The following is a 57,671-nucleotide window of genomic DNA, read 5'->3' on the forward strand; positions in this document are numbered from 1 at the left end:
GTCGACACCCGGCAAGGGCGGGCCGAGTCGTTTCGGAATATTGCGAATCCCGGCGCTGGTAACGTCAGGTAATACACCGGTTGCACTTTGCAACGTGTTCGGTGCGGCGATGACTTACTCTGAAACTGCCAATTCCGGCAGTATCCACAGGGAGTCAACACCATGCGCAAACTGAAGATCGCCGCCGCGTCGGCCATCCTCGTCGCCACCTCGATGCTCGGCGTCGCTTATGCCGCCGATGCCGCGGCACCGGCCACGGCACCCCATGCCGCCGCGTACCACATGCGCGGCGAGCGCGGCCCGTGGGGGCTCGGCGACATGCACAAGCTGCACGATCAATTGAAACTCGACGCGCAGCAGGAACAAGCGTGGCAGCAGGCAGTGACCACGTCGAAGCAGAATCACGACGCCATGCGCAAGAATGGCGAACAGTTCCGGCAGATGATGGCGCAGACGAAGGATCAGAAGATCCTCGACCTGGCCGGCATGCGCGCCGCCCGCGAGAAGGCGTTCGACCAGAACCGTCAGCTTCGCAGCCAGACGGAAGATGCCTGGTTGAACGTGTACAACGGTCTGAACAACGACCAGAAGACGCTCGTGAGCACCACGATCAAGGCGCGCTGGGCCAGGATGAAGACCTGGCACGACGAGGCAAGGCAACATCGCGGTCCGATGCACAAGAACGCCCCGGCCCCGCAACCGCCGGCCGGTCAAGCGCAGTAAGTCACATCGGTGCGAGTCCAGCGCCGCCGGGCACGATGGCCCGGCGCGCGCCGGCGCTCAGGTCTCGCTCCACAGGCGTAGCAGGTTGTGATAGCAGCCGACGAGCGAGCGCCGCGCGGTCTCGTCAGCGTCCGACGCGTTGAGACGCTGGATCGCGTTGTCCATGTCGAAGAGCAGCGTGCGCTGCGTGTCGTCCCGCACGAGACTCTGCACCCAGAAGAAGCACCCGACCCGCGTGCCGCGCGTGATAGGGTTCACGCGATGCAGGCTGGTCGCCGGATACAGCACCATGTCGCCTGCGGCCAATTTCACCTCGTGCGCCCCGTACTGATCCTCGATCACCAGTTCTCCGCCGTCGTACGCATCCGGCGACGCGAGAAAGAGCGTGGCGGAGATATCCGTGCGAATGCGCATGCCGCTGCCCGGCTGCAAACGAATCGCCCCGTCCACGTGGTGACCGAAGTGCATGCCTTCGCCGTAGCGGTTGAACATCGGCGCGTACACCTTGTTCGGCAATGCCGCGCTGATAAACAGCGGATGGCGCTCCAGCGCACCGAGAATCACGTCGCCCAGTTCGCGAGCCACGGCTGAGCGCTCGTCGATCTGCTGGTTTTGTTTGACGGGCGCCCCCTGATAGCCCGCCGTGGCCAGGCCGTCGACCCATGCGTCGCCCGCGTTGTCGAGCGCTGCGCGAACCCAGCGCACCTGCTCGGCATTGAGGACATTCGGAATGCGTAGCAACATCGACGTGCGTCTCCGTCAGAACCGGTAAGTGCCCGTGAGCAGCGCCGTGCGCCCGATGCCCGGCGCAGCCCGTCCGCCGTCGGACGGCACCAGCGCGTCGAAGTAGGTCTTGTTGAACACGTTGAGCAGGTTGAGGCGAATGTCGTATTTCGGCTGATGATAAGCGATCGTGGCGTCCCAGCGAGTGTAACCGCCCACGCGAATCAGGTTCGTGTTCGCCGCATAGCGCATTGACATGTACTTCATGCCGCCGCCCACCTCCCAGTGACCGAGCGTATAGGTCGACCAGAGCGTCAGCGAATGTCGCGGCGTGTTGGCCAGCACATTGCCCTGCGTGCCGTCGTTCGCCTGCACCACTTCCGAGTTCAGGAACATATAGCCGCCCATCACCTGCCAGTTCGACGTGATACGGCCTGTGGCGCTCACCTGCGCACCGCGAATGCGCACCTTGCCTGCGTTCGTGTATTCGCCCGACGTGCCGGTCTGCGTGCGCGCATTGTCCTGCGTGACCTGGAACAGTGCGGTGTTGATCGCCAGATTGTCGTCGAACAGATTCCACTTGCTGCCGACTTCGAACGATTCGTTCGTCGCGGGCGGCAGGGCCTGCGTGTTGTTGGTGACGGTGAGCGTTTCAAGCGACGGGTTGAACGACGTTCCATAGGAGAAGTAATACGACTGTGCCTCGCTTGGCTGATAGATCACGCCCGTGCGCACGCTCGTATGGTTGACCGTTTGCGTCGCGTAGCCCGGCGAACTGACGGTGTTCGAAAGCTGCGCCTTGAAGCGATCCCAGCGCAGGCCGCCCACAATCTTCCAGTGGCGGCTCAGCTCAACGGTATCGTTCGCGTAGAACGCGACCGTCTGTGCCGTTCCCTGCGCCAGGTTACCGGCGGTCGTCGTGACATTCGGCAGATTCGCGTAGTACGCCGTACTGCTGGCGGGAATCCAGCCGAGGAAGCCCGTCGACTGTCCAGCGCCGGTGCGCGAATACGCCTGATTTTCATAGGTGTCCTGCCCGAACTCCGCGCCGGCGATCAGGGTGTGCTTGATCGGTCCGGTCGAGAACGTCTTCACGACGTCGGTCTGGTTGAACAGCGACGAGTCGGTGATCTTGCGATCGTGACTCTGCAACTGCACCCAGAGCTGATCGAGCGAATACGACGGAAGTCCCGCCGTCGGACGGGCCGGCAGCGACGTGAATCCCCCGGTGCCGTTGGCGACGCCCACGGCATGCGGGGACGTTTCGATGGCGTCGATGACATAGCGGCTGTATTGCGTCTGGTTCGTGATCTTCAGACTGTCGTCGACCCTGTGCTCGATCTTGGCCGAGAGGCTCATTACGTCCTGCACCGTGCGGTCGGTCGTCAGGCCGTAGAACTGTTGCTTCGAGACCGGCAGCGGACTGCCGTTGTAGCCCACGGTGCCGTAGTCCGCCATATCGCGGTTATGTTGGACGAGCGCGGAAAGCGTGATCTGTGTGGGCGTACCGATGCCAAGCTTGAGCGTGGGCGCAACGCCCCAATCCCGATTGTTCATGACGTCGCGCGTCGTATGAATATTTTGCGCAAAGCCGTTGATCCGGAACGCGGCAGTCTCCGAGAGCGGATGATTGAGGTCGAACGAGGTGCGGTACTGGTCGTTCGTGCCGAGCGTTCCGGAGACTTCGTTCAGCGGCTTGAGATTGGCCTGCTTGCTCACCTGGTTGATGACGCCACCGGTCGAACCCCGGCCGAACAGCATGGACGACGGGCCTTCGAGCACCTCGATGGCCTCGAGATCGAACGTATCGCGATAGTACTGGCCGCGATCGCGGAAGCCGTCGAGATAGATGTCGGTGCGTGCCGCGAAACCGCGCAGATTGATGTTGTTGCCGATCTGCCCGCCCTCCGCACCGCCAAGCGTAATGGCCGGCGAATTGCGCAGCGCGTCGGCGAACGACGTGGCGCCCTGCGCCTGCATGACCGCCTTGTCGATCACGGTGACCGATTGCGGGATGTCGCGGATCGCCGTGGGCACCTTGCCGCCGACGGTCGAGATGTCGCGCTGGTAATCATCACGAATCGACGTGCCGGACACTTCGGTCTGCGGCAACGTGGCGGCCTGCGCCGCGCCTTGCGTCGTGGTCTGCGTCGTGCCCGAGGTCGGGGCGTCAAACGTGCTCTGTGCCATGGCGGGCGAGGCGTAAGCGACGGCGAACGGCGTGGCGAAGAGGGCCATCATGGCCACCGTCAGAGGCTTGCGTTGCATCATGATCGATCGGTTTCGAAAGGCGTCGTGGTAGGAATAAGGAGGGAGAACACCGACGGGTCGCGCCGAGCCCCACGCTGACGTCTCATCCGCGGTCGATGCCCTCGATATGGAGCGCGAATATAAATGAGAATGATTTACATTACAATTGCTTTACGACGACTGACGTAAATCTCCGACAGTCGTCTCGCGTCCGGCAGCACCTTGGCAGCACGACCGAACGCCCGATCGATCGCGGCGTGTGACCGCAGGGGCGGCGCGACGCCCGCAATGACATGTGAATTCCTCGGGTATTGCCGAAGAAATCGAGACTCGTGTTTATACTTTGGGCTGCAGTACTGAAAGCATTCGGCCGGAGCCCCCCCGGAACGGCCTTGACGTTTCGCCAGATTGCCGATGCGCCGGTCCCGATGGCAGCCCATGCCGCGCGCCGGATCCGTCGGTCGGGCTCGACGACATCTTGAATTCGCCGCACCGGTGCCACTCCCCTGGGGTGTGCGCCGGTGTTGCCTATTTGCCGTCCAGGGACAATGCAAGCCACCAGATCGCTCTACCTGCTGGGACCGATGCGGGTCGAACAAGGCAAACAAGCCTGCGCCGTGAAATACACGAAAGCGCGGGGCCTGTTGGCCTACCTCGCCCTGCAACCGGGCTTCCATACGCGCGGCGCACTCGCCGACCTGTTCTGGCCCGATGAAGATGGCCAGGGGGGCCGCGACAAGCTCAAGCGCATGCTCTTCCATCTGCGCGACACCCTCGGCGACGAACTCTTCGAATCCGACCGCCAGGTTGTGCGTCTGCGCCCCGAGACCGGCCTCTGGATCGACGCGCATGTCTTCGCGAGCATGATCGAGCAGGCGAATCGCACGCTCGACGCCGTGACGGGCCTGGATCTGGCCGCACATCTACAACATCTCGCCGACGCCGTCGCGCTCTACCAAGGCCCCTTCCTGCACGGACTGTCGGTACGCGACACCCCCGATCTCGAACAGTGGATCGAGCTCCAACGCGACGAATATCAGCGCCGCCGTGTCTTTGGCGAGCGGCTGCTCGCCGACGGTTACGCCCGTCTGGGCGATCTCGATCAGGCACTCGCGCACGCACGCCAGCTCGTCGCGCTCGCCCCGTTCGACGAATCGGGCTGGCACTGCCTGCTCGCGCTGCTACTGCGTGCCGGACGCCGCGACGAAGCCGAGACCGAATACCGCCGTCTGCGCGACATCCTCGACGAAGAACTCGGTGAGCTGCCCGGCGAGGCGCTCACCCAGTTGCTGGAGACGCCGCCCGCGCGCATGGAACAGCGCGCGACGGGCCCGGAGCGCCGCCAACTGACGGTCGTGGCCATCGAACTCGCGCCGAACGGCATCGACGATCCTGACCAGCTCGTGGGCACGATGCGCCCGCCGCTCGTGCAGTGCGAGACGATCCTGCGCCAGTCGTGGGGCTACACGGTGCGCACGCCGACAGGCGGCCTGCTCGGCTATTTCGGCTATCCCACCGCCCTCGAAGGCGCCGGACGGCATGCCGTCGAAGCCGCCATGCGCTGCGTGCAGGCAAGCTCCGCGCGCGTCGGCATCGGTGTGGGCATTCACACCGGGCTGGTCATCAGCTCGGTGGCGGACGACAGTCCCGACACCGGCGGGCGCGTCTCGCGCTCGGCCACGCAGCTTGCCGACATGGCGCTGCCCGGCGAAGTGTTGATCTGCGACGCCACGCAACGTCTCATTGGCGTGGCCATCCCCACCACGTCACACGGCAGCGTGCGCGAGCGCCACGCCCATCGCGAGATTCCCGTGTTTCGCGTCAATCCCGACCCGACGCCGGAACGCCGTTCGCGCCGTCGCGCGGCGATGCTCTTCGGCCGCGATGCCACCCTGGCGGAACTCACCGCCGCGCACACGGCCATGCGCGACGCGAGCGCCGGACACGGCGTGCTGGCACTCGTGATCGGCGAAGCCGGTATCGGCAAATCGGCGCTGGTGCGGCATTTCGTGGAAACGCGCGGCCTGCGCGCGATCGAACTGGCCTGCGCGCCTGACGGCGCCGGCACGCCCTTCCACCCGATCGCGCGCTGGCTGCGCGCGCGATCCGTCGACGACGCTGCGGAACTCCCACAACCCGCCCTGCTGGCTCATCGCCGCCTGTGCGCCCTGTTTGACCGGCATGCCGACGCCAACGTGCCGCACGCGTGGAAACAGGCGGTACTCGACGAGACGCCCGCCCTGCTCTCCGCCCTGTTGCCCGATGGCGGCGTGCTGGTGCTCGACGATGCCCACTGGGCCGACCCATCCACGCTGGAATGGCTCGCGCTCGTGGCGGAAAATCCGCCGCGCGGCCGCCTGTTGATGGTGTGCGCCCGGCCCGAATTCGAGCAACCGTGGCGTCATCACGTGGGCATGCGCCGGATCGACCTGGCACCGCTCGACGCTGGCGCCGCCGCGTCGATCGTGCGCGCGGCGACCCCGCGCGTGGCCCTGCCCGCCGCCCTGCGCGAGCGCATCGTGCATCTGGCCGAGGGCGTGCCGCTGTTCCTGCAAGAGTTGGCGCGGGCCACGGCGGCCCAACATGGCGCCCGCACCGCCGCCGGCGCCATGCCCATGCCCGCGAGCCTTCAGGAACTGATGATGGCGCGTATCGACGCGGCGGGCAGCGCCAAGCCGGTCGCCCACTTCGCCTCGTGTCTCGGCCCGGCATTTCAGGCCGATCTGCTCGCCGCCGCGAGCGGGCGTTCGATGGCGCTCGTCGAGCGAGCGCTCGACACGCTCGCCGCCTGCGCACTGGTGCAGCGACAGGACAATGGCCGCTACGTCTTCCGCCACGCGCTGCTGCACAAGGCCGCTTACGACGCGCAGCCGCAGGAACGCCGTCAGGACGCGCACCGCCGAATCGCGCTCGCCATGCGCGAGCACGCCGCCGCCGCGCAGACCGAACCCGAAGTGCTCGCCTGGCATTTCCGTCAGGCCGACGAACCGGACGCCGCCATCGAGCACTACCGTCTCGCGGGCGAGTATGCGACCGGGCGCCAGGCGTTCCGCGAAGCGTGTGCGCACTACCAGAGCGCGCTCGACGTGCTGCGTCAGACCGGCACCGGTGCTCAGACCGCACAGCGCGAGCTGCAACTGCGCATGGCGCTCGGCGTGCCGCTCGTCTCGCTGCACGGCTATGGCTCAGAGCCGGCGCGCCACAACTTCGAGACGGCCCTCGCGCTCGCGCAGCCAATGGGCGACGACGTCGCGCTGTTCCCGGTCTTCTGGGGACTGTGGCTCGGCTCGAGCTCCTGGAGCGGCTTCGAGCGCAGCATCGAACTCGCACGCAAGCTCATCCTCATCGCGGAACAGGCCGGTGCCGCACCGTTGCTAGCCCATGCTTACTACGCGCTGGGCAACAGCCTGTGCTGCCACGGCGACTTCGGCGGCGCGGTCACGGCGCTGGAAAGCAGCCTGGCCCACTATCGTCCCGAGCACGCCGACACCGGCCTGGGCGAAGACGCGCGCATCACCGCACTCTCGTTCCTCTCGTGGGCGTACTGGTTCGTCGGACGGCACGACGCGTCGCTCGCGGCCAGCGAAGCGGCGCTGGCGATGGGGCGTCAACAAGGCCGCCGCTATTCCTTTTCGTTCGCCCTGGTGTTTGCCGCGATGCTGCGACGCCTGCGTCGCGAGGTCGCCTCCGCCGAAGCGCTGGCGAGCGAGGCCATCGAAGTCGCGTCGGAGACCGGCGTGGCGCTCTGGGCACTCGCCGGACAGACGATTCGCGGCTGGGCGCTCGCCTCACGCGGCGACGTGAGCGGCCTCGAGCGCATTACCGACAGCGTAGGACGCCTAAGCGAAATCATGGGCGGCGTCGAGGGCATCTTCTTCGGGCTGCTCGTGGAAGCGTGTGCCGGCACGGGCGACATTGCGCTCGGACTGCATGCGGCCGAACGCGGCACCCATGTGACCGCGCGCCGCAGCGACGCCCATTGGCAAGCGGAATTCCTGCGCCAGAAGGGGAGTTTTCTGCGCGCAGGTCATCATCCCGACGACGCCGTGCGCCCGTGGCTCGAGCATGCACTGCAGATCGCGCAGGCGCAGGCGTCGCCAATGCTCACCCTGCGCGCATCCGTCAGTCTGTTGCGCCTGGGCGGAGGCAACGCGCCGGGCGATGCCGAGTACGTGGCCGTGCTGCGTGCAGCGCTCGACGCACTGCAAGGCGGCGAGACCCTCGCCGACGTGCAGGAGGCGCGCGCGGTGATCGCCGACGTTTTCGCGCGCAGGCCCGTCCTGCGCACCGCCCGCTACGGTAGCTGATCGGGCACGGGCAAGCGAATAGCGGCTATCAGGCGCGACGTATGTCCGTGCGGGGCCCGGCCGCTATATTGCGGCGACCGGTGCCCCCACGCCCAACCACCGAACCGACATGTCTCTCGACTCCATGCGCGCGCCCGACGGCGCCTCGCCAGACACTCGCCTCACCGCCAGCGGTGCACCGCCCGCTTCGGTGAGTCCCCTGCCTCCCCTCCCGCTCGCGCACCTCGCACCCGCGGCGCCTCACGCGTTGGTATCGCGGGAAGTGGTCGTCTCCGGCTGCGTCAAGCGTCGTTACTCCTTCGATCTCTGCGCGCTGATGCGCCTGCCGACGCAACTGACCGGGCCGCTCGACGTCGTCTGCCTGTCAGGCAGAATGGTGCGCTGCGCGAGCGAATACAAAGGCGTCAGGCTGAGCGCACTGCTCGACATCGCGCAACTGTGCCTGCCGCACGCACGCGACTTCACGCGAGCCTACGTATTGGCGCAGGGTGCCGACGGCTACACCGTCATGTTCTCGTGGCACGAGCTGTACAACACGCCGGTGGGCATCGGCGCACTCGTGGTCTATGAACGCGACGGACAGCCGCTTGACGATGACGAAGGCGGCATTGGCCTAATCTCGACGAGCGATTTTCGCGTGGCGCTACGCCAGGTACGTGCACTCAAGCGGCTCTCCGTCCATTTGGCCGATTCCCCGCCCCGTTGACGCGCCCCGCGCCGAGCGTGAGCCGCTTACACTGGCGGCACTTTACTCACGGTCACGCGAACGATGACACCCCCTCACCACACACTAGTCGCGACGCACGCGAACGCCGCCGGCCGCTGGCGGATGCCGCCCGAGTGGCATCCGCATGCCGCCTGCTGGATGGCGTGGCCGAGCCACACGGTCATGTCGGGCGCCCGCCGGCATGAGGTCGTCGGCGAGCTGGGACGCATGGCCCACGCGATCGCGCACTTCGAGCCGTTGCATGTGGCGGTCGATCCGCATCATCTCGACGAAGCACGCAGCCTCCTGCCGGCCAGCGCCACACTTCACCCGATGCCCGTCGACGATCACTGGATGCGCGACAACGGCCCGACCTTCGTGCTCGACGACGCCGGGGCACTGCACGCGCTGCGCTGGAACTTCAACGGTTGGGGACAGAAGATCCGGCCGATGCCGGACGCCGATCCGAAGCTCGCGAAACGCGTCTCGCTGGCGCTCGACGTGGCCACGACGTCGATGCCGCTCGTGGCCGAGGGCGGGTCGTGGCATGTGGATGGCGAGGGCACGCTGATCGTGACGCAGACGTCGGTGCTCAATCCGAATCGCAACCCCGGACTGACGCGGCGTGAGGCGGAAGACGTGTTCCGTCATTGGCTGGGCGTGACGCACGTCGTGTGGTTGCCAGGCTCGCGACTCGATACGATCACCGACGGTCACGTCGACGGCATCGCGAGCTTCGTGCGCCCTAGCGTGTTGCTCGCCACCGGGGCCGACGGCAATGACGAATGGGCGCGTGAGGCGAGGGAAAACCTGCGAGCGCTGCGTCTGGCGCGCGATGCCCGCGGGCGGCCCTTCGAGATCGGCCTGCTGCCCTGCATCGACTTCGACGCGCTGCCCGCCGCCGTCGCGGACGATCCCGACTTCGCGCCGGAGTATGTGAATTTCTATTTGCCAAACGGTGGCGTAGTGATGGCGTCATTCGGCGATCCGGCGGCGGACGCGCAGGCGCGCGACATCGTGCAGCAGGCGTTCCCCGACCGACGCATCGCGCAGGTGCCGCTGCGTGGCATTGCGCGGCGCGGTGGCGGGATTCACTGCTGCACGCAACAACAACCGGCGCCGATCTCGCCCTGAGCTGTCGGCGCGCGCAACGCCCCGCGTCCGCCCCGGCCCGCCTTAACTCGACCCCGTACCACGTTTGCGCGCGGGCGCAGTCTTCGTCGCCGCTTCGGCCTTCGTGCCGGGGGTCTTCGGCTTTGCTGACGGCCTCCCGACGGCCTTCGTCGTCGGCTTCTCGGCCGGCTTCACGACAGGCTTCGTCGCGGGCTTCGCTACACGCTTTCCCTCGCCCGCCGGCGCACGCGGCGCGTTCGTCGCGAGTTGCGAGCGCACGCGCTGCTGCATGTCGACGATGTCCGAATCGAGAATGAGACGACCGCGCAGTTTCCCGTTCATCCGCTTGATATAGGTGCGCGCTTCCTGCATGTGAACCTGCATGAGTTCACGCACGCGTTGCGAATCCCCTGCGCGCGCCGCGTCAGTAATCCGACGATGGATATCGACGTTCGCCGTACCGAACTTCTCGTGCTCGCGCCGCGGCGTCTCGTTGCCGAACACAATCAGTTGGCGAATCATCTCGTTGACGAGTTCGCAGGTGAACCGCAGAAAGCTGTTGGGATTGGCCGCCGCGAGAATGTCGTGGAAGTCCATATCGGCCTGACGCTGGCGCAGCAATTCGCGCCGGTCGTGCGACGCTGGACTGCAACACGCCATGTTGTGTTCCAGCGCGTCGAAGTCGGCCTCGGTCAGATGCGGCACCGCACCCGCGGCTAGCTCCGGCTCAAGCAATTGGCGCACCGTGTAAATGTCGTCGATGCTCACTTCCTTGAAGAACAGGTAGTTCTGCATGAGCTGGAAGGTGCGATCGAGCGGCACCTCCACCACCATGCCGCCGCCCGACGGACCGGTGCTCACCTTGATGAGACCCTGCACTTCGAGCGACTTGAGCGCTTCGCGAATGGTGCTCTTCGACACCGCGAACATCTGCTGCAATTCCACTTCGCGCGGCAGACGATCGCCAGGCAGCAGGTTGCCTTCGGTTATCAGGCGCTTGATGGCTTCGGCGACCAGATCGCCACGTTTTTGTTGTTTGATTTCCAACGGCTCTCTCACCGTCTGCGCATCTCGTGCCATAAGGCGCCTCACAAGGGTCCGTTCACGTGGCTTGCCGGCTTGCGAACGTGTTCTACCGGCGGTGCCGGATGAGAATTTTTTCCGATTGACACCCCGAAATATTATACCTACGATCAAATTCATCCTATTTATCATAATAAATATGACGGATAGGGATAAGGCCCCGGACGTTGTCAGCTGTCACGCTCAGGTCGCTGCCGCAGATCGATTCTCGGATCGCCGGCCGGTCGGCGTGCGACGCGCTGCACGTTTGCATCCCATGAACGATTGCTCCCTTCCCTGGAGACCCAATTGAATCGTCGTGAACTGTTGAAGCTCGCCGCTGCGGCGTCTCTGCCTGCCTCCTTGATCTCCGCGCGCGATGTGTTCGCGCAAACCACCGGCGCCATCCAGTTGGCGTGTCCGGTACCGATGTCGGGGCCGTTCGCGGCCAACGGCAAGTTTGCCGATCTGGGCATGAAGCTCGTTGTCGAGCAGTACGGCAAGGTCGTTGGCCGACCGCTCGCCTATACCACCCTCGATACCGAAGGCAAGCCCGCCACGGCCATCCGTCGCGTGCAGGAAATCGCGCAGCAGAAGGGCGCGCGCTTCTTCGCGGGCGGCATTCTGTCGTCCGAAGCGCTCGCCATGGGTAAGGAAGTCGAGAAGGCCGGCGGCATATTCATCACCACGGCCGGCGCCGACGAAATTACGGGCAAGGACTGCAACAGCGCCACGTTCCGCTGGTCGGTGCCGACCTTCGGCGCCATCGAGCAAACGGTGCGCCCGCTCATCGAATCGATGCCCAAGGCCAAGCGCTGGTACACGATTACGCCGCAATACGTGTTCGGCGAAGGCTTGCTCACGGCCGCGAAGAACGTCTTCAAGGAAAAAGGCATCGAGCACGTTGGCAACAGCTACCACTCGCTGTCGGAGAAGGAGTTCTCGGGCTATCTCACCAACGCGGTCGCCGCCAAGCCCGACGTGCTGCTGCTCCTGAACTTCGGCTCGCAATCGTCCGACACGCTGCGTCAGGCCGTGAGCTTCGGCATGAAGAACAACTGCACGATCCTGATGGCGTGGGCCTCTGGCCTGGAGCAGTTCGAGACGCTCGGCGCCGATCTGTGCGACGGGGTCTACTTCGGCGCGCAGTACTGGCACGCGGTGGCCTCGCCGCTGAACCTCGATCTCGTCAAGCGCACGCAGGCACGCTTCAAGCAGAACCCGAACTACAGCCTCGCGGGCTCATATATCTGCACGAAGCTCATGCTCGACGGCATGATCAAGGCCGGCAGCGCCGATCCGAAGGCCGTCATCGCCGCGATGGAAGGCATGAAGTACGACGGGCTCACCGGGCCGGAAGAGATCCGCAAGGGTGACCACCAGGTGCTCAAGAACTATTACCTGCTCAAGGGCAAGGCCAAGTCGAAGATGCGCAACGCCGACGATTTCGCCGACATTGTCAGCGCCGGGAAATCGTTCCTGCCGCTCGACAAGACCGAGTGCAAGCTGGCCTGAGCGGCTAGCGCAGCGCGCCGCCGCTGCGCGAACGCTCACGCCGTGTCGCTCGCGGGGACGCCTGGCCGTCCCCGCAAGTGTCGTCTGTGCCGCGCGGCGAAAGCCGGACGGCGCACGGTGCTCCACGTCCACCCAAGCTCTCCGGGACGCGCATGAACGTCTATATTCTGCAGGTCATCAACGGCGTCGGGATCGGCATGCTGTATTTCCTGCTCGCCGTCGGGTTATCCATCATCTTCGGCCTGCTGCGCTTCGTGAACTTCGCGCACGGGGCCTTCTATGTGCTCGGCGCGTATTGCTGCTACCAGGCGATGCAATGGGGCCTGTCGTTCTGGCTCGCGCTGATCGTCTGCCCGATCGTCGTCGGCGCCCTCGCATGGATCGCCGAGAAACTGCTGCTGTCGCGCATCTACGAGAAAGCGCACGAGTTTCACATCCTCGTCACGGTCGGCCTGGCGCTCGTCGTGCAGGAACTGGTCATCATCGTCTGGGGCCCGCTCGGCGATAACGTGGCCGTGCCCGCGGCGCTCGACGGCGTGGTGATGTGGGGCAGCTTCATCTATCCGAAGTACCGGCTCTTCCTCATCGGCTTCACCGTCGTGTTCGCCGCCGTGCTCTGGTGGCTGCTCGAAGGCACGCGCCTGGGCAGTGCGGTGCGCGCGGGCAGCGAGTCGTCCGAGATGGTGTCGCTGCTCGGCATCAACGTGTTCCGGGTGTTCAGCCTTGCGTTCGCGCTCGGCGCGGGCACTGCCGCGCTGGCTGGGGTATTGGCGGCGCCGGTGCGCGGTGTCGACCCGTTCATGGGGATCGAGGCGCTGGGCATCGCCTTCGTGGTGGTCGTCATCGGTGGCATGGGCAGTTTCGCCGGGGCGCTCGTGGGCGGCCTCGTGATCGGTATCGTGCAAAGCCTGATGAGCACGATCTGGCCGGAAGGCGCACGACTGATGATCTATGTGGCGATGGCAGCGGTGCTGCTCATGCGCCCGCACGGCCTGCTCGGGAGGGGATGATGCTGGTACGTTACCGTTTTTGGCTGCTCGCCGCCGCCGTCACGCTGATCCTGCCGGTCACGCTGTCCTCGGGCACGCTCGCGACTGAAGTGCTCATCTACGCCCTGGCCGCGCTCGGTTGCAATCTGCTGCTAGGCTACACCGGTCTGCTCTCGTTCGGACAGGGCATCTTCTTCGGCCTGGGCAGCTACACGCTGGGTATTCTGCTCACGCGTTGGGCGCTGCCCATGCCGCTCGCCGTGGTCGCATCGATCGTGTTGGGCGCTGCGGTCGCGGCCATCGTCGGCAGCTTCGCGATCCGGCAGAAGGGTACCTACTTCGTGATGCTCACGCTGGCGTGCGCGCAGATGTTCTACTTCGTGGCCTACACCGCGACGGACTGGACGGGCGGCGACAACGGGCTGCTCGACATCCCGCGCCAGTCGCTCGCATTGGGCGGCAAGACGCTGATCCCGCTCGAGACGCCCTGGCAGTACTACACCTTCGTCGCCGTCGTCTTCCTGATCGTCTTCGCGGGGCTGTTGCGCGTGGCCGATTCCGTGTTCGGCCGCACGCTGCTCGCCATTCGCGACAACGAGGCCCGCGCGGCCGCCGTCGGCTATCACGTGAAGACCTTCAAACTCGTGGCCTTCGCCATCTCGGGTGCCGTCACGGCCTTGGCCGGAGCGTTGCACGCGCTCATGACGGGCATCGCACCGCTGTCCAACATCGAGTACCACTCGAGCGAAATGATCCTCGTGATGACGGTGATCGGCGGCACGGGCAATCTCTTCGCGTCAGTGCTGGGCGCGGCGTTCTACGTGCTCGCCGCCGATTGGCTCTCCACGCTCTGGCCGCGCTGGCTGCTGTTGCTCGGCCTGCTGCTCATCGCCGTGAGTCTGTTCATGCATCGCGGACTGTGGGGCGTAGGCGAATCGCTGTGGTGTCGCATCACTGGCAAGCGCGGCGGGCCCAAAGGCAAACTGGATACGCAGGGAGACCCGACATGAGCGACGCTCTCATCGAAGCCGCCGGCATCGTCAAACGCTACGGCAAGTTCACCGCGCTGCACGGCGTCGATCTGCGAGTGGCCCCGCGCACGGTACACTCGGTCATCGGTCCGAACGGCGCGGGCAAAACCACGCTGTTTCACATGCTCACCGGCACGGTGCCCGTCTCCGGCGGGCGCATCCTGTTCGACGGTCACGACGTGACCACCGAAGCCGATTACCGGCGTGTCCAACGCGGCATTGCGCGTTCGTTCCAGGTGACGGCGCTCTTCCAGAATCTGTCTGTACGCGAAAACCTGCGCCTGGCCGCGCTGGGCGTGACGCCGCGCCGTGCGCTCTCGTGCTGGCGCAAGGCCGACGGCCCGCGCGCCTGCGCGTCCGTCGTTGACGACGTGCTCACGCGGCTCGCGCTCACGCGTCATGCCGGCACCGCGGCGGGTGCGCTCTCGCACGGGCAGCAACGCCGTCTCGAGGTGGGCATGGCGCTCGCGGCGCGTCCCAAGGCGATCTTCCTCGACGAGCCGACGTCGGGCATGGGCATCGACGATCTCGACGACATGAAGCAGCTCATTCGCGGCCTGCGCGACGATCACACCGTCGTGCTCATCGAGCACAACATGAACATCGTGATGGACATCTCCGACACGATCACCGTCATGCAGCAAGGGCGCGTACTCGTCGAAGGCAAGCCGGATGCCATTCGCGCCGACGACCGCGTGCGCGCCGCCTATCTCGGCAACATGATTACCGGAGGCCGCGCATGATTCTCGACGTCGCAGGCATTCACAGCTATTACGGCAAGAGTCACATTCTGCAAGGCGTCACGCTGAGCGTGAGCGACGGCGAACTCGTCACGCTGCTCGGTCGCAACGGCGCGGGCAAGTCGACCACGCTCAAGACCATCGCGGGCGTTGTACCGCCCAAGGCGGGCAGCATCTCGTTCCTGGGCAAGCCCGTCGCCGGGCAACCGGCGCACCGAATCGCCGCACGCGGCGTGTGCTTCGTGCCCGAGCATCGCGGCATCTTCAAACTGCTCACCGTCGAGGAGAACCTCAAGCTCGGAGCCCGACGCGATTCGCCGTGGCAGCTTGCCGACATCTATCGCATCTTTCCGCGCTTGCAGGAGCGTCGCAAGAACGGTGGCGCGCAACTCTCTGGCGGCGAGCAGCAGATGCTGGCCATCGGACGCGCGCTGATGAATCACCCGCGCCTGCTCATGCTCGACGAGCCGGTCGAAGGGCTCGCCCCGGTGATCGTCGAGGAGATCGTGGCGCAGTTGAAGCTCATCAAGCAAGCCGGTGTCGCGATTCTGCTCGTCGAACAGAATCTGGAGGTCTGCACGCAGCTCGCCGACCGGCATTACATCGTCGAGCAAGGCGTGATCGTGTACGGCGCGGACAACGCCGCGTTTCTCGCGGACGAGGTCGTCAAGGACCGTTACCTCGGTGTGGGCGTGGCTTGAGCCGCGCGGCCCCAATTTCCCCCGAAGCGCGCCGCCACGCCCCCATGCGACGGGGCGAGCGCGTCACTCTGCCAACGCAGGCGTCAGCGCGACCGTCGCGGCGTCTGCCCTGAAGGACTGATGAACATGGAACGTCTCGATCAACCGGCAGCCGCAGTACGCGTCGACGGCGCGCGCCTGTGGGACAGCCTCATGCAACTCGCGCAAATCGGCGCGACCGAGAAGGGGGGCGTGTGCCGCCTCGCGCTGACCGATCTCGACCGGCAGGGTCGCGATCGGTTTGTCACGTGGGCCGAAGAGATCGGCTGCACGGTGCGTGTCGACGCGATCGGCAACATCTTTGCGCGGCGCGCCGGCCGCAACGACGCGCTGCCGCCCGTCATGACCGGCAGCCACATCGACACCCAGCCGACCGGTGGCAAGTTCGACGGCAACTACGGCGTACTCGCAGGGCTCGAAGTGCTGCGCACGCTCAACGACAACGGCATCGTGACCGAGGCCCCGCTCGAAGTCGCCGTCTGGACCAACGAGGAGGGGTCGCGTTTCGTGCCCGTGATGATGGGGTCCGGTGTTTACGCAGGCGCCTTCACGCTGGATCACGCGCTCGCGCAGAGAGATCGAGAGGGCGTCAGCGTCGCCGACGCGTTGCGCGCCATCGGCTACGCGGGCTCCGCGCCGGCGGTGGGTCAAGCGGGCGCGGTCGGCGCGTACTTTGAAGCGCACATCGAGCAAGGCCCGGTCCTCGAAGCGCATGGGAAGACGATCGGTGTCGTGCAGGGCGCCCTCGGTCAGCGCTGGTACGACGTAACCGTCACGGGCATGGAGGCCCACGCGGGCCCTACGCCCATGGAGCTACGCCGCGACGCGCTGCTCGCCGCCGCGCAGCTGATCCAGGCGGTCAACCGCATCGCCTGCGAGCACGCGCCCCATGCGCGCGGCACCGTGGGCTGGGTCGACAACTATCCGAATTCGCGCAACGTGATTCCGGGCCGCGTGACGCTCTCCGTCGATCTGCGCGCGGCCGACGACGCCACGCTCGACGCGCTCGACGCCAAGCTGCGCGCCGAGTGCGACGCGTTGCGCACGAACGGCATCGACGTCGCCATCGAGCCGGTCGTGTACTTCCCGCCGCAGCCGTTTGCCCCGGCACTGGTCGACGCGATTCGCTCGGGCGCGCAGGCACTCGGGCTGTCGTCGATGGATGCCATCAGCGGTGCGGGGCACGACGCAGTCTATCTGGCGCGCGTCGCGCCGACGGCGATGATCTTCGTGCCGTGCAAGGACGGCATCAGTCACAACGAAATCGAAGATGCCGATCCGGTGCATCTCGAAGCGGGTTGCAACGTGCTGTTGCAAGCGATGTTGCAACGCGCAGGAGGTGCCGCATGAAAGTGATGATCGCGCGGATGAATCACGAGACGAATACATTCTCGCCGGTGCCCACACCGCTCGACGCCTTCGGCCCTCTAGGACCCACGTATGACGAAGCGGCCTATCGCGACAACAAGGGCATGCGTACGGCGATGGCCGCGTTCATCGATCTCGCCGAGGCCGCCGGGGCGCAGATGGTGACCCCCGTCAGCGCTGCCGCCAACCCGAGCGGTCCGGTGGCGGCGAGCGCCTACGACGCCCTGTGCGACCGGATTGTGGCTGCGGCGAGCGGCGTCGATGCGATCCTGCTCGACCTGCATGGGGCGATGGTCGCGGAAAACAGCGACGACGGCGAGGGCGATCTGCTCGAGCGCGTGCGCGCCGCCGCGCCGGATACGCCGATTGCCGTTGCGCTCGACCTGCATGCCAACGTCACGCAAAAGATCGTAGAGAATGCCGATATCGTCGTGGGGTTCAAGACGTATCCTCACATCGACATGTACGAGACAGGCGAGCACGCCGGCCGTCTGCTCTTCGAAAGGCTCGCCGGCAAACGCCGCCCTCGCGTGGTATGGCAACAACCGCCGTTGATGGTGCATACGCTATGCAGCACGAGCCACGGGGGCGCGATGAAGCGCGCGCTCGACGCCGCGCGGCGCGCCGAAGCCGAAGAGGGTATTCCGGCCGTGTCGGTGTTTTCGGGATTTTCGCTCGCGGACATCCCCGCGCCTTGCATCAGTGTGGTCGTGACGGCGGGCGACGGGGAGAGCGGCGTGGCACATGCTCAGGCCGTCGCTGACCGTATCGCCGCGCAGATATGGGAGGCGCGTGACGAGTTCGTCTACCGCAGCGCGCCGCTCGTCGATTCGATTGTCGAAGCGAAGCGTCTGGCCGACGGCGCCGACAAGCCGGTGTTGCTGCTCGATCACAGCGACAACTGCATGTCAGGCGGCACGTGCGACACGATGGACGTGCTCGAAGCGGCGCTCGCGGCCGGGCTCACCGGCATCGGCGTCGGTCCGCTGTGCGATCCGGAAGCGGTCGCGACGTTGATCGCCGCAGGCGAGGGCGCCGAGGTGACGCTGGCCGTCGGCAACAAACGTGCGCTGACGCAATTGGGCATCGTCAAGACACCGCCGGTGCTCACCGGCATCGTGCGCAAGATCGGCGACGGCGAGTATGTCGTGAGCGGTCCGACCTATACGGGGCAACGCTGCTACATGGGCCGCACGGTGCTGTTCGATATCGGGCCGGCGCGCATCGTGGTGACGGAGCGCACGCACGAGCCGTGGGACCACGGCGTGTTCACCTGCGTTGGCCTCGACCCGCGCAACGAGCGCTTCCTGCTGCTCAAGTCCCGCATGTACTGCCGTCCGGTGTTCGTGCCGATCTCCGCCGGGCTGGTCGAATGCGACAGCGACGGCGTGACGAGTTCAAATTACGCGCTGTTCCCGTTCTCGCGCGTGAATCGTCCGGTGTATCCGCTGGATCGGGAGGTGAAGTTCGGCGGATGAGTACACGGTGGCGGGCCTTTACGGCCCGCCACCGCTCAACCTCCCCCACAAGGAATCCCGTCAATCGGGCACTCTTCAGTTCCGGGTGTCGAGCGGGTGATAGCCTCGACTTTGCGCTGCGTGCCTTGCGGGTCGGTGACCCAATCGCGGTAGAACCCGAACGGGCAATCGGCGACGCCGTTCGCGCTTTCGCCGGAATGGATCGTCCCGGTGTATCCGCGGTGAAGCAGCTTATACAGATGGTTTTGCGACTGCATGTTCTTGCGTGCGTCGCGAATCGCGCTCACGGACAGTTCCGCGTATTGCACGCCCATCTCTTCCTCGCCGCATTCACCGAGTGTGCGGCCGTCGAAGCCGACGATCGCCGAGTGGCCGAAGTACGAATACACACCGTCCCAGCCCGTCGCGTTCGCGACAGCCACATACGTGTTGTTCATCCACGCCATCGCCTTCGCCACAAGCACCTGCTGATCCTTGGCCGGATACATATATCCCTGACAACGCACCACCAGCTCCGCGCCGTTCATCGTGCAATCCCGCCAGATCTCCGGATAGTTGCCGTCATCGCAGATGATCAGACTGATCTTCAGCCCCTTCGGTCCCTCCGTCACGTAAGTGCGGTCGCCGGGGTACCAGCCCTCGATCGGTGTCCACGGCATGATCTTGCGATACTTCTGCACGATCTCCCCGCGATTGTCGATCAGCACCAGCGTGTTGTAAGGCACCTTGTTCGGATGATCCTCGTGCCGCTCACCCGTGAGCGAAAACACCCCCCACACATTCGCCTTGCGACATGCCGCCGAAAAAATATCCGTCTCTTCGCCCGGCACCGTCGCTGCGGTGTCGAACATCTCCTGCCGGTCGTACATGATCCCGTGCGTCGAGTACTCGGGAAAGATCACGAGATCCATACCGGGCAACCCCTGCTTCATGCCGACGACCATGTCGGCGATCTTGCGCGCGTTCTCCAATACCTCCGCTTTCGTATGCAAACGCGGCATCTTGTAGTTGACGACCGCAACGCCCACCCCGTCGCGGCTACTCGAAATATCTCCATGTCGCATGAGTCGTTACTCCTTCAAAACTCGCAGTTCCGACGCACGGCCCAGAGGCCCCGGGCCGTAACAAACCCTTCCAAGAGAATCAATGGCTGATCATCCATGGCCGTCCTGCCGGCCGCTTCAGCCCGCCCGTTGCCGTGGACGTCTGCCCACTCGCCCCCGCCAGCGCCACCTTGCCGCCGGCGCAGCAACTGCACCCTGATCGATGACGCGACGACGGCCCGTCGCCCGAATGACGCGGGGCATGTGCCGCCCGCTCGTTCGTGGCGTGCGCCGCACGACTCGCACCTCCCATCAACGCAAGCGATGGCGCCGTCATCACGCGCGTGCCCTCGCCCCCACAATCCGGGCAATGGCACGGCGTGTCGCGATCCGCCATGCGCCGCATGACAGCGAACGGTCCGCACGTCGCACATTCGAAGTCATAAATCGGCATCTCCGCCTCCTGTTGTCCTATGTCGTGAGTGATGCTCGTGACGCACGCCGCGTCAGCCCTTCACCAGATCCGGCGAACACGGCATGTCGACACTGCCCGTCACGTGACGAATCGGTCCGTCGGCATTCGGACGGATGTCGAAGTCGAAGATCTGCGTGGGCAACCACAGCGTCGCACATGCATTCGGAATGTCGACCACGCCACTGATATGCCCCTGCACCGGCGCACAACCGAGCAACGAGTACGCCTGCGCTCCCGAGTAACCGAACTTCTTCAGATACTCGATGGCGTTCAGGCACGCCTGACGATAGGCGACCGTGACATCCAGATAGTGCTGCCCACCCTGCTCGTCGACGGAAATACCCTCGAAGATCAGATAGTCGTTGTACGCCGGCGCAATGGGACTCGGCTGGAACACCGGATTGCGAATGCCGTACTTTTCCATGCCGCCTTTGATCACGTTGACACGCATGTGCACCCACCCCGCCATCTCGATGGCGCCGCAAAACGTGATCTCGCCGTCCCCCTGGCTGAAGTGAAGGTCGCCCACAGACAGCCCTGCGCCATCGACATACACCGGGAAGAAGACCTTCGACCCGCGCGAGAGATCCTTGATGTCGCAGTTCCCACCATGCTCGCGCGGCGGCACCGTGCGCGCGCCTTCGGCGGCCGCCTTGTTGCGCGCGTCGCCCGTCAGCTTGCCCATGTGCGCCGTCGCGGCGAACGGCGGGTTGGCAAGCGGCGGCACGCGGTCCGGCGCCGTCGCGATCAGGCCGACCTCGCGCTCGTTCCATGTCTGAAGCAATGTCGGATCCGGCAGGCAGCCGATCAGTCCCGGGTGAATCAGTCCGGCGAAATTCACGCCCGGAATATGCCGCGAACTCGTGTAAAGCCCGTGGAAATCCCAGATCGACTTCTGCGCATGCGGAAAATGATCGGTCAGAAAGCCACCGCCGTTCGTCTTCGAGAAGAAGCCGTTGAAGCCCCACTGACTGTCCTGCTTCGCACCGATGTCGAGCAGATCGACGACCAGCAAATCGCCGGGCTGCGCACCATGCACGCCCACCGGCCCCGAAAGAAAATGCACGATCGACAGGTCGATATCGCGAACATCGTCGGCGCTGTCATTATTCTTGATGAAGCCACCGGTCCAGTCGTACGTCTCAAGAATGAAGTCGTCGCCGGGATTCACCCAGCACGCCATCGGAATGTCCGGATGCCAACGGTTGTGCACCTGCTCGTTTTCGTACGCGGATTGGTTCAGGTCGACCTTGATGAGAGTTTCGGCCATTGCATTCGCTCCTGGTTTCAAATGCCGGCGCCAGACACCGGCGATCAATGACGCCACGCGGCGTCGGATTACACGGAGAGGTATTCGCGTATGCGCCCGGCATCACCGGCGTCGCGCGTGCTCTGATGAACGAAGCGCCCGCCCTCGATAACGAACAATCGGTCCGCCACGTCCATCGCGAAACTCAGCACCTGCTCGGAAACGACGACGGCGATGTTGCGCGTCGCTCGAATGTGATTGAGCGCCCGGGCAATGTCCTTGATGACGGACGGCTGAATCCCCTCGGTCGGCTCGTCGAGCAGCAGTACCTTGGGATTGGTCGCGAGCGCGCGCGCAATGGCGAGCTGTTGCTGCTGTCCGCCGGAGAGATTGCCGCCCTTGCGGCGGCGCATGTCGAACAGCACGGGAAACAACGCGTAGAGATCGTCGGGAACGGACTGGCTCGCCGCATTCTCGAGCCCGGTCTGGATGTTCTCTTCGACGGTGAGCGATGCAAAGATCTGACGACCCTGCGGAACGTAACCGATTCCCTTGGACACGCGCCGGAAGCTCTCGTCCCTCGATACGTCGACACCGTCCACACGAACGGTGCCGCGATTCGCGGGCAACATACCGATCAACGACTTGAACAACGTTGTTTTTCCCATCCCGTTGCGGCCCATCACCGCAACGCTTTCGCCGCTGGCGACGGAAAAGCCGATGCCGTGCAGCACCTCGCTCTGGCCATAGCTGACGACAAGATCATCGACTTCCAACATGATGTGTCCCCCGATCAGTGTCCGAGATAAACTTCGATCACACGCGGGTCGGATTGCACCTTGGCCATCGGGCCCTCGGCGAGAATCGTTCCCTGGTGCATCACGGTGACCTTGTGCGCGATCCGCTCAACGAAAGCCATGTCGTGCTCGATGACGATCATCGAGCGGTTGCGACAGATTCGATCGAGCAGATCAGCCGTCAGTTCGCGCTCGCGCACGCTCATGCCGGCAATCGGCTCATCCAGCATCAAAAGTTCGGGATCCTGCATAAGAAGCATACCAATTTCCAGCCACTGCTTCTGTCCGTGCGAGAGCAAGCCGGCTTCGAGGTCGAGCGAGGCCGACAGACCGATCTCGTCGGCAACCGATCGGACACGATCCGCAACCTCGCTATCCGTGCGGTAGAAAAGCGCGCCGAACACGCCGCGCCCACGCGGGAACGACACTTCGAGGTTTTGCGCGACGCTCAGGTTTTCGTAGATCGACGGCGTCTGAAACTTGCGGCCTATGCCCCTGTGCACGCGTCTGAACTCGGCCAGTCGCGTGATTTCCTCGTTGCGAAACTTGATGCTGCCCGCCGTCTCCTTCGTCTTGCCGCAGATAAGATCGAGCAGCGTCGTCTTGCCGGCGCCGTTGGGACCGATCACGACGCGCAACTCACCCCGCTCCAGATACAGATTCAGCGAATCGATGGCCTTGAACCCGTCGAACGAAACGCTGAGGTCTTCTATCGCCAGAAGAAAGTCGGTGTTGCTCATACTTTTCGCTCCTTGTCTGTCGCGCTCCCGGCGCCGAGAAAACGGCGAATTCGCGGGCGCACATGCGCCTCGAAAAGCCCCGCCAGACCGTTCGGGAAGGCCATCACCACGCCGATGAACATGGCCGCCATCAGATACAGCCAGAGATTGGGGAAACTCTCGGAGAACCAGCTTTTGCCCAGATTGACGAGAATCGCGCCGTACACCGCGCCGACAAGCGACATACGTCCGCCGACCGCCGCATAGATCACCATCTCGATGGACGGCACGATGCCCACGAACGACGGCGACATGAAACCGACTTGAAGCGTGAACATCGCGCCGCCGATCGCAGCAAGCAACGCGGCGAAGCAGAATGAGAACACCTTGAACATCGAGACGTCATAGCCCGAGAACCGCACGCGGTCTTCCTTGTCTCGCATGGCCAGCAGCAGCGTACCGAGCTTGCCGCGCTGCACCCACCGGCACACCAGCAACGCGACGATCAGCAACGCCGCGTTGACGAAGTAAAGAACGAGCTTCGCGTGGTCCGTGCGAATGTCCCAGCCGAGCAGCGTGCGCAGATCGGTGATGCCGTTCACCCCGCCGGTATATCCCTGTTGGCCGATGATAAGCACCGACAGAATCAGCGCCACGGCCTGCGTGATGATCGCGAAATACACACCGCCGACCCGCCGTTTGAACATTGCGTAACCGATCACGAAGGCAAGCGCCGTCGGCACGACAAGCACCGCGACAATCGAGAACGGCAGAGAGTGAAACGGCTTCCACATATCGGGCAGCGCGGTAAGCTGATTCCAGTCCATGAAGTCCGGAATGCCCGGGGTGGTCTGTGTACTCGTGGCCGCGGCGCTCGACGATTCGAGCTTGAGAAACATGGCCATCGCATAACCGCCAAGCCCGAAGAAGACGCCCTGCCCGAGGCTTAGCACGCCGCCGTAACCCCATGCGATCACCAGTCCGATGGCGACGAATGCGTACGTCAGGTACTTGCCCATGAGGTTCAGGCGAAACGCGTCGAGCGCGAGCGGAAACACGACGACGATGAGCACGGCCAGAATCACGATGCCCGCGTAGCCTGAAGCGTCGAAGCGCGCCAGCGTTGCGCGCCAGCCGACGCTCGGGACGGGAGCCTCGGAGCGGAGGGAGACGCCGCCCGCCGAGGTTTGGATGGGTTCCATGTACATCTCTCCATACAGAGGAATCGGTCGACGACCGGGACACCGGCGCACCGGCGGATCACGCGCGCCGGACTTTCGAGGCGAACAGGCCCTGCGGGCGCAGCATCAGAATGACCACCACGGTGAGGAGCGTCGCCACGCGGGCAATCGAACCGGAAAGGAAAAACTCGCTGATCGACTGCATCTGTGCAATGCCGAAGGCCGAGGCCACCGTACCGAGCAGGCTCGCCGCGCCGCCGAACGTCACCACCAGGAACGAATCGACGATATAGAGCGAGCCGCTGGTCGGCCCTGTCGACCCGATGGCCGTGAACGCCGCACCGGCGACGCCGGCGATGCCGCAGCCGATTGCGAATGTCATCCGGTCGGTGCGGCGGGTATTGATGCCCGCCGCGTTCGCCATCGGCCGGTTGGCGACGGTCGCACGCACACGCAGCCCCCAGCGCGAGCGGTACAGCGCCAACAACAGGCCGCCCGTCATGACGAGCGCAAGCGCCATCACGAACATGCCGCTCACCGGAATGTCGAGACCCGGCGTCGGCTCCCACGACCCCATGAGCCAGTCGGGCAGCACCGGACTGACTTCTTTCGGTCCGAACGTTGAACGGAACACTTGCTGCATACCCAGACTCAGGCCCCAGGTGGCGAGCAACGTGTCGAGCGGACGCCGGTACAGATGTCGGATCAGCGCCCATTCCGCCAGCCATCCCGCCCCAAAGGCGAGCACGAAGGCGGCGACGATGGCGAAGAAGAAATACACCGGCGCGAATATCGGCCAGACGTTCTGGGTGACCCACGAGAACATGTAGACGGTATAGGCGCCGATCGTCATGAATTCGCCGTGCGCCATGTTGATGACGCCCATCTGCCCGAAAATCACGGCCAGTCCGAGCCCCATGAGCAGCAGAACACTGAACAGGCTCAGTCCCGCAAAGCCTTGCATCAGCGTGATATTGAGAATGTCGTTGGCGGACATCTGACGCTCCTCGCGCAACGACCGTCCGGTCGTCGCGCCTGTGCGAGTTGAGGGATTACATGTAGCCCTTCGGGAACGGATCCGGGTGGATCGGCTCCGGCGAACTCGCCACGACCTTGAACTGTCCGTCCGCCTGCCCTTCGCCGATCAGCGATCGGCTCCACAGGTGATGGTTCGGGTCGACCTTCGCGTAGCCCTGGGGTGCGTTGGGCAGTTCAATGCCCGCTGAGGCAGCGACGACCTTGTTCACGTCGAAGCTGCCCGCGCGCTCACACGCGGTCTTCCAGATCCAGGGGCCGAGGTAGGCCGCCTGTGTCACGTCGCCGATCACCGATTTCGCACCGTAGCGCGCCTTGAATGCGGCGACGAACTTTTTGTTGTTGTCGTTATCCAGCGATTGGAAGTACTTCATCGACGAGTAGAAGCCCGCGAAGTTTTCGCCCCCAATGCCCAGCACTTCGTCTTCCGTGACGGAAAGGGTCAGCAGGAATTGCTTCTGGGGTGTGATGCCCGCTGCCCTGAGTTGCTTGTAGAACGCCACGTTCGAGCCGCCCACCACCGTCGCGAAAATGCAGTCAGGACGCGCGAGCTTGATCTTGTTCATCAGCGAATTGAACTCGGTCGTGCCGAGCGGGTAATACTCTTCGCCGACCACCTTCGCGTGCAGATGCTGCTCGATATGACGGCGCGCGATCTTGTTCGACGTGCGCGGCCAGATGTAGTCGGAACCGATCAGGAAGAACGACTTGGCCTTCTTCGTGTTCGACGCCCAGTCGAGCGCCCAGAGAATCTGCTGCGTGGCTTCCTGACCGGTGTAGAAGACGTTCTTCGACTGCTCCAGACCTTCATAGAACGTCGGGTAGTACAGCAAGCCGTTGTCCTTCTCGAACACCGGCAGCACCGCCTTGCGCGAGGCCGACGTCCAGCAACCGAAAACGGCCGCGACGTGGTCGCTCTCGAGCAGCTTCTTGGATTTCTCGGCAAAAGTCGGCCAGTCGGACGCACCGTCTTCCTGAATGATGTTGATCTTACGTCCGAGTACGCCGCCCATCGCATTGATCTGCTCGATGGCAAGACGCTCTGCCTGAATCGAGCCCGTCTCGGAAATGGCCATCGTGCCGGTTGCCGAGTGCAACTGGCCGACCGTGACCGTGGTGTCGGTCACGGCGAGACCGGTGGTGTTCACCTTGGCCGTAGGCGGCACCTGTGCGAACGACGTTCGCGGCAGGCCCAGCGCCATGAGCGGGGCCGCGGCAAGGCCGCCGAGCAGCCGCCTGCGCAGCGGCGAAGCCATGCGCTCGTCATCTTCGAATCGATCGTCTGCGGACATCACGTTCTCCTGATCATAGGCCCTGTGCAAGAAGCGCGGCGGGCGGGTTTCACGGGTTTGAACGCAATGTAGGGAGCCAATTTGACGATCGGAATACGTCGATTGACGTATTCCCCAGGTGGGGCGGTGGAATGTAATTTGCTTTGGGCTTTACATCCAACGCTTTTTGCACCAATCCGGATCGCCTTCACGTCTTCATGGCCAAGATGCACCAAAGTTCAGTCAGCGCGCCCAGCACTCAGCGCATCGTGAAGGTGCGGCGGGATTACAACGCCTGGGTCGGCGACGAAACGCTGGAAGACTATGCGCTGCGCTTCACCCCGCGCTCGTTTCGCCGCTGGTCGGAATTACGCGTCGCGACCACGGCAATCGGCGGCGTATCGTTTCTGGTGCTGGAGGCCATCGGCGGTAGCCTTGTCATCAATTACGGCTTCACCAACGCGCTCTGGGCCATTGCCGCCGTTTCGATCCTGATTTTCCTGACGAGCCTGCCGATCAGCTATTACGCGGCGCGCTACGGCGTGGACATGGATCTGCTCACGCGCGGCGCCGGCTTCGGTTACATAGGCTCGACGGTGACGTCGTTTCTTTACGCCATCTTCACATTCCTGTTCTTCGCACTCGAAGCGGCCATCATGGCGCTGGCGTTACAGCTCTATTTCCACATCTCGCTGGCGCTGGCGTATGTCGTGAGTTCGCTCGTCGTGATCCCGCTGGTGATGTTCGGCATCACGCTCATCAACCGGCTGCAAAGCTGGACACAGCCGCTGTGGATCGTGCTGTTCGTGTTGCCCTACGCCGCAGTGCTGTGGCACCACCCCGGGATGCTGCGCGAGTGGACCACGTTCGCGGGATTCGCCCCGCAAGGCCGGGCGTTCAGTCTCATTGCGTTCGGACAGGCGTCGACAGTCGTGTTCGCGCTGATCGTGCAGATCGGCGAACAGGTGGACTATCTGCGCTTCCTGCCGCCGCTGACGACGCGCAACCGCAAGCGCTGGTGGCTCGCGCTACTGTGCGCCGGCCCGGGCTGGATCGTACCCGGTGCGCTGAAGATGCTCGGCGGCGCCTTCCTCGCATTTGTGGCGATCCAGAACGAAGTGGGGGTCGCGCAAGCCGCGCAGCCCACGCAGATGTATCTCGTCGCCTATCACATCCTCCTCGATCCGGCAGGGCTGGCCGGTTGGGCGCTGCCGGCCATGACGCTTTTCGTCATCGTCTCGCAGCTCAAGATCAATGTGACGAACGCGTATGCGGGATCGCTGGCCTGGTCGAACTTCTTTGCACGTCTCACGCACAGTCATCCGGGGCGCGTGGTGTGGCTCGTCTTCAACGTGATGATCGCGCTGCTGCTCGTGGAGATCGGTGTCTTCGAGGTGATCGGCAAAGTGCTCTCCCTGTATGCGAATGTTGCCGTGGCCTGGATAGGCGCGCTGTGCGCCGATCTCGTCATCAACAAACCATTGGGATACAGCCCGCGTCACATCGAGTTCAAACGCGCGCATCTCTATGATGTGAATCCCGTCGGGCTGGGCGCGATGTTGCTGGGCGTCGTGGCGGCCCTCACGGCTCGGGCAGGCGCCTTCGGCGAGCTTGGCGAGGCGATGTCGATGTTTCTCGCCTTCGGCGTGGCGTTCGTCTGCGCGCCGATCATTGCCATCGCGACACGCGGAAAGTACTACCTCGCGCGCAAGCCGCAATCGACCGGCGACGCCAGATCGCTGCGCTGCGCGATCTGCGAGCACGCGTTCGAGCCGGAGGACACGGCCCACTGTCCGGCCTATGGCGGCACGATCTGCTCGCTTTGCTGCTCGCTGGACTCCCGTTGCCATGATCGCTGCAAGCCGCACGCGCGCTTCTCCGCACAGGCCGATCGCGCATTGCACTGCGTATTTCCGCGCCTGCGGCTGGGGCCCGCGGCGTTGCGGCTCATTCGCTATGCGAGCCTCGTGCTGGCCATCCTTGCCGTGTTGGCTGGCGTTCTGCTACTGATCTGGTCGCAGAGTGTGGCGTCGATCAGCGCGGCGGAAGTCGGGGTCATAGGAAGCAGCTTCCTCAAGATCTTCTTCTCGCTCGCCCTCGTGGGCTGCATCGCGGCATGGTGGTTCGTGCTGGAGCGCGAGAGCCGCCGCGTCACGGAAGAGGAATCGCAACGGCAAAACGAATTGCTGATGCAGGAAATCGAAGCGCACCAGAAGACCGACGAGGCGCTCAAGCGCGCGAGCGCGGCCGCCGAGTCGGCGAATCGGGCCAAGAGCCGTTACGTATCGGGCCTCAGTCACGAACTACGGACGCCGCTCAACAGCATCCTCGGCTATGCGCAGCTTCTGATGCAGGCGAAGGAAGAACTGTCCCCCACGCGCTACAACGCGGTTCGCACCATCCATCGCAGCGGCGAGCATCTGCTCGCGCTGGTCGACGGACTACTGGACGTCGCGCGCATCGAAGCCGGCAAGCTGCAATTGAACATCACGAAAGTGTCGCTGACCGATTTCGTGTCTCACCTGTCGTCGATGATGAGTCCGTTGGCGATGGAGAAAGCGCTCGCCTTCGATGTCCAGGTCGTCGGTCGAATCCCGGGGACGGTGAAGTGCGATCAGAAGTACCTCGGGCAAATTCTCACCAACCTGATCGGCAACGCAATTCGCTTCACGTCTGCAGGGACGGTGACGCTGCGCGTGAGTCACGCGCTGGACACGCTGAAGTTCGAGGTGATCGATACCGGACCCGGCATCGCGCCGGAGGAAATGGCGCGTCTCTTCCTGCCGTTCGAGCGTGGCGACGCCGCCCATGCGGACGATCACGGTGCGGGCCTCGGGCTGACGATCTGCCGATTGCTCACGCATGCGCTCGGCGGCAGTCTGGACGCGCACAGCGAGATCGGGCGCGGCACGCACTTCGTGGTGAAACTCTTCGCACCGGCAGTGAGAAGCGCACCTGATGTCTACACCGAGTTGGCGGGTATTCGCGGGTACGCCGGGTCGCGCCGTACGATTCTCGTGGTGGACGACCTGGCCGATCAGCGCGGGATCGTCGTCCAACTGCTCACGCCGCTGGGCTTCGACGTGACCGAAGTCGCCAGCGGTCCCGACGCGTTGCGATGGCTCGGCACTCACACCGCCGACGCGATCATCATGGACATCTCAATGCCGTTGATGGACGGCTACGAAACCAGCCGCCTGATTCGTGAGAATCAGCTCTCGGCGGCGCCCGTCGTATTGCTCTCGGCCAACGCTTTCGCCGACGATCGCGAGCGTGCTGGCGCGTCCGGCTGCGCAGGCTATCTGGCCAAGCCGTTGCAGGTGAATCTGTTGCTCGACAAGCTCGCACAACTGCTTGCGCTGGAATGGATTGCATCGGAACCGACGACGACGCCCAGCCCGGCGCGGGCGGAGACATCGGCGGCGACGTCCGACGCCATTCAGCTCGCGCTGCCCGAGGGGGTGCTTCAGCGTATCCGCGAGCATCTCGACGTCGGCTATGTGCAGGGGGTCGTCGAGCAACTCGACGAGGCGCGGCGCGTCCACCCGGCACTGTCCGCCCAGATCGAAACGCTACGCGCACTTGCCGAACGCTTTCAGCTAAGGGAACTTGAAAATGAGCTTGTCCACCTGCCCCGCGCCACCGGTGCATGATGCGCCCACGGAGGCGAGCGCCCCGCCGGAGTGGCTGGGAAACCGTCCCATCGTGCTGATCGTGGACGACACGCCCGACAATCTCGCCTTTCTCTCCGATACCCTGCAAGCGAACGGTTACGCGGTGCTCGTCGCGTTAAGCGGCGAGGCGGCATTGAAGTGTCTGGCGCGGGTCACGCCGGACGTCGTGCTGCTCGACGCGATAATGCCCGCGATGGACGGCTTCGAGACCTGCACGCGGATCAAACAGGACCCACGTTACGAGCATCTTCCGGTCATCTTCATGACGTCGCTGACGGAAAGCGAGCATGTCGTGCGGGGCTTTCGCGTCGGGGGCATCGATTACGTGACGAAACCCGTGCGCCCGGAGGAAGTGTGCGCGCGTATTGGCGCGCATGTGGTGCGCTCGCGCGCGCAATCCTATGCACAGGCAGCGCTCTCGCTCGGCGCGCGCGCGGCGCTTATCGTCTCGGAAGACGGCGCGATCTGCTGGCAGAGTCCTCAGGCGGCGCGGCAGATCGCGGCGTACGGCGCAACGCACGAGGACGTCGCCAAACCGCGTTTGCCCGCGCCGTTGCTGCACTGGTTTGTGGCCTGGCTTGCGCAAGGCGCGCAGGCGAACGTCGTTCATGAATGCGTGCTCGAGAACGTTCGCCGTTCCGCCACGGCCGCCCCGGCCCCGAAGACCGGCGAGTGGATCGTCACGCTCACGGAAGCCGACGACACCGCTTACTGCTCGGCGCTTTCCCTGCACTTCGGCCTGACCGCACGTGAAGCCGAAGTGCTCCTGTGGGTGTCGCGCGGCAAAGCCAATCGCGACATCGGGGACATCCTCGGCATGGCGCCCCGCACCGTCAACAAGCACCTCGAACACCTGTTCCGAAAGCTCCACGTGGAAACCCGCGCGACCGCCGCCGCGCTGGTCATGAAAGTCCTCGATCGGCGGTGAAGTCGGCGTCATGTGGCGAAACGGATTGGCACTGCGTTCGCGCTGGGCTACCGACCTCAGACGCTTACTCGTCGAGCACCTTGTTGCCGGTCTCTTCAAACATCGACACGGCGATGAGCGAGATGATCACGCAGACAATCATGTACCAGGCCGGCGCCATCTTGTTACCCGTCGCACGAATCAACCAGCCGGCCACAAGCTGCGCCGTACCGCCGAACACCGACACCGCGATGGCATACGCGCTCGACATGTAGCCCGCGCGCAGATGTTTCGGGAAGTTCTCCGGCATCAGCGCGTAAGCGGGGGCCGACCCCATCGTGTAGCAGAGCATGAGGACAATCAGCGCCGCCAGGACGACCGGCAGCGAGGGGAAGTGCGTCATGATCCAGAATGCCGGATACAGCAGCACGACGAGCGCCACGCGGCCGATGATCGTGAGCGGCTTGCGTCGCCCCATCTTGTCCGACAACGCGCCATAGATCGGACACATCACCAGCGAGATCGTGCTGGCCGCCACGCCGGTCAACATCGACATTTTCGGCGGCAGGCCCAGGTACTGAATGCAGTACGTCGGCATGTAATACATCATCACGTACGTCGACACCGACATCCCCATGATCGAGAAGATCGTGAGGAACCAGTTGCGCACGTACACGCCGCGCTTGGGGTCGTCGCGACCGGCGATCGTCTTCGCCTTCGGCGGTTCTTCCTGAATGTGACGACGCAGGTAGATTCCGACCGGAGCAATCAGCGTACCGAGCAGGAACGGAATCCGCCAGCCCCAGCTGTGCATGATGTCGTCCGAGAGCAGGAAGCCCAAACTCGCGGCCAGGCCCGAGCCGAGCAGCGCGGCCGCGCCCTGGCTCGCCAACTGCCAGCTCGCGCGAAAGCCGCGGCGCTTCGCACCGCCCATTTCCAGCAAGGTGGCGGTCGCCGCACCGAATTCACCGCCTTGGGCGAAGCCTTGCAGCAGGCGCGCCGCGACGATCAGCAACGGCGCGGCCAGACCGATCTGCGCATACGTGGGCGCGAGGCCGATGGCCGCCGAACCGAGTGCCATCAAGCCGATGGTCAACGTGAGCGCCGGCTTGCGGCCGGCACGGTCCGCGTAGCGGCCCAGCACGAAACCGCCGAGCGGGCGCATCACAAAGCCCACCGCGAACACGGCGAACGCCAGCAGCGACGACGTGACAGGATCGTGGGCCGGGAAGAACTGCTTGCCGATGGTCAGCGCGAAATAACTGTAGACCGTGAAGTCGAAGAACTCCAGCAGGTTGCCGATGACGGCGGCAAACACGATCTTGCGTTGTTGCGCAGCGGTCATCGGCGACGGCTGTGCGCCGTCAAGCGTCAATGTGGAAGTGGCGATGCTCATGCGCGCTCCTTGGCAAGAAAGCGTTCGACCAGACGGGTCCAGAAGGCCGCGCCGATGGTCAGGTTGTCGTCGTTGAAATCGTACTTGGCGTTGTGCAGCATCGGCTTGCCCTCGCCGTTCCCCAGGCGAATGAAGCAGCCCGGCACCTTCTGCAGGTAGTACGCGAAGTCTTCGCTGCCCGCGATCGGCGGGAACGGCGAGATGACGTGCTCGGCGCCCACCAGCTCTTCGGCCACGCCGCAGGCGAACGCTGTCTCCGCCTCGGTATTCACGAGCACCGGGTAGCCACGGATATAGTCGATGTCGGCGCTCGCGCCATAGCCCTCGGTATGCGAGGTCACCAGCGCGCGAATGCGCGCCTCCAGCGTGGCACGCACGTCCGCCGAAAACGAGCGCACGCTCAGCTCCAGCACGGCCTCCTCGGGAATCACGTTCGGCGCAAAGCCGGCATGGAACGTGCCGACCGTCACGACGGCGGCTTCGGTCGGGTCGACGTTGCGCGCGACCACGGTTTGCAGCGCCATCACCAGGCTGCTGCCGATCATCACCGGATCGATCGCCAGATGCGGTCGCGCCGCATGACCGCCACGGCCGTGGATACGAATCTTGACGGTGTCGCACGCGGCCATCAGCGGGCCGGCGCGGAAGCCGAACGTGCCCGTGGGTACGCCCGGGTGATTGTGCAGACCGAAGATCGCCTCGCACGGGAAGCGTTCGAACAAGCCGTCGGCGATCATCTGTTCGGCACCGCTGTTCGAACCGGCTTCTTCCGCCGGCTGGAAAATCAGGTGAACAGTGCCGTCGAAATTGCGTGTCTTCGCAAGTTGCTGCGCGGCGCCGAGCAGCACGGTCGTGTGACCGTCGTGGCCGCAGGCGTGCATCTTGCCGTCGTGCACGCTGGCATACGCCAGTCCGGTCTGCTCGTGAATCGGCAGCGCGTCCATGTCGGCGCGCACGCCGACGGTGCGACCGCTCGTGCCCGCAGTGAGCGAGGCCACCACGCCGTGACCGCCGACATGACGCGTGACCTGATACCCCCAGCCTTCGAGCTTTTGCGCCACGTAGCGCGACGTGTCGACTTCCTCGTAGGACAGTTCAGGGTGTTGATGGATGTGGTGACGCATTTCGGCCAGCGGCGCGCGCGCCTCCAGCAAATCGCTCACTTCGCAGTAGCGAGTCTCGCTCATCGGGGGCTCCTCTCTCTTGTTGAATAACGCGGAGTATTGCACCGACGAAAATTCCCACCCATGACGCAAACCACGTCAAAATGTTGCTTTCAAGTCAACAATTGGTCGCCCTGGCAAAGTAGCAAGATGGCGACGCCATCGACAGAAAATTGTTTTTATTCAATGGTTTGACGAGATTTTTCTGGGGCCGTCGACGCGATCTGGACCGCCCCCGGCCGGCGTCGGGTCAGACCGACGCATTCCCACGAACACAACACTGAGAAGCGAATGACCTACGAGGCGTGGATCGACGACATCGGCGAGCGTGCGCTCAAATATCTTGCCGAAATTGCCGCGACGGGCGGCGTGCGCATGGCCGCCGAGTCGCTCGGCGTGAATCCGTCCGTGGTCAGCCGGCAGATCGCGGCGCTCGAGCGGCGTCTGCGCTTTCCGCTGATCGAACGGCGCGGGCGCAATGTGAGCGTCACCGAGATCGGTCAGGTGCTCATCGACTACTACCGCGACGGCCAACGGCGTCAGCGTGACCTGTCGGCGCGGCTGGAGGAATACCGGCATCTGAAGCGAGGGCGCGTGGCGATCGGTGTCGGGGAAGGGTTCATCGGACGCCTGATCGCACAGGCGTTGCAGCGCTTTTCGATGAGCTACCCGGATATCCTCGTCGAAATACGCTCCGGCCCGACGCCCGCCGTGCTCTCGCTCGTGCGCGACGACGTCGTGGATATCGGACTATGCGCGCGCTCCGCCGACGATCCGGCCATGCGCATTCATCCGTTCGCCGCAAAGGCCCTGTGCGCCGTGGTCGCCCCCACCCATCGTTTCGCAACCATGGCGAGTGTGCCGCCCTCGGAATTGGCGCACGAACGGCTCATCTTCATGACCGAGGCCCACGGCGTGCAGCAATTCGTGCACTCGGTGCTCGACACCGCGCGCCTGAACGTGACGCCCGCCTACCGCGTCGATCTGTTCAACACCGCGCAGACGCTAGCGGCGGCGGGCCTTGGCGTGGCCTTCATGTCGGCGATCACCGCGCGACGCGGCATCGAGCTTGGCGAGCTGGTCGCCGTGCCCATCGATCATCCGATCGCGACCGGCTTCTCCAGCCAGATGATGACGCGCGTGGGCCGGCGTCTGTCGCCCGCCGCCGATCACCTCTGGAAGCAACTTGCGCAGAGCCTCGCGCATCGTTGACGAAGACACCCGGCCCGATCAGTCAGCATAGATGGCGTATGATCGGCCGGGTGTTGGATATGCGGGTCAAGCCTGCCTGCTTTCGATGACGACCGATTCGAACTCACCCGCCCACCGGCGAATCCGCGCCCGCTTCGTCGCCATTTCCTGGCGCGACCTCGCCGTATCCTTCGGCCCGGTCATCCTCCTGTCGATGGCGGCCATTTGGCTCGCCGTATGGCTCGTACGACCGGCGCCGCCGCGCACCGTGACAATCAGCGCCGGCCCTGAAGGCAGCTCCTTCTGGAATGCCGCACAACGCTACAAGACGATCCTCGCGCGCGACGGCATCACACTCGTCGTTCTCACGTCCGAGGGCTCGCGCCAGAACGTGGAGCGGCTCGCCGACGCATCGCAAAACGTCGACCTGGGCCTGGTGCAGGGGGGCGTGTCGCAAGGCCTCGACGTCGATGGCCTGGTCTCGCTCGGCAGCGTGTTCTATGCGCCGATTTCCGTGTTCTATCGCGGGGCGCGCGTCACGAAGCTGTCTGACCTGACAGGCAAGCGCATCGCCATCGGTCGCGAAGGCAGTGGCGCACGCGCACTGTCGCTCGCGCTGCTCAAGGCGAACGGCATCGAGCCGGGCGGTGCGACCCGGCTCACGGCATACGACGGACAGGATGCCGCGCAGGCCTTGATCGACGGACGCGTCGACGCCGCCATGCTCACCGGCGACACCGCCACCGGCCCGACATTGGGCAAGCTGATCCGCACGCCCGGTGTGCGGCTGATGGACTTCGCGCAGGCCGATGCGTACACGCGCCGTTTCACGTATCTGAATCAACTCACATTGCCGCGCGGCGTTTTCGACCTCGGTCGCAACCTGCCGGCACAACCGGTACACGTCATCAGCCCGACGGTCGAACTCGTCGCGCGCGACAGCCTGCATCCGGCACTCTCCGATCTGTTGATCGAAGCCGCGCGCGAGGTGCACGGCAAGGCCAACCTGCTGCAACGCGCCGGGGAATTCCCATCGGCTCAGGTCCACGAATTCCCGATCTCCGACGATGCCGCACGCTACTACAAGTCCGGCAAGGGGTTTCTGTACCGGCATTTGCCGTTCTGGGTCGCGAGTCTCGCCGATCGCATCGTCGTGTTGCTCGTGCCGATCCTCGTCGTGCTGATTCCGGCATTCCGGCTGGTGCCGTCGCTGTACAGCTGGCGCGTGAAATCGCGGTTGTACCGCTGGTACGGCGCGCTCATCGCGCTCGAACGCGAAGCGCTGGCCGACGACGCCCACACCGAATACCGAAGCCTGCGCCATCGGCTCGACGCCATCGAAGCCGCCGTCAATCGGCTGAAGATCCCGCTCGCGTACGCCGACCAGTTCTATGTGCTGCGCGAACACATTGGCTTCGTGCGGCAGCGGCTCGATGTCATGAACGCGGCGCCGGAAGCCACGGGTGGCGACGCCGCCCGGCACGCCGACAGTGCGTCACCGGCCGCCAGCAAGGACAGCCTGCGCGGCGTGTGAGTATCTCAAAGCGATGCTTATGCACTGCATAATCAACGCAAGCTTTTATTATGAATTGACGAAGCGCACACTATTGACTGTCACGGACCGGGACACCGGTTCGTTGTGAAACTCAACGCTCGGATCTGTTCGTATGTCGTCGTCCTCCGCTCACGCCTCCCTCCCCAACGCGCCGCAACGCGTCGACACGGAACCCGCGCGTGGAGCGTGCACGGTGCGCCCCGTGTGCGACGGCGATCTGCCGGCCATCGCGGCCATCTACGCTCATCACGTGCGCACTGGTACGGCGTCGTTCGAGGAAGTGCCGCCCGACGAGGCCGAGATGCGCGCGCGTTGCACGAAGGGTCTCGACGCCGGACTGCCGTACCTCGTTGCAGAGCGCGACGGCAAGGTCCTCGGCTACGCGTACGCCACGCACTACCGGCCGCGCTCGGCCTATCGCTTCACGCTCGAAGACTCGGTGTACATCGCGGCCGATTCGACGGGCCAGGGCGTCGGGCGCGCGCTGCTGCTCGCGCTCATCGCACGTTGCGAAGGCGGCCCGTGGCGGCAATTGGTCGCGAACGTCGGCGACAGCGGCAACGCGGCCTCGCTGGCGCTGCACAAGGCATGCGGCTTCACGCAGACGGGCGTGCTCAAATCCGTCGGGTTCAAATTCGGCCGGTGGATCGACACCGTGCTCATGCAGCGGCCGTTGAACGCCGGCGACGCGACGCTGCCGGCGTCAGTCGAACCCGGCCAGCCGCCACGTCAGAACGGCGAGGTGCGGTCCAGTGCCTTGTAGTGACGGAAGATGCCCGTGGTGTTGAACGGAATGCGGCGCGGCGACTTCAGGTAGGCCGCGACGCGCGGCACGCGCGCCACCGCGTCGTGTACCGCCTGGCAGCGCGGGAACGCCTTGGCAAATCCCGACATCGCGCGCGGAAACGCGTAGTCCAGCCCGGCAATCACCTGGAAGAGCGAGAGATCGGCGTACGACATCGTCCCTTCGGAAAGCCAGCCGCCCGCGTGTGGATTGTTCGCCAGCACGCGCTCGAAGTACGCAAAGAATTTAGGCAGGCGGTACTCGATGAGGTCTGCCGTGCGCTTGCGCGCTTCCGTGCGCTGCTGACTGTAGTACAAGCGGCTCGCGATGGGATGATGGCTGTCGTGTACCTCGACCACGAGATCGGCCAGTGTGAGCTGCAACTGGTTGACCCAACGTCGCGCACGCGGTGACTCGCCCACCAGACCGAGATGCGGACCGAGATACGCAAGAATGTTTGCCGTCTGCCCGATCAATTCGTCGCCCACGCGCAGGAAAGGCGGTGCGTAGGGCGGATCCTGGCAAACCGGGTCGTCCATCGTGCGCATCAGGCCGTCCATGCCCTGCCCGGGCGCGTCGCCCTGCACGATCTCTACGTACGGCGTGCCGGTGGCTTCGAAGGCGAGGCGGACAAATTCCCCGCGCCCTTGCAGGCCCGGCCAATAGAACAGCTCGAAGGTCATGTACCCTCCTCAGCAGGCTCAGGAAGCGCCCGGCTGCATCTCCACGCGATTCTTGCCCAGTTGCTTGGCGCGGTAGAGCGCCAGATCCGCCGATTCGATCAATGAGGTCGAGGCCATGTGGGTGCGCGGCACCAACGACGCGCCGCCGATACTGACGGTGACGTGCTGGCCGTTGGCCGAGCCGATGTGCGGAATCGCCATCGCATCGATCTGCGCGCGCACCTTCTCGGCGATCAGGGCCGCGCCACTCGCCGTCGTGTTCGGCAGCACGATCACGAACTCCTCGCCGCCGAAGCGCGCGGCGAGATCGGCCGGACGCGACGCCGCATCGGCAATCGTGGTGGCGACGCGGCGCAGGACGTCGTCGCCTGCGATGTGACCATACGTATCGTTATAGATCTTGAAATTGTCGACGTCGATCATGAGCAACGCCAGTTCGCGTTGCTCGCGCAGCGCGCGGCGCCATTCCGCGCTGAAGTACTCGTCGAAATAGCGGCGATTTGCCAGCCCGGTCAGGCCATCGGAATGCGTAAGCCGCTGCAGTTCGAGATTCGTCTCCAGCAACTGCTGCTGGCTCTCGCGCAGCGCGCGGTACGCCTCGTCGCGCTGCAGCAGGTTCATGTACGAGCGCGAGTGATAGCGAATGCGCGCGATCAGTTCGATGGGATCGGGCAGCTTGACCAGATAGTCGTTGGCGCCCGCCGCGAACGCTTCGCGCTTGATGGTCGACTCTTCCTTCGTCGAGAGCACGATGATCGGAATGTCGCGCGTGAGCGGACTGGCACGATACTGCCGCACCAGCGACAAACCGTCGGTTCCCGGCATCACGAGATCTTGCAGGATGACGGTCGGACGCGTGGTTTCGGCCACGCGTTGCGCATCGTCCGGACTCGAACAATAGTGGAAGTCGATGTTCGCCTCCCCCGCGAGCGCGCGGCGAATCGCTTCACCGACCATCGCCTGGTCATCAACGAGCAACACCATCGCCGATGATTCGTTCAGGCTGCTTTCGGCGCCCGCCGCTTGCGCGACCAGCTTGGGGGGGCGTGGCGTTATCGTCATGTTTTGCGTCCTGTCATACCGTTCCAAATAGCGTCACCAGTTGCGGCGCAATGCTCGCCAGCGGCAGAATCTGCGACGCCGCACCGGCCTCTGCCGCCGCTTTGGGCATGCCATACACCGCACTCGTCTCGCGATCCTGCGCAATCGTGATAAAGCCCTGCGCGCGCATGGCGCCGAGCCCGGCCGCGCCGTCGCGGCCCATGCCCGTGAGCAGCACGCCCACCGCGCGCGCGCGCCAGTTCTCGGCCACGCTTTGCAGGAAAACGTCGATGGACGGACGATACACCGCGTCCGTCGGGTCGTCGGTAAACGCGCATCGGCCACTCGCGTCCATGCGCAGATGTCGATTGCCGCCGGCGAGCAGCACCACGCCGGCGCTCGGACGCTCGCCCGCTCGCGCCAAACGCACGGTGAGCGGCGTTTGCTGATCGAGCCAGTCCGCCATGCCCGGGGCAAACGCTTCGTCCACGTGCTGTACGACGACCACGCCCGCGCCAAAGTTCACCGGCAATCGCCCCAGCAACGCGGCGAGTGCCGCGGGCCCGCCGGCGGACGCCCCGATGGCGACCAGCATGTCGGTCCTCGCAGGCGCGCGCGGTGGTGCGGCGCTCGGCTGCGGCAGACGCGCGTCGGCCTGCTGGGCCGCGATGGCCTCGATCTTCGCCAGCAGCGACGATGCCGGCCGCGCCCGATCCGTGCCGCCGAGCACCGGCGTGTCGACGGCATCCAGCGCGCCGGCGCCCATCGCGTCGAACACGAGACTCGCATGATGACCCACGTCCGACGTCACGATGAGAATCGGACAGGGCGAGCGCCGCATGATCTCACGCGTGGCCGCCACGCCGTCCATCACGGGCATGACGAGATCCATCAGCACGAGGTCCGGCGGGGTGGGCGTGCACATCGACACCGCCTGTGCCCCATCGTGCGCCACCCATGCCACGTCGAACCCCGGTCGTTGCGCGAGCGTGCGACGCAGCGCCTCGACGGCGATGCTCGAATCGTTGACGATCCCAATCCTCATGACCCCGGCTCCCCGATGAGGTCCACCACGGCGCGCAACAACGCGTCGTCGTGAAAGCTGCCTTTCGCGAGGTAATAATCGGCGCCGGCATCGAGTCCGCGCTGTCGATCCTCCTCACGATCCTTGTAAGACACGATCATGACCGGCAACGCTGCCGTACGCGCGTCGCGCTTGATGAGCGTGACCAGTTCCACGCCGTCCATGCGCGGCATGTCGACGTCGGTAATCACCATATCGAACGTCTCGCTGCGCACGGCATTCCAACCCTCCATACCGTCGACGGCGACGCGCACCTCATAGCCGCGCGCGGCCAGCAGTTTGCGTTCGAGTTCGCGCACGGTCAACGAATCGTCGACGACGAGCACGCGCTTGCTGGCACGTCCGCTCGCCTGGGCGGCGCGCACCGGCACCCGTTCGAGCGACCCCAGCTCCACCGCCTTGGCAATGGAGCGCACCAGATCGGCCGTGTCGATGATGAGCAACGGGGCGCCGTCTTCCGTGAGCGCCCCGGCGGCAATATTGGGTACCTTGCCGAGCCGGGTGTCGAGCGGTTGCACGACGAGCATGCGCTCGCCCAGGAACTTGTCGACGGCCAGCCCGTAACGCGCGTCGCCGTCGCCGAACACGACCACCGGTTGATCCCCCGCCACCGCGACCGGCGCACTGCCGCACAGGACTTGCTGCGCGCTCACGAGTCCGATCTGCTTGCCGTCGAGCGTGAAGTGCGGACGCCCCTCGAGCACAGCGATGTGCTCTTGCGGGAGCGCCAGCGTGCGCGACAGGTTCGCGAGCGGCAACGCATACGGCTCGCCCGCGATCTCCACGAGCAGGCTGCGCACCACGGAGAGCGTGAGCGGCAACTGCAGAATGACTTTCGTGCCGCGCCCCGGCGTGTGCTCGATGCGCACGGTGCCGCGCACCGTCGCCACCATCGCCCGCACCGCGTCGAGTCCAACGCCGCGTCCGGAGACATCCGTCACCGTATCGCGCAGCGTGAAGCCGGGCAGCATCAGGAATTCGAGCAGCTCGCTGTCGTCGAGCCGCTGTGCCGTGTCCGGCGCAGCCAGCCCGCGCGCGACCACCGCCCGTCGCACGCGCTCGAGATCGATGCCCGCACCGTCGTCCGCTACGCTCACAAGCAACAGCCCCGCGCTGTGCCGCGCGCTGAGCGTGATAACGCCCTCGGCCGGCTTGCCCGCCGCCGCGCGCTCGGCCGGGCGCTCCAATCCGTGGTCGACGGCATTGCGCAGCAAATGGCCGAGTGGCGCTTCAAGCTGATCGAGAATGTCGCGGTCGACCGGCGTATGCGCGCCACGAATCTCCAGCCGCGCTGGCTTGCCGAGCGAGCGGCCCAGGTCGCGCACCATGCGCGCAAATCCGCCCAGCCGGTCGTCGAGCGGACGCATCCGGCACGCGAGCGCTTCGTCGTACAGCCGCTGCGACAGTTGCGTCGAGCGACGGTCGAACTCGTCCAGCTCGTGCATCTGCTCGGCCAACAACTGCCCGCCGACGCTCAGTGCGCGTCGCAGATCGGCCAGCGCCGCGAGCAACACCTGACGGTCTTCATCGGAACGATCCACCACTTGCGCAAGCGCCGAGCTCACGCGGTCCAATGCATCGCCCGCCTCATGCTGATGACGCTTGAGCCGCTGCAACGACTGCGCGAACGGCTGCGTCCAGCGCGACGCCACCAACCCTTCGCTGGAGAGTCGCAGCAGTCGGTTCAGATTGTCCGCCGACACACGCAACGCGCGCGACGCGGGGTCGGCGACGTCATTGTCGTTGGTCGTGTCGTAGTTGTCGCGCACGTCGTAGGGCTCGGGCGGGCCGGGCGGGGCCGGCGACGCCGGCGATACGGGCGCGGCGATCGTCATGGCGTCGGGCGCGGGCGGTGTCGCCGACGTCGGCATGCCGTAACTGGCGTAATCGAATGCCGTGGGTTCGGCCGACGGCGTGGGCGTCGCGGCGCTCACGGGGGCGGCATGGGCGGGCGTCTGCACCGCTTCACTCGTCAACGTGGCGAGCTGCCCGGTGAACGACGTGACGAAGGCGTCGATTTCCGCTTTGCCCGCGCCCTGCGCCCAGTTCGGATCGCGGCCCGGCGGATGCGCCAGACGCATCAGCAGATCGACACCCTGCAGCAGGCGGTCGATGAGCGTTGCGTCGAGCAGAAGGGCGCCGCGTTGTGCCGCGACGAAGGCATCTTCGAGCACGTGGGCGAGCGCCACGCCGGCGTCGACGCCCACGATACGCGCCGCCCCCTTGAGCGAATGCGCGGCCCGCATGCAGGCTTCGAGCCGCGACGCGTCGGTCGGCACGCGCTCGAGCACCAGCAATCCATCGCCGAGCACTTGCGCCTGCGTCTGCGTTTCCATACGGAACAGATCAAGCAGCGTGGCGTCGTGCAGGTCGTCGCTCATGCGAGGCTCCTGTCGAATGCCGCACCCACACGCAACGGATCCAGCACGCCGACAACGTGCTCGCGCCAGGGCAACACGGCGACCGCCAGGCCGTCGCTCGCACCGAACGCCGTCGAGGGCACCGCGCCAAGCGCTTCGCGGGCGGGCGTGACCGTGCCATGCACCTCGGCCACGGGAAACGCGCTCAAGTGGTGACCGTGGCGCAGCGCCAGCAGGCGCGACGCGCTCGCGCGCATCGCATTCGACGGGGCCGTCTCGGCGCGCGGGACCGATTGCACGCCGAGCAGGGCTTCCAAAGACACGCACGGAACGAGCGCGCCGCGCAGGTTGACCAATCCGAGGCAGGCGGGTTGACGGTGTCCGGGCACCGAATGCCAGCCGCACATCGGCGCCACGGATTCGATGGCCGACGCCGGTAGCGCGAGCCATTCGTCGCCCAGACGGAAGAGCAACAGCGGCGTGCCGCGCGCTGCCGCCTCTCGACCCGCCACAGCGCGCCACGGGGCCGGGTCAACCGGCACGACCGGCAGGCGATCGAGCAGTTCGGCCGCCTGGCGGTGCAACGCACCGGCGTGCGAGGGCTCTGGGGAATTCGGGTGGCGTGCGTCGGACACCGAATCGGCCTCATGCACGAAGTCGCGATTTGTCATCGATGTCGGGTCCCGTCACGCGGCACATTGTCAGGTGGTGCACTCGACGTTGTCGCCTTGCGTTGGGTGGCATCCGTGCGTTCGGCACGTTCAGCGCGTTCGAGCAGACGACGCGCGCCGGCGGCGTCGCCACGCGCGTCGAGTTGTGCCGCGCAATGCACAAGCGCTTCGTAATGTCCCGGGTCGAGATACAGCGCACGACGATAATGGACGAGTGCGCCCTGAGCATCGCCCCGCGCGTCTTCGACCAAGCCGAGCAGATACTCGGCCTGCGCGTTCGCGCGATCGGTCGCAAGCACGGTGCGGCACAATGCGACGGCGCGCACAAAATCGCCCGCGTCGGCCGCCACGCGCGCCTGTTCGAGTTGCGCATCGACGGCAGCGGCATTGGACGCAGCGGCAGCAGCGGTAGCGGACGCAGCCGCAGCAGCGGCGCGGGGCGCTGCGGGCGGCTTCGCCACAACGTTCGGCCTCGCCTGCAGCGGGGCAGGCGTGCCCGTGAGACCGACATGGGCCACGAACCGACCCTCGGCGCGTCGCTGCGCCGCGGCGTCGACGGCACTCACCGGCGGCATCATGTTGAACGATTCGAGCGTTCCCGCAATGCGCGACACGCCGGCGGGTGGTGGCACCACGTCGCGCACCGGCCCGGCGACGCGAAACGCGAACGCCTGCACGTGTCCGGTCGACGTCAAGCCATTGCTGGTCAATGTGCCGCCTTCCGCCGGCCCGGCGAAGAGTGTCGCGCCCATGCGCATGAGGCGTTCGAGCGCGGCGATCGCCCGGCGCTGCCCTTCGCGGTCGAAGTAGATCAGCACGTTGCGGAAGAACACGAAGTCGAACGTGCCCAGCCGATCGACCAGCGTGGCATCGAACAGATTGCCCGCGTGCCAGCGCACCTGTGTGCTCAGCGCCCCGACGACGCGATAGCCGTCGTCATCCGGCGTGAAATAGCGTTCGCGAAACGACAGCGATTCGGGCGGGCCGCGAAACGAGTTGCGACCGTAGCGCCCCTCACGCGCGAGGGCAAGTCCACGTTCACTGATATCGAGCGCGTCGACGGTGAAATCGCTGGCACCGAACCCCGCGTCGAACATCGCCATGGCCATCGAGTAGGGTTCCTCGCCCGTGGCACACGGCAGGCTCAACAGCCTCAGCGGCTGGCCTTCACGCACCGTGCCGCGTCGCGTGGCCCGTTCGTCGCGCGCCAATTGCCCCAGCACCGTGAACGCCTCGCGATGCCGGAAGAACCATGTCTCGGGCACGACGACCGCTTCGATCAACGCCTGAAGCTCCTGCGGCGATTGCTGCAGCCATTGCCAGTATTGCGAATAGGCGGGTGCGTCTTGCATCTCGGGTGGGAGCGCGGCAAGCCGCGCGCGCACGGCACGCTCGATGGCATGTGCCCCGAGCGTTTGCGCGTCGAGCCCCATGGTCTCGCGCAGCAGGCGTTCGATGTCGTGGACACGGCTCATGACGACGCCTCCGGTGTCTCGGCCAACGCGTCGCGCGCGGCGTCGAAGAGCAGCGCGCGCGCCTCGTCGGTCAGCAGTTGATCGATTCGCACCCACTGCACGAGGCCGTCGTCGGTGTCGAGCACGGGGCCGAGGTAACGGCCTTCGGGCAGATCGACACCGCTCGCCTGGAACGCCGAGGCGTCGGCGCGCAACGTGTCGGTCGCGCGCTCGACGCGCACCCCGAGACGGCGCGCATTGGGCCCGGGCGCCGGGTAATGCACGAGCACCAGACGCGTGGATCGGCGCTCGGGCGCGCTCACCCCCGTGGCCAGCCGCGTCAGGTCGATAACGGGCACCGGCTCGCCACGATAGCTGAACGCCCCGGCCACCCACGCCGGCGCGGCAGGCAGGTGCTTGAGCGCGAGCCACGGCAGCACCTCAGCCACCTGACTGGCTTCGATGACGTAGTGATCGGTCCCGATGGCGAAACGCAGGAACAACATGGCGAGGTCCGCGAATGACGAAGTGGCGCGTTACTTCACGCCAGCCCCACGGGCGGCAGCGTCTGCACCTTGAAGCGCGAGACGCCGCTCTTGAGTCCGTTGGCGACGTGATTGAGTTCTTCGATGGCCTGACTCGATTGCTGCAGCGATTCGGCGGTCTGCTGCGCCGCCTCGGAGAGTTGCACCAGCGCCTGATTGATCTGCTCGGCCCCGGTCGCCTGCGCCTGCATGCCTTCGTTGACGACCTGGAAGCGCGGCGAAAGCGTTTGCACCTGCGCGATGATCTGGGCGAGCTGATCGCCGACCTGACGCATCTCGTCCATGCCGCGCCGCACCTCCTCGGTGAACTTGTCCATGCCCATCACCCCGGCCGACACGGCCGATTGAATCTCCTTGATCATCTGTTCGATGTCGTAAGTGGCCACCGCCGTCTGATCGGCCAGCCGCCGGATCTCAGTCGCCACCACGGCAAAGCCGCGTCCGTACTCGCCCGCCTTTTCTGCCTCGATGGCCGCATTGAGCGAGAGCAGGTTGGTCTGGTCGGCCACCTTCGTGATCGTGGTGACGACCTGATTGATGTTGCCCGCCTTCTCGTTGAGAATGCCGAGCTTGCCGTTGACCGACCCCGCCGCCTCTACGACGTGACGCATCGCGTCCTCCATGCGCGTGAGGCCAACGTGCCCCGTGCCCGCCAGCGACGCCGCATGTTCGGCCACGCCCGCGACCTCGGTCATGGTGCGGGCCAGATCGCGCGACGTAGCGAAGATCTCGCGCGAGGTCGCGCCGATTTCCGTCGTCGTCGCCGCCGTCTCCGAGGCCGTGGCTTGCTGCTCACGCGACGTGGCGGCAATCTCGGTCACCGACGTCGTTACCTGCAACGCCGACTTCTGCGCCTGTCCGACCAGCCCCGTGAGTTCATCCGTCATCCGGTTGAAGCCCGCCTCCAGCGCGCCGAATTCGTCGCGCCGGTCCAGATCGAGACGCTGCGTCAGATCGCCCGAGCGCATCACTTCCAGAATCTGCATGACACTCCCGAGCGGCACACTGATGGCGCGGAACAGCAACCAGCCGCACAGCAACGCGCACGCGAGCGCCACGACCAGCGTGATGAGCAGCGTTGCCTGAGCCGCCGTCACAGACTGGCTGATATTGCGAGTCGACTCGTCAGCAAAGGTCTTGTTGGTATCGACCATATGCTGGATCGCCGTGCGCCCGCGGCCCCACTCCGGGTAAAGCTGCTCCGACACCATCGAACGCGCCGCGGCGATCTGACCGTCGGCAACCAGCTTGAGCACCTGATTGCTGACGCTGCCATACTGCTGGCGCACGCTGCGCACCTCGTCGTACTGGACGCGGTCGATGCTGCGGTTGATGGTCGTGCCGTATTCCTTGATCCAGTCGTCGATCTTGCCATTGGCGGCGCGAAGCACATCGAGATCGCTCGCTCGGGCCTTGTCGTTGTCGTCGACGGACACGACCTGCTGAAGCATCTGGTAGCTCTCGAACCAGGCGCCGCGCAGCATCGTGCTGTAGTACAGGCCGGGCGTGGAGTCGGTCTCCACGCTGATCGCCTCCTGCTGGATGGTCATCAGCCGCGTAAAGGCGATGCCGGCCATGAGCGCCATCAAGGCGATGATCAGGCCAAAACTGGCCAGAATGCGATGTCGGATCGACCAGTGTTTCACGCCGCGCTCCCGTTCGTTGTGCATACCCGGTGCCGGGGGAGGGGCGACGCGGGCCTGTTTGAGGTTACGCCGATTCTATTACAGTGGCCCGGTCGGGCAACGTCGGTCAGACCTTGTATTTGGGTTTATTTCTGAATTGAGGCGGTCCGGGCACCCGCGGCGGCGCCCGCAACGGCCATTCAGCGGGTCAGGTCGCGAAGGGCGTCGGCCGTCATGGGCACGAGCGCGAGTGGGGCTGCGGCCGCCGTCAACGCGCCGAGCGACGCCGCGTTATCGGGCGAGACGCTGCCATCCGGCAGGTAGAGATTGTTTTCGAAGCCGATCCGGGCGTGACCCCCATGCAACACGGCCGCCAGCGCGCACTCCGCCTCGCGCGGTCCGAACGCGCACATCGCCCACGGTGTGGCCGTGATCGCCTCGCCCAGCGCTTGTGCCCCCGTCTGCCAGGCCGCGAGAAACGGCAGCAGGTCCGACGGCGACGACAACTGCCCCTTGCTGTAGCGGCCCAGTACGAACAAGACCCAATGACGGCCCGGACGGATCGCCCCGCTCGCTCGCAAGCGCCAGTAGTGCGCCACATCCTGGGTGTCGTACAGGATGTATTGCGTCGTGATCCGGGCTTGCCAGAGCCAGGCGAAGAACGCTTCGGCGGCGGGCGCATGCGCGGCGTCGGGCAGCACTTCGCGCAACGCCACCGAAATCGCTTCGGGATGCAAGGCACGCACCGTCGCGATTTGTTGCTCGGGGGTATAACAGCCGACTGCCTCGGTCGTCACCTGCAGTACGAGTTCGTTGCCGACGGCACGTTGCACCGCATCGATCCCCGCCGTGTAGTCGGACACTTCGAGGCTGTGCGTGCCATCGGCCTTGCGAACGTGCAGGTGGATCATCGCCGCGCCCGCGTCCAGACAGGCCTTGGCGCATGCACCGAGTTCGTCCGGCGTCATGGGCAGCGCACGATGATCGACGTGCGTGCGTCGGGCGCCGTTGGGCGCGACGGCCAGCGCGAAAGTCCGTGTCGTGCCGGTCATCATGCGCCTCCCGTCATCACGCCGGTGACGTCGGCCACCGCCAACGCCAACCGTTCCACGATGCGGTCGATGTCCGCCGGCTGACAGATGAACGGCGGTGCGATCAACGCGTGATCGCCATGCACGCCATCGACCGTGCCCCCCATCGGATAGATCAGCAGACCGCGCGCCTTGGCCGCCGCCTTGAGCCGTGCGTGCATCTTGTCGGCCGTCGGGAGTGTCTGCCTGGTCGCACGGTCGGCGACGAATTCGACACCGACGAACAGCCCCCGGCCACGCACATCGCCAACGTTAGGGTGATCTGCGAAGACTTCGCGCAGGCGCTCACGCAGTTGCTCGCCACGCGCTTGCACGTTCTCCAGCAGATGCTCCTCGGCAATCGTGCGCTGCACGGCCAGCGCCGCCGCGCAGGCCATCGCGTGCCCCAGATACGTGTGACCGTGCTGGAAGAAGCCCGAGCCGCCGACCACGGCATTGAAGATTTTATCGGTGCACAGCATCGCTCCGATCGGCTGATAGCCAGCGCCCAGTCCCTTGGCGATGACGAGAATGTCCGGCACCACGCCGTCTTCCTCGCACGCGAACAGGTAGCCCGTGCGCCCCATGCCCGACATCACTTCGTCGAGCAGCAGGAGCACGCCGTACTTGTCACACACGGCGCGAATGCGTTTGAAATAGTCGCCCACCGGCGGCACCGCGCCCGCCGTCGCGCCCACCACGGTTTCCGCGACAAACGCGATCACCCGATCGGCGCCGAGTTCGAGGATTTTCGCTTCGAGTTCGTCGGCCAGACGCTGGACATACGCAGCGTCACCCTCGCCCTCAAGCCGTTCGCGATACGCGAAGCAGGGCGAAACGTGGTGCGCCGGCACCAGCAGCGGCAGGAACGGCTCGCGTCGCCACGCGTTACCGCCGATGGCCAGCGCACCAAGGGTGTTGCCGTGATAGCTCTGACGGCGCGCAATGAAGTACTGACGCTGCGGCTGGCCGATCTCGACGAAGTACTGCCGCGCCAGCTTGAGTGCCGCCTCCACGCCCTCCGATCCGCCACTGACGAAATACACGTGATTCAAATCGCCGGGCGCGCTCGCGGCCAGCGTGTCGGCCAATTGCTCGGCGACTTCCGTCGTGAAGAACGAGGTATGCGCGTAAGCCAGTTGCGCCGCCTGCTGCTGCATCGCCTCGATCACGCGCGGGTGACCGTGTCCCAGACATGAGACGGCCGCGCCGCCGCATGCGTCGAGATAACGCTGGCCCGTGCTGTCGATCAACTCGATGCCCTGGCCGCCGACCGCGACGGGCAAGGTTTGGCGCGGATTGCGGTGAAACACATGAGTCATGCCTGAACCTCTGACGGAAAGATGGCGCGTCGCGCGATGACCGCTCAGCCACCCATTTACGCGAACGATGGGGCTCAGTGTAGGGGCATCGCGTCGCTTTTGCAACATATGTTTCACTCGTTTTGTTGTCGCAACACTTTGCTCAATCGCCTGAACTTGCCCGACGCTTGCGCATCGGCCGGGCCCACGGGGGAAAGCGCGTGCGTGGTCGGGGCATTTCATGCAACAATCGTTACATTCCCTCGTCGCCGTGTTGCCATCCCCTATGCCTGAAGCTCCCGCGTTGCCGCAGACGCTCGAACAACTCAACACCTTGCTGCGCGCGCGCTATCCCCAGCTCAGCCCGCAATTTCAGGCGGGCGCGCGTTTCTTGCTCGACCACCCGCAGCGTGTTCCGATCAGCTCCATGCGTGCGATTGCCGCCGAGGCGGGCGTGCAGCCGGCCACCTTCGTGCGACTCGCGCAGCATCTCGGCTTCGACGGTTGGCACGGCCTGCGCGAACTGTTTCTCGAATCGATCCGGCTGGGGCCGCAGCCCTATGCGAGTCGCGCTCGTCAGGTCATCCGTGAGGGCGATGCCGCCCGCATGGTGCCCGAGATGTTCCGCGTGCAGCACAACAACCTCGACCTGACCGAAGCGGGTGCGAATGCGTCGCTTGGAGCGGCCGTCGATTTGCTTGCCAATGCCGGCACCGTGCATGTCGCCGGCTTCCGGGCGTGCTTTCCCATCGCGTTCACGTTCCAATACATCTATCGGCTGTTCCGGCCGACGGTGCATCTGATTCGCGGCGAGGCCGGCACGCTCGAGATGGAGTTGCGTGCGCTCTCGGCACGCGATGTGGTGGTCGTCATCAGCTTCGCCCCGTATTCGAACGAAGCGCTGATCGTCGCGCGAGCGGCACGCTCGGCGGGGGCGCGTGTGCTCGCGCTCACCGACTCCACGGTCTCGCCGCTCGCCCTCGACGCCGATGCGACGGTGCTGTTCTCGCATGAGAGTCCGTCGTTCTTTCCGTCGATCACCGCCGGGATCGCCGTCGTCGAGACGCTCGTGGAAATGCTGCTCGCCCGAAAGGGACGCGGGGCGGTGCGCGCCCTGGAACTGGCCGAAGACCAGTTGCACGGCACCGGCGCTTACGTGAGCCCGACGGGGGGTGAGGGAAGCGCGGGAAGCGGCACCCGCGTCAAACGAGACGCGTGAGCGTAGCGGCCGGGCGGCGTAGCGTCACCGCGAGCGCGGCGCTGCCCGCGATCAACGCCGCAGCCAACAGGGCCAAGGCGACGAGCATGCCCACGTGGTCCGCGAGCCAGCCAATCGTGACCGCCGGCACCGAGAAGCCGAAATACGCGAACAGGAAGTACCCCGCCACCGCACGTGCGCGCATGGCCGGCGCGACCGCCGCATTGACCGCCGCCAACCCGCCCAGATAAGTGAAGCCGTAACACGCCGAACTGGCGATCGCCGCACCGGCCAGCAATACGGGCAAGTTCGCATAACCGACCCCGAACGTCAGCACCACGAAGCCGAGCGGCACGAGCAAAAGTCCGGCGCGCACCGCCTGAACGGGTGCCATGCGTCGCGCGGCCGGTTGAAACAACAATCCCGTCGAGATCACGAAAAACGTGGCAAATCCCGCCCACGCCTCGTGCCCGCGCGCTGCCAGCGCCGCTGGCACCACGCCGATGACGACGCCCACCGCAGCCCACGCGAGTAGTATCGCCATGCCCAGCGGGACGGTGCCGGGCGCAAGCACCGGCCAGCGCAACCACGATGTGCTCCGATGACGCACCGGCGCGGGCAGCGCCGCCACCGCAACGGCCGCCACAAAGGCGAACGGCAGATACGCCCACAGACTCACGGGCGGCAGCGTCGACGGTGCCGCCACGAGGCACACGCCGGTGAGGAGCGCGCCAGTGCCAAAGCCCAGCGATGTGGCCGCCGCGACAAGCGCAGCCCCGCGCGTGGCTGCGTCTTCGCGCGTGCCATATAGCTCGGTCATGTACGCGGTGCCGCTGCCCGCCACGAGTCCCGTCGCCAATCCATAACATGCCCTGGCGCCGCCAAGTGCGACGAGTGTCGGCCAGTGCAGCGTCAGCGCCGTGCCTACCAGACCAAGCAGCAACGCGATGGCCAACGGCACGCGGTGCCCCACACGATCGGACAATCCCGCGAGAAACAGCAATGTCGGCACGAGCGCGCCGACATAGCACGCGAAGGCAAGCGCCTGCGCCCCCGCGCCGTGCCCGCTTGCCGCGGCATAGTGCGGCACCAGCGGCGCTTGCAGATTCACGGCGAACGTGACGACGAATAACTGTAGCGCCAGCAACGGAATCGCCCAGCGCGGCGTTGTTTGGGGTGACTGGCAAGGGTCTGTGTCGACTGGGATCAAGGAATGAGTCATGCAGTGAGCCAACAATGAAGCGACCGTAAATGGCCAAGGAGGACGCGGTATGGCTTCAAGTATTGCCAGCTCGCCAATCCAGTGCAATTATTGAATTGTCCCGATATCAATTTCCGTCCCCGCGCTTCGCATGGCTGCCCCTGCCCGCTATATCGAACACGTCGAACGTCTCGCCGAAGCCATTGCGGGCGGCGAACTCGCATCGGGCGCCCGACTGCCACCGCAACGCGATTACGCCGATGCGCACGGACTTGCCCTCTCCACCGTTACACGGATTTACACCGAACTCGCGCGACGTGGCCTAGCCGTCGGCGAAGTGGGGCGCGGCACTTTCGTGCGCTCGCCTGCCGTCGGCGCGGCGGCGGCGTTCGCGCAATGGGCCCCCGCGCCGGGCGCGATCGGCGGTGTCGATCTGGCGTTCAACTATCCGGTCTTGCCCGAGCAGACCGACGCGTTGCGTCAAGCACTGCGAGAGACGGCCGCCGCTGGGGACCTGAGCGCCTTGCTCGCCCACACGCCACACGACGGGCATCCGTCCGATCGGCGAGCGGCGGCGCAATGGCTATCCCGGCGCGACGGCACGCCCGTCTCGCCCGATGAGCTCGTCATCTGTGCCGGAGGCCAGCACGCGCTTGACGTTCTGCAGTTGGCGCTGTGTCGCGCGGGCGAGCCGGTAGCCGTCGAAGCCCTGACGTATCCCGGCTGGAAAGCGCTCGCGGCCTTGCGTGATATTCCACTCGTTGCCGTGTCGATGACACCGGGAGGGCTCGATCCGGGGGCACTCGATACGGCGTGTCGCGCGCTTGCAGGACGTTTGCGCCTCGTCTACACGATGCCCACGCTGCATAACCCGCTGGGGGCTGTGATGCCGCTCGCACAGCGGCGGGCGCTAGTGGAGGTGGCGCGGCGTCACGACCTGCTGCTGGTGGACGACAGCGCCTACGGCTTTCTCGTCGCCGACGCCCCGCCCGCCCTTCGCCTGCTCGCGCCCGAGCGTACGGTTGAGGTTTGCAGTCTCTCCAAGCCGGGCGCGCCGGGCCTGCGTATCGCCTATCTGGTTGCGCCGCCCGCGTTGCTGCCACGTGTGCACGCGGCAATGCGGGCGAGCGCCTGGAGTGCGGCGCCGTTGATGGCGCAATTGGCGTCGCGCTGGCTCGGCGACGGCACGATCGATCGCTGGACGACGCGCAAGCGCGCGTTGGCGGCGCAGCGTCAGACCATCGCGCAGGCCTGCTTCGCGGGCCTTGGCGCTACGGGGTATGTCGGGGCGTTTCACCAGTTGCTGCCTGTGCCCGCGCCGACGCGCTGCGACGACGTCGTCGCGGCCCTGCAAATGCGGGGGATTGCGGTGACGCCCGTCGACGCGTTCGCTGCGCCCGGGCAGACGGCGCCCGCCGCCATCCGCATCGCCCTGGGTACGCCGCAGAGCGACACCGTGCTCAAGGCCGCGCTCGAGCAGGTCGCCGATGTCGTGAAAGCACTCGCGCGCCGATGACGCACAGGATGACGCCGCCCCTGGTTTCTTTTATGATCGATGCGCTCGCCTGCGGCGAAGGCGTCGACGCAAGACCCGACGCGCCGTTGCGCAGGATCCGTCCCCCTGTCGACACTCTCAAGGACTCCGAATGTCGCCTTTCCGTCTGTCGCTTGCCCGCTCGTTCGGGCTTGGCACGGCGCTCGTCGTCGGCGCCACCCTGGCCGCGCCGGCGTTTGCCGCCTCCAACCTTCTCTTCATGAGCAACTCGCCGCTGGCCTATCTGCACCAGGCCGACAATGCGTCGCTCGCCAAAGCGGCCAGCAACGTGCTGTCCCATCAGCAGGACAACGAAACCGTCGACTGGAGCAACAAGGGCACCGGCAACCCCGTGGCCATTACAGCGCAACTCACGCCGACCAATACCCAGAAAGACGACACCCGTACCTGCCGCGACCTGATCTTGGTTCTCGGCGCAAAGGGGCAGGAAGTCACCCTCAAGCTGCCGACCTGCAAAAAGGGCGATAACGGCCAATGGGAACTGCAAAAGCGCGGCGCTCAGTAAGCATTCAGTCGTCCTCCAGGCAAAAAAACCGCTGGCCCGTGATTTTCGGGACCCGCGGTTTTTCATTGCGCCACCCGTGCGCCGGGCACGGGTGAATCCTGCCGACAGCCGCCTCAGGCCGCCGCCGTCTTCTTGTGGCCTTCGACGTCGGGCAACAGGATCGTCACGATCCCGAGCAGCGGCAAATAGGCACAGACGTGGTAGACGAAGTCGATACTCGTCGAGTCGGCCAGTTGTCCGAGCACGGCCGCGCCCACGCCACCCATCCCGAATGCGAAGCCGAAGAACAGCCCCGACACCGTTCCGACCTTGCCCGGAATCAACTCCTGCGCATAGACGAGAATCGCCGAGAACGCCGACGCCAGGATCAAGCCGATCACCACCGTCAGGATGCCGGTCCAGAACAGGTCCGCATACGGCAGCATCAGCGTGAAGGGTGCCGCCCCCAGGATCGACCCCCAGATCACATACTTGCGACCGATCTTGTCGCCCAGCGGACCGCCGATCATCGTGCCCGCCGCCACGGCGAACAGGAATACGAACAGATGCACCTGGGCGCTTTGCACCGACACATGGAACTTGCTGATCAGATAGAACGTGAAGTAGCTGCTGATGCTCGCGAGATAGAAGTACTTCGAGAAGATCAGCACCAGCAGAATGCCGATGGCGAACATCACCTTGCCGCGCGACAGGTGGGCGTGCCCGCCTCGGCGCGCGGCCGGTTTGCCCTTGCTCGCGGCGCGCTGCCCGGCGTACCAGCGACTGACGTGGAACAGCACGAAGATCGCGACGAGCGCCGCCACGGAAAACCACGCCACGCTGCCACGGCCATGCGGTGCAATGATGAGCGCCGCAAGTAACGGGCCGAGTGACGAACCGACATTGCCGCCGACCTGGAAAAACGATTGCGCCAGGCCGTGGCGTCCGCCCGAGGCCATGCGCGCCACGCGCGACGACTCGGGGTGGAACACCGACGAGCCCATGCCGACCAGCGCGGCGGCCACGAGCAGCATGCCGAAGTTCGGCGCGACAGCCAGCAGCAGCAGGCCAGCCAGCGTAAAGCCCATGCCGACCGGCAGGGAATACGGCTTCGGATGTTTGTCGGTGTATAGGCCTACGACCGGCTGCAGCAACGACGCCGTGACCTGGTAGGTCAGCGTAATCAGACCGACCTGCGCGAAGCTCAGATCGAAACTCGCCTTGAGCAGTGGGTAGATGGCCAGGATCAACGACTGGATCATGTCGTTGAGCAAATGGGAGAAGCTGATCGCGGACAGCACACGGAACGCGGTGCCTTTGGCGGCCGGCGAGGGAGCGCCGGGAAGGGACGTGACAGGTTGGCTCGACATGGGAGGGGGATTTGACGTCAAAAGCTTCAGGAAATCAGCACGCTTCCGGCAGTTTTCGTGCAAATAGACATGACTTTGGGACTTGGCCTATTTTTTGCCGGAAATCTAATATGTGAAGTGTAGAGCATGCGTAAATTGCGGTTACGCCAACTTTTGTCGCGATTCCGCCATCCGGCCCGCCGCGGTACATCTCACAAAGACCGATAAAAGACGCTTGCCGGTAACCTTGAACCGCCCACCGGACATCCACCGGGCCCTCTCAGGCACACGTCGCCAACGGCGCGTGCGGGTTTATCGGGCGTTGGTGACCGTCAGGGATTCGTGTAGAGTCGATTGACGAGTTGTGCCGTGCAACATGAAGCACGCGAAGCACACGAAAGGGCCCCCTCCTTCCTTGGTTGGCAGCAGAACATGATTCAACACTCCAGAGTCGTGCAGTGGCTGGTGACCGGGCTCGTCGTGACGGTCACGCTCTTTGTCGTCCTGATCCTTGGCTGGCTGCGCGTTCATCACATGTCTCAGGTGTTCCTGCAACAAGAAGCGCAACGACAGCGCGCGGCACTCGAGCGCATTGTCGGTACGGCCGAGGACACCCTCAAGGGCGCCGCCCCCTGGGTCGGCCGCGCTTGCGGCGAGGTCAACAGCTCGTTGCAGGCCACGGGCACGCTCAGCCCCTACTTCCGTTCCATCTGGCTCGTCTCCCACGGGAAGATGTATTGCTCGTCGGTAATTCGCTCCGACGAGGCCATCGAAATGCCTTTGCCGGCTGAACTCGTGCCGTTGCTGACCGGCACGCCCGAAATGTTTGTCGACAGCACGCCCTATGTGCGCAACTCCCCCGCATTGGCATTGTTCATCCCGACGTCGGCCACCGACGGTGTCCTGGGCTTTATCGACAGCGTGTATCTCACCGAGTCGTTGCATAGCGTCAAGACCAACGAGCTTGCCTGGACGGCAATGACCATCGGAAAAGTGTCGCTGACGTCCGAAGGCCCGCGGCTCGAATCCGTCGGCATCGCCACCCGCGGGGCTCAGGTCACGCTCGACTCGGACCATTTCTCGACGTCGCTTGCCGGCAGCGCCACCCTGACGCGCTCATTGATCGCCACGCAGGCGCCGATCTTTCTGGCATTCGGCGTGGTGATCTCGATTTTGCTCGGCATCCTGACGTTCCGCCATCTCGGCCCGGCCCAGTTCATGCGGCGGAAAATCGCGCAGGGCATCAAACGCCATGAGTTCAAGGTCTACTACCAGCCCGTGATGGAGCTGGCCACGGGCCGCTGCGCCGGGGCCGAAGCGCTGATGCGCTGGCATCACCCTGAGGCCGGTCTCGTGCGCCCCGACGCCTTCATCCCGATCGCGGAAAGCAACGGCCTGATCATCGAACTCACCCGTTCGCTGCTGAAGCAGATTCGCAACGATGTCTCCCGAGGCGCGCTGCCGCAGGGGTTTCACATTGCGGTCAATCTTGCGGAGCGGCATTTGCGCGACACGACCATCGTGCACGACATCGAACGCCTTTACGGTTCGCTCAACGAGACGTATCCGATGATCGCGGAAATCACCGAGCGTTATGTGATTCGCGACACCGCCGCGGCGCGCCATGTGATGGCGGAACTCCAGCGTCACGGCGTGGAAACGGCCTTGGACGACTTCGGTGCCGAAAACAACTCCATCGGCTATCTGAAGCGCTACGACTTCAATTATCTGAAGATCGACAAGGAGTTCCTGCCCGTTACCGAAGACGATACGGTCACGCGCAATATCTGCGATTCCATCATCCATCTGGCCGAGCGGCTGGACATGACAATCGTGGCGGAGGGTGTCGAAAACGAGATGCAGGCGAGTTATCTGCGCGAACGCAACGTCACCTACGCCCAGGGATATCTGTTCGCGCGTCCGATCGCGTTCGACGAGTTGGTACAGTTTGCGATAGCCCACGCGGGCAGAGGCCCGGCGTCGGTGAACTCGGCGTCGGCGAGCGTCGTGCCACTCACGCCTCTCAAGGCAGGTTAAACGCTCATTGCCCTGGCGCGTACCGAAAGCGCCCGACCGGTGACGACCATCGGCCTGGCCCTTGCGTCACGCCGCAACCCGGTCAGAAGACCAATTGCGGCATGTTGCTGCGTGGCGTGGGCATGGCGGCCGCCCGTGTGCTGTCACGCATTTCGGCACGCAGCAACCACAACCGTCGCGCGACAAAATGTCTGAAGCGCATTTCACCTGCGGAGAAAGAGATTTGCATCTGATGCCGCTTGCCGTTGGGCAACATGCGAACCAGACGATAGTATCGAGCCCCGTCAACCGTTTCCTTGATATTCCTGACGCGCATCATTTCACCCCGTTTCTGTTGTGTCAGGTGAGTAGGCACTTCGACAACCGTCGCAGTCCCGGTGGACCCGTATCAGACGTGGACTTCAGCCTGACGCGCGACTCACCGGCCAGGGGGGGCATGCGGCGAAATTCAATGTAGAGGAGCAACGTCCCCCATTCGTCCCCCAAAGAATAATCCGGCGTCGGCTTCGTTGGTGCGTGGCAACACTTCCCTGTCCGGCGTCGGTGTTCGCAGGTCCGCCGGCCCTCTACAATGCGCTTACCTGCCAAGTCCAATAGAAAACATCTTTATGGTTTCCGAACCGCCTTCAACGCCCAACGGGCTTTCGCATCATGGACTGGACGATGCGCTGCAAGTGAGCGGATCGCTTTGGGTGCATCGTGGCAATGCGTCGCTTGGCGGCCACGCCAGAATTGCATTGCTCGAACAGATTGCCGCGCATGGGTCGATCACGGCCGCCGCGAAAGCCGCCGGCATGAGTTACAAGGCCGCATGGGATGCCGTGGATG

The 57,671-nt window shown here is 65.1% G+C and carries 45 protein-coding genes and 1 pseudogene (1 of these 46 running past the window's edge); 21 read left to right on the forward strand and 25 right to left on the reverse strand.

What is annotated here, in order from left to right; translation table 11 throughout:
• Window positions 1-162 precede the first annotated feature (162 nt).
• On the forward strand, window positions 163-723 hold the full coding sequence (locus tag PanNE5_RS06130) for a periplasmic heavy metal sensor (RefSeq protein WP_261939418.1): 561 nt from the start codon (window positions 163-165) through the stop codon (window positions 721-723).
• A gap of 57 nt (window positions 724-780) precedes the next feature.
• On the opposite strand, the gene PanNE5_RS06135 is transcribed toward PanNE5_RS06130, so the two are convergent.
• Both PanNE5_RS06135 and PanNE5_RS06140 read right to left on the reverse strand, forming a co-directional pair.
• Complete coding sequence (locus PanNE5_RS06135) at window positions 781-1,467, reverse strand: Fe2+-dependent dioxygenase (RefSeq protein WP_017233804.1); 687 nt, start codon at window positions 1,465-1,467, stop codon at window positions 781-783.
• Between the two features lie 15 nt (window positions 1,468-1,482).
• Entirely contained in the window at window positions 1,483-3,717 is a 2,235-nt protein-coding gene (locus tag PanNE5_RS06140; protein WP_017233805.1) for a TonB-dependent receptor, read from the reverse strand.
• Window positions 3,718-4,244: 527 nt separating this feature from the next.
• Between PanNE5_RS06140 and PanNE5_RS06145 the strand changes: the two genes are divergently transcribed.
• The 3 genes from PanNE5_RS06145 to PanNE5_RS06155 all read left to right on the forward strand — a co-directional run bounded on the left by PanNE5_RS06145 (window position 4,245) and on the right by PanNE5_RS06155 (window position 9,843).
• On the forward strand, window positions 4,245-8,003 hold the full coding sequence (locus PanNE5_RS06145; RefSeq protein ID WP_261939419.1) for a BTAD domain-containing putative transcriptional regulator: 3,759 nt from the start codon (window positions 4,245-4,247) through the stop codon (window positions 8,001-8,003).
• A 109-nt stretch (window positions 8,004-8,112) separates the two neighbouring features.
• Entirely contained in the window at window positions 8,113-8,709 is a 597-nt protein-coding gene (locus tag PanNE5_RS06150; RefSeq protein ID WP_261939420.1) for a molybdopterin-dependent oxidoreductase, read from the forward strand.
• 63 nt (window positions 8,710-8,772) lie between these two features.
• A complete protein-coding gene (locus PanNE5_RS06155) occupies window positions 8,773-9,843 on the forward strand; it encodes an agmatine/peptidylarginine deiminase (protein ID WP_083902411.1) in 1,071 nt (356 codons plus the stop codon).
• A 216-nt stretch (window positions 9,844-10,059) separates the two neighbouring features.
• Here PanNE5_RS06155 and PanNE5_RS06160 read toward each other — a convergent pair.
• Window positions 10,060-10,902: pseudogene (locus PanNE5_RS06160) on the reverse strand (FadR/GntR family transcriptional regulator); the annotation flags it as partial.
• Between the two features lie 291 nt (window positions 10,903-11,193).
• Here PanNE5_RS06160 and PanNE5_RS06165 point away from each other — a divergent pair.
• The 7 genes from PanNE5_RS06165 (at window position 11,194) to PanNE5_RS06195 (ending at window position 18,745) form a co-directional block, all read left to right on the forward strand.
• Entirely contained in the window at window positions 11,194-12,399 is a 1,206-nt protein-coding gene (locus PanNE5_RS06165) for an ABC transporter substrate-binding protein (RefSeq protein ID WP_017235693.1), read from the forward strand.
• 152 nt (window positions 12,400-12,551) lie between these two features.
• Window positions 12,552-13,409 carry a branched-chain amino acid ABC transporter permease gene (locus PanNE5_RS06170; RefSeq protein ID WP_017235692.1) on the forward strand — a complete coding sequence of 286 codons (858 nt, stop codon included), beginning with the start codon at window positions 12,552-12,554 and terminating at the stop codon, window positions 13,407-13,409.
• Entirely contained in the window at window positions 13,409-14,398 is a 990-nt protein-coding gene (locus tag PanNE5_RS06175; RefSeq protein ID WP_017235691.1) for a branched-chain amino acid ABC transporter permease, read from the forward strand. The genes PanNE5_RS06170 and PanNE5_RS06175 overlap by 1 nt, the downstream gene beginning before the upstream one ends.
• A complete protein-coding gene (locus PanNE5_RS06180) occupies window positions 14,395-15,162 on the forward strand; it encodes an ABC transporter ATP-binding protein (protein WP_150562000.1) in 768 nt (255 codons plus the stop codon). The genes PanNE5_RS06175 and PanNE5_RS06180 overlap by 4 nt, the downstream gene beginning before the upstream one ends.
• The gene (locus PanNE5_RS06185; protein ID WP_017235689.1) at window positions 15,159-15,860 is read left to right on the forward strand and encodes an ABC transporter ATP-binding protein; all 702 of its coding nucleotides are present in this window, start codon (window positions 15,159-15,161) and stop codon (window positions 15,858-15,860) included. Before PanNE5_RS06180 ends, PanNE5_RS06185 begins: the two co-directional genes overlap by 4 nt.
• A gap of 126 nt (window positions 15,861-15,986) precedes the next feature.
• A complete protein-coding gene (locus PanNE5_RS06190; RefSeq protein ID WP_017235688.1) occupies window positions 15,987-17,249 on the forward strand; it encodes a Zn-dependent hydrolase in 1,263 nt (420 codons plus the stop codon).
• Window positions 17,246-18,745 (forward strand): M81 family metallopeptidase, encoded by a 1,500-nt coding sequence (locus PanNE5_RS06195; protein WP_017235687.1) that lies wholly within the window; start codon window positions 17,246-17,248, stop codon window positions 18,743-18,745. Before PanNE5_RS06190 ends, PanNE5_RS06195 begins: the two co-directional genes overlap by 4 nt.
• 35 nt (window positions 18,746-18,780) lie before the next feature.
• Here PanNE5_RS06195 and PanNE5_RS06200 read toward each other — a convergent pair whose 3' ends face one another.
• The 8 genes from PanNE5_RS06200 to urtA all read right to left on the reverse strand — a co-directional run bounded on the left by PanNE5_RS06200 (window position 18,781) and on the right by urtA (window position 26,536).
• Window positions 18,781-19,809: an aliphatic amidase gene (locus tag PanNE5_RS06200; protein WP_150561996.1), complete on the reverse strand. Its 1,029-nt coding sequence runs from the start codon at window positions 19,807-19,809 to the stop codon at window positions 18,781-18,783.
• A 79-nt stretch (window positions 19,810-19,888) separates the two neighbouring features.
• On the reverse strand, window positions 19,889-20,242 hold the full coding sequence (locus PanNE5_RS06205) for an FmdB family zinc ribbon protein (RefSeq protein WP_017235685.1): 354 nt from the start codon (window positions 20,240-20,242) through the stop codon (window positions 19,889-19,891).
• 52 nt (window positions 20,243-20,294) lie between these two features.
• Complete coding sequence (gene fmdA, locus PanNE5_RS06210; protein WP_261939421.1) at window positions 20,295-21,533, reverse strand: formamidase; 1,239 nt, start codon at window positions 21,531-21,533, stop codon at window positions 20,295-20,297.
• Window positions 21,534-21,601: 68 nt separating this feature from the next.
• Window positions 21,602-22,291, reverse strand: coding sequence for an urea ABC transporter ATP-binding subunit UrtE (gene urtE / locus PanNE5_RS06215; RefSeq protein ID WP_017235683.1), 690 nt, complete (start codon window positions 22,289-22,291; stop codon window positions 21,602-21,604).
• A 14-nt stretch (window positions 22,292-22,305) separates the two neighbouring features.
• A complete protein-coding gene (gene urtD, locus PanNE5_RS06220) occupies window positions 22,306-23,049 on the reverse strand; it encodes an urea ABC transporter ATP-binding protein UrtD (protein ID WP_261939422.1) in 744 nt (247 codons plus the stop codon).
• Window positions 23,046-24,230 carry an urea ABC transporter permease subunit UrtC gene (gene urtC, locus PanNE5_RS06225; RefSeq protein ID WP_017235682.1) on the reverse strand — a complete coding sequence of 395 codons (1,185 nt, stop codon included), beginning with the start codon at window positions 24,228-24,230 and terminating at the stop codon, window positions 23,046-23,048. The genes urtD and urtC overlap by 4 nt, the downstream gene beginning before the upstream one ends.
• Window positions 24,231-24,288: 58 nt before the next feature.
• On the reverse strand, window positions 24,289-25,206 hold the full coding sequence (gene urtB, locus PanNE5_RS06230; protein WP_261939423.1) for an urea ABC transporter permease subunit UrtB: 918 nt from the start codon (window positions 25,204-25,206) through the stop codon (window positions 24,289-24,291).
• A 55-nt stretch (window positions 25,207-25,261) separates the two neighbouring features.
• Window positions 25,262-26,536, reverse strand: a complete 1,275-nt coding sequence (gene urtA, locus PanNE5_RS06235; protein ID WP_017235680.1) for an urea ABC transporter substrate-binding protein — start codon at window positions 26,534-26,536, stop codon at window positions 25,262-25,264.
• A 206-nt stretch (window positions 26,537-26,742) separates the two neighbouring features.
• Here urtA and PanNE5_RS06240 point away from each other — a divergent pair, with 206 nt between their 5' ends.
• Both PanNE5_RS06240 and PanNE5_RS06245 read left to right on the forward strand, forming a co-directional pair.
• Window positions 26,743-30,168: an ATP-binding protein gene (locus tag PanNE5_RS06240; RefSeq protein WP_369751621.1), complete on the forward strand. Its 3,426-nt coding sequence runs from the start codon at window positions 26,743-26,745 to the stop codon at window positions 30,166-30,168.
• Window positions 30,131-31,117, forward strand: coding sequence for a response regulator transcription factor (locus tag PanNE5_RS06245; RefSeq protein WP_261939424.1), 987 nt, complete (start codon window positions 30,131-30,133; stop codon window positions 31,115-31,117). Before PanNE5_RS06240 ends, PanNE5_RS06245 begins: the two co-directional genes overlap by 38 nt.
• A gap of 64 nt (window positions 31,118-31,181) precedes the next feature.
• Here PanNE5_RS06245 and PanNE5_RS06250 read toward each other — a convergent pair whose 3' ends face one another.
• Window positions 31,182-32,492, reverse strand: a complete 1,311-nt coding sequence (locus PanNE5_RS06250) for an MFS transporter (protein WP_017235677.1) — start codon at window positions 32,490-32,492, stop codon at window positions 31,182-31,184.
• Window positions 32,489-33,679 (reverse strand): M20 aminoacylase family protein, encoded by a 1,191-nt coding sequence (locus PanNE5_RS06255; protein WP_150561990.1) that lies wholly within the window; start codon window positions 33,677-33,679, stop codon window positions 32,489-32,491. The genes PanNE5_RS06250 and PanNE5_RS06255 overlap by 4 nt, the downstream gene beginning before the upstream one ends.
• Window positions 33,680-33,946: 267 nt before the next feature.
• Between PanNE5_RS06255 and PanNE5_RS06260 the strand changes: the two genes are divergently transcribed.
• The 3 genes from PanNE5_RS06260 (at window position 33,947) to PanNE5_RS06270 (ending at window position 37,164) form a co-directional block, all read left to right on the forward strand.
• Window positions 33,947-34,867: a LysR family transcriptional regulator gene (locus tag PanNE5_RS06260; RefSeq protein WP_017235675.1), complete on the forward strand. Its 921-nt coding sequence runs from the start codon at window positions 33,947-33,949 to the stop codon at window positions 34,865-34,867.
• A gap of 85 nt (window positions 34,868-34,952) precedes the next feature.
• The gene (locus PanNE5_RS06265; protein ID WP_150561989.1) at window positions 34,953-36,380 is read left to right on the forward strand and encodes a TAXI family TRAP transporter solute-binding subunit; all 1,428 of its coding nucleotides are present in this window, start codon (window positions 34,953-34,955) and stop codon (window positions 36,378-36,380) included.
• A gap of 133 nt (window positions 36,381-36,513) precedes the next feature.
• Window positions 36,514-37,164, forward strand: a complete 651-nt coding sequence (locus tag PanNE5_RS06270; RefSeq protein WP_261939425.1) for a GNAT family N-acetyltransferase — start codon at window positions 36,514-36,516, stop codon at window positions 37,162-37,164.
• Here PanNE5_RS06270 and PanNE5_RS06275 read toward each other — a convergent pair.
• The 10 genes from PanNE5_RS06275 to PanNE5_RS06320 form a co-directional block, all read right to left on the reverse strand.
• Window positions 37,131-37,868 (reverse strand): glutathione S-transferase, encoded by a 738-nt coding sequence (locus PanNE5_RS06275; RefSeq protein WP_017235672.1) that lies wholly within the window; start codon window positions 37,866-37,868, stop codon window positions 37,131-37,133. The two genes, PanNE5_RS06270 and PanNE5_RS06275, sit on opposite strands and share 34 nt — an antisense overlap.
• An 18-nt stretch (window positions 37,869-37,886) precedes the next feature.
• Window positions 37,887-38,852 carry a diguanylate cyclase gene (locus tag PanNE5_RS06280; RefSeq protein WP_261939812.1) on the reverse strand — a complete coding sequence of 322 codons (966 nt, stop codon included), beginning with the start codon at window positions 38,850-38,852 and terminating at the stop codon, window positions 37,887-37,889.
• Window positions 38,853-38,943: 91 nt separating this feature from the next.
• The gene (gene cheB, locus PanNE5_RS06285; protein ID WP_261939426.1) at window positions 38,944-39,954 is read right to left on the reverse strand and encodes a chemotaxis-specific protein-glutamate methyltransferase CheB; all 1,011 of its coding nucleotides are present in this window, start codon (window positions 39,952-39,954) and stop codon (window positions 38,944-38,946) included.
• A complete protein-coding gene (locus PanNE5_RS06290; protein WP_261939427.1) occupies window positions 39,951-42,374 on the reverse strand; it encodes a hybrid sensor histidine kinase/response regulator in 2,424 nt (807 codons plus the stop codon). The genes cheB and PanNE5_RS06290 overlap by 4 nt, the downstream gene beginning before the upstream one ends.
• Window positions 42,371-43,024 carry a chemotaxis protein CheW gene (locus PanNE5_RS06295; RefSeq protein ID WP_261939428.1) on the reverse strand — a complete coding sequence of 218 codons (654 nt, stop codon included), beginning with the start codon at window positions 43,022-43,024 and terminating at the stop codon, window positions 42,371-42,373. The genes PanNE5_RS06290 and PanNE5_RS06295 overlap by 4 nt, the downstream gene beginning before the upstream one ends.
• Complete coding sequence (locus PanNE5_RS06300; protein ID WP_261939429.1) at window positions 43,021-44,499, reverse strand: CheR family methyltransferase; 1,479 nt, start codon at window positions 44,497-44,499, stop codon at window positions 43,021-43,023. Before PanNE5_RS06300 ends, PanNE5_RS06295 begins: the two co-directional genes overlap by 4 nt.
• Window positions 44,496-44,984 (reverse strand): chemotaxis protein CheW, encoded by a 489-nt coding sequence (locus PanNE5_RS06305; protein WP_017233682.1) that lies wholly within the window; start codon window positions 44,982-44,984, stop codon window positions 44,496-44,498. The genes PanNE5_RS06300 and PanNE5_RS06305 overlap by 4 nt, the downstream gene beginning before the upstream one ends.
• A gap of 35 nt (window positions 44,985-45,019) precedes the next feature.
• The gene (locus tag PanNE5_RS06310; protein ID WP_315973466.1) at window positions 45,020-46,693 is read right to left on the reverse strand and encodes a methyl-accepting chemotaxis protein; all 1,674 of its coding nucleotides are present in this window, start codon (window positions 46,691-46,693) and stop codon (window positions 45,020-45,022) included.
• Window positions 46,694-46,848: 155 nt separating this feature from the next.
• Complete coding sequence (locus PanNE5_RS06315; RefSeq protein ID WP_017233684.1) at window positions 46,849-47,700, reverse strand: 3-keto-5-aminohexanoate cleavage protein; 852 nt, start codon at window positions 47,698-47,700, stop codon at window positions 46,849-46,851.
• Window positions 47,700-49,040 (reverse strand): aspartate aminotransferase family protein, encoded by a 1,341-nt coding sequence (locus PanNE5_RS06320; RefSeq protein ID WP_261939430.1) that lies wholly within the window; start codon window positions 49,038-49,040, stop codon window positions 47,700-47,702. Before PanNE5_RS06320 ends, PanNE5_RS06315 begins: the two co-directional genes overlap by 1 nt.
• Before the next feature lie 265 nt (window positions 49,041-49,305).
• Here PanNE5_RS06320 and PanNE5_RS06325 point away from each other — a divergent pair, with 265 nt between their 5' ends.
• Window positions 49,306-50,238, forward strand: coding sequence for a MurR/RpiR family transcriptional regulator (locus PanNE5_RS06325; RefSeq protein ID WP_051060163.1), 933 nt, complete (start codon window positions 49,306-49,308; stop codon window positions 50,236-50,238).
• Here PanNE5_RS06325 and PanNE5_RS06330 read toward each other — a convergent pair.
• Entirely contained in the window at window positions 50,222-51,439 is a 1,218-nt protein-coding gene (locus PanNE5_RS06330; protein WP_261939431.1) for an MFS transporter, read from the reverse strand. The genes PanNE5_RS06325 and PanNE5_RS06330 overlap by 17 nt on opposite strands.
• A 130-nt stretch (window positions 51,440-51,569) precedes the next feature.
• On the opposite strand from PanNE5_RS06330, the gene PanNE5_RS06335 reads away from it, so the two are divergent.
• The gene (locus tag PanNE5_RS06335; RefSeq protein ID WP_017233688.1) at window positions 51,570-52,934 is read left to right on the forward strand and encodes a PLP-dependent aminotransferase family protein; all 1,365 of its coding nucleotides are present in this window, start codon (window positions 51,570-51,572) and stop codon (window positions 52,932-52,934) included.
• 130 nt (window positions 52,935-53,064) lie between these two features.
• A complete protein-coding gene (locus PanNE5_RS06340; protein ID WP_261939432.1) occupies window positions 53,065-53,478 on the forward strand; it encodes an RT0821/Lpp0805 family surface protein in 414 nt (137 codons plus the stop codon).
• 113 nt (window positions 53,479-53,591) lie between these two features.
• On the opposite strand, the gene PanNE5_RS06345 is transcribed toward PanNE5_RS06340, so the two are convergent.
• A complete protein-coding gene (locus PanNE5_RS06345; protein ID WP_017233690.1) occupies window positions 53,592-54,827 on the reverse strand; it encodes an MFS transporter in 1,236 nt (411 codons plus the stop codon).
• Between the two features lie 411 nt (window positions 54,828-55,238).
• Here PanNE5_RS06345 and PanNE5_RS06350 point away from each other — a divergent pair, with 411 nt between their 5' ends.
• Window positions 55,239-56,843, forward strand: coding sequence for an EAL domain-containing protein (locus PanNE5_RS06350; protein ID WP_261939433.1), 1,605 nt, complete (start codon window positions 55,239-55,241; stop codon window positions 56,841-56,843).
• A gap of 608 nt (window positions 56,844-57,451) precedes the next feature.
• On the forward strand, window positions 57,452-57,671 hold the 5' end (the start) of the coding sequence (locus PanNE5_RS06355; RefSeq protein ID WP_261939434.1) for a TOBE domain-containing protein. Its footprint extends 632 nt past the window's final position; the window shows 220 of its 852 coding nt (coding positions 1-220); its start codon is at window positions 57,452-57,454; its stop codon lies beyond the right edge, outside the window.

Source organism: Pandoraea sp. NE5 (assembly GCF_024363545.1).
Lineage (GTDB): Bacteria > Pseudomonadota > Gammaproteobacteria > Burkholderiales > Burkholderiaceae > Pandoraea > Pandoraea cepalis.

Excerpts from the sequence above, each read along its gene's own strand:
- PanNE5_RS06175 (WP_017235691.1), top strand. The coding sequence starts at position 13,409 with ATGCTGGTACGTTACCGTTTTTGGCTGCTCGCCGCCGCCGTCACGCTG.
- PanNE5_RS06180 (WP_150562000.1), top strand. The coding sequence starts at position 14,395 with ATGAGCGACGCTCTCATCGAAGCCGCCGGCATCGTCAAACGCTACGGC.
- PanNE5_RS06195 (WP_017235687.1), top strand. The coding sequence starts at position 17,246 with ATGAAAGTGATGATCGCGCGGATGAATCACGAGACGAATACATTCTCG.
- PanNE5_RS06185 (WP_017235689.1), top strand. The coding sequence starts at position 15,159 with ATGATTCTCGACGTCGCAGGCATTCACAGCTATTACGGCAAGAGTCAC.
- urtA (WP_017235680.1), bottom strand. The coding sequence starts at position 26,536 with ATGTCCGCAGACGATCGATTCGAAGATGACGAGCGCATGGCTTCGCCG.
- PanNE5_RS06295 (WP_261939428.1), bottom strand. The coding sequence starts at position 43,024 with ATGACAAATCGCGACTTCGTGCATGAGGCCGATTCGGTGTCCGACGCA.
- urtE (WP_017235683.1), bottom strand. The coding sequence starts at position 22,291 with ATGTTGGAAGTCGATGATCTTGTCGTCAGCTATGGCCAGAGCGAGGTG.
- PanNE5_RS06275 (WP_017235672.1), bottom strand. The coding sequence starts at position 37,868 with ATGACCTTCGAGCTGTTCTATTGGCCGGGCCTGCAAGGGCGCGGGGAA.
- PanNE5_RS06260 (WP_017235675.1), top strand. The coding sequence starts at position 33,947 with ATGACCTACGAGGCGTGGATCGACGACATCGGCGAGCGTGCGCTCAAA.
- PanNE5_RS06280 (WP_261939812.1), bottom strand. The coding sequence starts at position 38,852 with ATGGTGTTGCTCGTTGATGACCAGGCGATGGTCGGTGAAGCGATTCGC.
- PanNE5_RS06340 (WP_261939432.1), top strand. The coding sequence starts at position 53,065 with ATGTCGCCTTTCCGTCTGTCGCTTGCCCGCTCGTTCGGGCTTGGCACG.
- PanNE5_RS06350 (WP_261939433.1), top strand. The coding sequence starts at position 55,239 with ATGATTCAACACTCCAGAGTCGTGCAGTGGCTGGTGACCGGGCTCGTC.
- PanNE5_RS06290 (WP_261939427.1), bottom strand. The coding sequence starts at position 42,374 with ATGAGCGACGACCTGCACGACGCCACGCTGCTTGATCTGTTCCGTATG.
- PanNE5_RS06190 (WP_017235688.1), top strand. The coding sequence starts at position 15,987 with ATGGAACGTCTCGATCAACCGGCAGCCGCAGTACGCGTCGACGGCGCG.
- PanNE5_RS06150 (WP_261939420.1), top strand. The coding sequence starts at position 8,113 with ATGTCTCTCGACTCCATGCGCGCGCCCGACGGCGCCTCGCCAGACACT.
- PanNE5_RS06255 (WP_150561990.1), bottom strand. The coding sequence starts at position 33,679 with ATGAGCGAGACTCGCTACTGCGAAGTGAGCGATTTGCTGGAGGCGCGC.
- PanNE5_RS06245 (WP_261939424.1), top strand. The coding sequence starts at position 30,131 with ATGAGCTTGTCCACCTGCCCCGCGCCACCGGTGCATGATGCGCCCACG.
- PanNE5_RS06135 (WP_017233804.1), bottom strand. The coding sequence starts at position 1,467 with ATGTTGCTACGCATTCCGAATGTCCTCAATGCCGAGCAGGTGCGCTGG.
- PanNE5_RS06300 (WP_261939429.1), bottom strand. The coding sequence starts at position 44,499 with ATGAGCCGTGTCCACGACATCGAACGCCTGCTGCGCGAGACCATGGGG.
- PanNE5_RS06205 (WP_017235685.1), bottom strand. The coding sequence starts at position 20,242 with ATGCCGATTTATGACTTCGAATGTGCGACGTGCGGACCGTTCGCTGTC.
- PanNE5_RS06140 (WP_017233805.1), bottom strand. The coding sequence starts at position 3,717 with ATGATGCAACGCAAGCCTCTGACGGTGGCCATGATGGCCCTCTTCGCC.
- PanNE5_RS06270 (WP_261939425.1), top strand. The coding sequence starts at position 36,514 with ATGTCGTCGTCCTCCGCTCACGCCTCCCTCCCCAACGCGCCGCAACGC.
- PanNE5_RS06265 (WP_150561989.1), top strand. The coding sequence starts at position 34,953 with ATGACGACCGATTCGAACTCACCCGCCCACCGGCGAATCCGCGCCCGC.
- PanNE5_RS06250 (WP_017235677.1), bottom strand. The coding sequence starts at position 32,492 with ATGAGCATCGCCACTTCCACATTGACGCTTGACGGCGCACAGCCGTCG.
- PanNE5_RS06240 (WP_369751621.1), top strand. The coding sequence starts at position 26,743 with ATGCACCAAAGTTCAGTCAGCGCGCCCAGCACTCAGCGCATCGTGAAG.
- PanNE5_RS06345 (WP_017233690.1), bottom strand. The coding sequence starts at position 54,827 with ATGTCGAGCCAACCTGTCACGTCCCTTCCCGGCGCTCCCTCGCCGGCC.
- urtB (WP_261939423.1), bottom strand. The coding sequence starts at position 25,206 with ATGTCCGCCAACGACATTCTCAATATCACGCTGATGCAAGGCTTTGCG.
- PanNE5_RS06330 (WP_261939431.1), bottom strand. The coding sequence starts at position 51,439 with ATGACTCATTCCTTGATCCCAGTCGACACAGACCCTTGCCAGTCACCC.
- PanNE5_RS06145 (WP_261939419.1), top strand. The coding sequence starts at position 4,245 with ATGCAAGCCACCAGATCGCTCTACCTGCTGGGACCGATGCGGGTCGAA.
- urtC (WP_017235682.1), bottom strand. The coding sequence starts at position 24,230 with ATGGAACCCATCCAAACCTCGGCGGGCGGCGTCTCCCTCCGCTCCGAG.
- PanNE5_RS06200 (WP_150561996.1), bottom strand. The coding sequence starts at position 19,809 with ATGCGACATGGAGATATTTCGAGTAGCCGCGACGGGGTGGGCGTTGCG.
- PanNE5_RS06155 (WP_083902411.1), top strand. The coding sequence starts at position 8,773 with ATGACACCCCCTCACCACACACTAGTCGCGACGCACGCGAACGCCGCC.
- PanNE5_RS06130 (WP_261939418.1), top strand. The coding sequence starts at position 163 with ATGCGCAAACTGAAGATCGCCGCCGCGTCGGCCATCCTCGTCGCCACC.
- PanNE5_RS06325 (WP_051060163.1), top strand. The coding sequence starts at position 49,306 with ATGCCTGAAGCTCCCGCGTTGCCGCAGACGCTCGAACAACTCAACACC.
- PanNE5_RS06305 (WP_017233682.1), bottom strand. The coding sequence starts at position 44,984 with ATGTTGTTCCTGCGTTTCGCCATCGGGACCGATCACTACGTCATCGAA.
- cheB (WP_261939426.1), bottom strand. The coding sequence starts at position 39,954 with ATGAGGATTGGGATCGTCAACGATTCGAGCATCGCCGTCGAGGCGCTG.
- urtD (WP_261939422.1), bottom strand. The coding sequence starts at position 23,049 with ATGAGCAACACCGACTTTCTTCTGGCGATAGAAGACCTCAGCGTTTCG.
- PanNE5_RS06310 (WP_315973466.1), bottom strand. The coding sequence starts at position 46,693 with ATGCACAACGAACGGGAGCGCGGCGTGAAACACTGGTCGATCCGACAT.
- PanNE5_RS06320 (WP_261939430.1), bottom strand. The coding sequence starts at position 49,040 with ATGACTCATGTGTTTCACCGCAATCCGCGCCAAACCTTGCCCGTCGCG.
- PanNE5_RS06170 (WP_017235692.1), top strand. The coding sequence starts at position 12,552 with ATGAACGTCTATATTCTGCAGGTCATCAACGGCGTCGGGATCGGCATG.
- PanNE5_RS06335 (WP_017233688.1), top strand. The coding sequence starts at position 51,570 with ATGGCTGCCCCTGCCCGCTATATCGAACACGTCGAACGTCTCGCCGAA.
- PanNE5_RS06315 (WP_017233684.1), bottom strand. The coding sequence starts at position 47,700 with ATGACCGGCACGACACGGACTTTCGCGCTGGCCGTCGCGCCCAACGGC.
- fmdA (WP_261939421.1), bottom strand. The coding sequence starts at position 21,533 with ATGGCCGAAACTCTCATCAAGGTCGACCTGAACCAATCCGCGTACGAA.